The sequence below is a fragment of the Streptomyces sp. NPDC088354 genome (assembly GCF_044753585.1).
In the GTDB taxonomy this organism is placed as follows: domain Bacteria; phylum Actinomycetota; class Actinomycetes; order Streptomycetales; family Streptomycetaceae; genus Actinacidiphila.
Window position 1 is genome coordinate 57,207 of record NZ_JBIVNJ010000015.1, and the last position, 54,964, is coordinate 112,170.

The window sequence follows — 54,964 nt, forward strand, 5'->3', positions numbered from 1 at the left end:
CTTGCGGGCCATGGCGCGCAGCAGCGGCAGGGAGATGGTGTGGTCGCCGCCGAGGGTCATCAGGCGGGCGCCGGTGTCGAGCAGGTCGTCGGCGGCGGCCTGGACGGTCTCGACGGCCGCGTTGATGTCGAACGGGTTGGCGGCGATGTCACCGGCGTCCGCGACCTGGGCGAGCGCGAAGGGCGAGGCGTCCTGCGCCGGGTTGTAGGGGCGCAGGAGGCGCGAGGCCTCGCGGATCGCGTTGCCGCCGAAGCGGGCGCCGGGGCGGTAGGACACGCCCGCGTCGAAGGGGACACCGACCACGGCGACGTCGGTGCTGCCCACCTCGTCGAGGCGCGGCAGCCGCGCGAAGGTGGCGGGCCCGGCGTAGCGCGGGGTACGGGAGGAGTCGACGGGACCGCGCGGTGCGCTGCTGCTCATGGGTGACTGCCTGCTTTCATCCGCTTGATGCGTTCTGGTCGCTTTGCCAATGATCCGGCCGCAACGGTCCGTTCACTGCCCTGGGCGGGAACCTGCCGCACACACCCGGCCCGGCCGCCGTCCGCCTGTGGCGACACTAGGTGGCCGCGAAGGGACCCTTAAGTGTACGTTTCCTCCATATGAGCCGGTCCGAATGGAGGGAACGCACATGACGTCCCCGCGGCAGGACCTCGTGCCGCTCACGCCCCAGATCCCGCTGTCCGCGCTGCTGGCCCTGCCCGACCTCGGGCTGCGCCAAGTGGCCGGACCGCCGGCGGCACAGGCGGATGTGCGCGTCCAGTGGGTGCACACCAGCGAGATGGAGGACCCCGTCCCCTACCTCCTCGGCGGCGAACTGCTGCTCACCGCGGGGGTGCACTTCGCCGCCGGGGCCGACGCCGGGCCCTATCTGCACCGGTACGTCGCCCGCACCGTGGAGGCCGGCGCCGCCGCGCTGGGCTTCGGCCTCGCCCCGGTCCACGACAAGATCCCGGCGGCACTGGCCGAGGCCTGCGACCGCCACGGGCTGCCGCTGGTGGAGGTGCCGCCGCGCACCCCGTTCACGGCCGTGGCCCGCGCCGTCTGGCAGGCCATGGGCGAGGCGCGGACCCGTGAGCTGCGGCACGTGACGGAGGCGCAGCAGGCGCTCGCCGCGGCGGCCGCCCGCCCCGACCCCGTCCCGGCCGTGCTGCGCCGGCTGGCCCGGCGGCTCGACGCCTGGGCGGCGCTCGTCGCACCGGACGGCTCGGAGGTGTACACCGCCGGCACCGCGCCGGACCCGGGAAGCCGCGAGGCGGCCCACCGGCTGGCCCGCGTGGTCGGCCCCGCCGCCTCCGCCCGTCCGCCGTCCTCGGCCACCGACACATACGGCGGGACACGGCTGTCCGCCTACGCCCTGGCCGGCGGGGGCCCCGGTGAGCGGCCGGCCCTCGTCCTGGCCTCCTCGCACCCCGACCCGGCCGACCACGCGGTGGCCAATGTGGCGGCCGTCCTGCTGTCCCTGCTCACCGGGCCGCACCTGGGGGCGCCGGAGGCCGCGCGGTCGGCCGCACTGGTGCGCCTGCTGCTCGGCGCGGCGCCGGAGGAGGCCACCGCCCTGCTGGGACCGGACGAGCCGTGGCTCGTCGTGCACGCCCTGCGCCGCGGCGCGCCCGCCGACCAGGCCGCGGCCGCCGCCCTCGGCTCCGCCCTGGGCACCGCCCTGCTGGATCCCGGGGGCGAGGCGGTACGCCTGCTGCTGCCCGCGGACCGCGAGGTCGCGGCGCAGCCCGGCTGGACGCTCGGAGTGAGCGCCCCGGTGTCCGCCGCCGCGCTGGACGAGGGCGACCGCCAGGCGGCGGGCGCGGCGCGCCGGGCCGTCGCGGGCCGCAGCGCACTGGTGCGGCACCGGGGCGCGGACGGCGGGATGGCGGACCTGGTCGCCCCGGACGACGCCAGGGCGCGGGCGCGCGAGGTACTGGCTCCCCTCGCCGGCTCCCCCGCCCTGCTGGAGACGCTGCGCACCTGGATCGGGCTGCACGGCAGCTGGGACCGCGCCTCCGTCGCCCTGGGCGTGCACCGCAACACCGTGCGGCAGCGGATCGGCCGCGCCGCCACCGCGCTGGACGTCGATCCCGACGACCCGGACGTGCGTATGGAGCTGTGGTTCGCGCTGCGCTGGCTGTGAACGGAACGCCCGGGGACGGCCCGCGCCCCCGGATTCCTGACGCCCCGGCAGGAGGTCACGCCTCGGCGTCGATCGCATCCCGGCCGCACGGAGCTTCGACGGCACGGGAGAATGAGGGCATGCTGCCCCATGTCACCGTGCCCTCCCGCCAGGAACTCGCCGACCACCTCGTCGCCACGCGCATAGCGGGCGACGTCGCCACCCCCCGCGAGAACAACCGCTCCCACTACGGCCGGCTCGCCGCGGGCGACCGCCACTACTGGCTCGGCCTGGAACTCGGCGACCGATGGACGGACGAGGAGGCCGTGCTCGCGGTCATGGCCGAGCGCTGCGGCGTCGTGGCCGACCCGGAGTTCCGTTCCGGGCAGGACACCATCGATCCGGAGCTCACCATCAGCGCTCTCGAGCGGGCCGCCCGCGTGCTCTCCAAGGCCGTGGAGGACGGGCAGCGCGTGCTGTTCGCCACCGGCCACCCCGGCGGCCTGCTGGACGTCCACCGCACACTGGCCGCCGCGCTGCGCGCCGCCGGCTGCGAGGTGATGGCCGTCCCCGGCGGCCTGTCCACGGAGGAGGGCGGGGTCTTCCAGTTCTGCGACGTGACGATGCTGGAGCGCGGCGCCACCCTGTGGCACACCCACTCCCCCGCCCCCATGGCGGCGGTCCTGGACGCGCTGGCCGCGCAGGACCTGCCGCTGCCCGACCTGGTGGTCGCCGACCACGGCTGGGCGGGATGCGCCGGGCAGCGCGGCATCACCGCGATCGGCTTCGCCGACTGCAACGACCCGGCGCTCTTCCTCGCCGAGGCCGAGGGCACCGTCTCCGTCACCGTCCCGCTCGACGACCACGTCACCGACCCGCGCTTCTACGACCCGATGACCGGCTACCTGCTGGACGCCGCCGGCCTGAACCGCCCGGCCTGACGCCCGTCCCGGCGACGCCCCGCGGTGTCCTTCACCATGGGGCAGGCCGGAGAGCGGCTCCATGGTGCGGGCTCCGCCTCACCGCCGGGACCAGGAGGTGCGCGGGATCCGGACCAGGCCCTCCTGGATGACGGAGACGGCCAGCCGTCCGTCCCGGGTGTAGATGCGGGCGGTGCCGAGCCCGCGGCCGCCTGAGGCGGACGGGCTCTGCTGGTCGTACAGCAGCCACTCGTCCGCACGGAACGGCCGGTGGAACCACATGGCGTGGTCCAGGCTCGCCCCCACCACGTCGCCGAGCGCCCAGCCGCCGCGTCCGTGCGCCAGGAGCACGGAGTCCAGCAGCGTCATGTCCGACACATAGGTGGCCAGGCAGACGTGCAGCAGCGGGTCGTCAGCGAGCTTGCCGTCGGTGCGGAACCACACCTGGGAGCGGGCCTCGCGCGGACCGCGCTCATGGGCGAGGAACGGCGGGTCGTCCACGTAGCGCAGGTCCACGGCGGCACGCGCCTCCAGGAGACGGTCCACCACCGTGGGGTCGGGGAAGCGGTCGGCGTGCGACCGCAGCAGTTCCTCGCCGGTGGGCAGGGTCTCCGGGTCCGGGGCGGCCGGCATCGGCTCCTGGTGCTCCAGGCCTTCCTCGTACGTCTGGAAGGACGCGGAGAGGTGGAAGATCGGCTGCCCGTGCTGCACCGCCACGACGCGCCGGGTGGTGAAGGAGCGGCCGTCGCGTATGCGGTCGACCTGGTAGACGATCGGCGCGCCGGGGTCGCCCATGCGCAGGAAGTACGCGTGCAGGGAGTGCGCGTCGCGCCCTTCGGGCACGGTGCGCCCGGCCGCCACCAGCGCCTGGGCGGCGACCTGGCCGCCGAAGACGCGGGGGACGACGGCCCAGCGGCTGGTGCCGCGGAACATGTCCTGCTCGATCCGCTCGAGGTCGAGCAGATCGAGCAGGGACTGCAGACTTGCGTTGGTCACGGTGCTCTCTCGGGCCGGGCGGCGGACCGCTCGGTCACAGGCCCATCGACTTGGCGATGATCGACTTCATGACCTCGCTGGTGCCGCCGTAGATGCGGTGCACGCGGTTGTCCGCGTACAGGCGGGCGATCGGGTACTCCAGCATGTAGCCGTAGCCGCCGTGCAGCTGGAGGCAGCGGTCGATGACCTTGGCCGCCGTCTCGGTGCAGAACAGCTTGGCACGCGCGGCGTCGGCGGCGGTGAAGTCGCCCTGCTCGTGGGCCTCCAGCGCGCGGTCGACGACGGCCTGCATGGCGTCCACGTCCGAGGCGCACTCGGCGAGCACGAACTTGGTGTTCTGGAACTCGGCGACGGCCTTGCCGAAGACCTTGCGGTCGCGCACGTACTGGGTGGCGAAGCGGACGGCGGCGTCGGCCTGCGCGTAGGAGCCCACCGCGATGGCGAGGCGCTCGACCGGCAGGTTGTGGGCCAGGTAGGAGAAGGCCTTGCCCTCCTCGCCGAGCAGGTCCTCGACGGGCACCTTGACGTCGGTGAAGGACAGCTCCGCGGTGTCGGAGGTGCGCAGGCCGATCTTCTCCAGCTTGCGGCCGACCGCGTAGCCCTCGCTCTTGGTGTCGACGACGAGGATCGACAGGCCGCCGCGGCGGTCCTCCGGGGTGGCGGGCGCGGTGCGGCAGACCACGAGCACGCGGTCGGCGACGACACCGCCGGTGATGAAGGTCTTGGCGCCGTTGAGGACGTAGTGGGTGCCGTCCTCGGAGAGCTTGGCGTTGGTGGTCATGCCGGCCAGGTCGGAGCCGGTGCCCGGCTCGGTCATGGCGATGGCCGTCATCATGTCGCCGCTGATGAAGTCCGGCAGCCAGCGCTTCTTCTGCTCCTCGCCGGCGAACTCCAGGAGGTACGGGAGCACCAGGCCGGTGTGCACGCCGCTGCTGCCGAAGCTGACGCCGGCGCGGGCGGTCTCCTCGGTCACCACGGCGCTGAACTTCCAGCTCGTGACACCGGCGCCGCCGTACTCCTCCGGCACCTCGATGCCGAAGATGCCCAGCTCGCCGAGGCGGTTGTAGAACTCGCGGGGCGGGTAGCCGGCCTCCTCCCACTGGGAGTAGACCGGGACGACCTCGCGGGCGATGAAGTCCCGGACGGTCTCCCGGAACGCCTCGTGGTCCTCGTTGAATACCGTGCGACGCACTTGGCGCCTCCTCTGCAGACCGAGCGTGAATAAGCAAGCGCTCAGTAAGTTACTTCCCGGTCGCGCGGACTGTCCAGAGCCGCAAAGGCGCCCAGGGCCAGCCGGTGCAGCAGCACGGCGGTCGCCGCCCGTCCCGGAAGCCCGCCGTGCGGACCGAGGTGGGGCGTGGAATTGAGCAGCCCGAAGACGGCGTGCACGGCCGCCCGCGCCTCGGCCTCCGCGGCCCCCGGGTGGACCTGGCGGACGACGGTGACCCACTGCTCGACGTACTGGCGCTGCAGCTGGCGCACCAGCTTGCGGTCGGACTCGCGCAGCCGGTCCAGCTCCCGGTCGTGCAGGATGATCAGCGCCCGGTCGTCCAGGGCGAAGTCGATGTGGCCCTGGACCAGCGCGTCCAGCGCGGCCGCGGGGTCGCCCGCCTCGGCGACGCGCATCCGGCCGGCCGCGTGCAGCCGGCCGCTGATGCCGACGAGCAGCTCGGCCAGCATCGCGTCCTTACCCGCGAAGTGCCGGTACAGGCCCGGGCCGCTGATGCCGCAGGCGGCCCCTATCTCGTCCACACCGACGCCGTGGAACCCGCGTTCGGCGAAGAGCCGCGCGGCCTCCTGCAGGATCTGGTCGCGTCTGCCGCTCGCCGCCCTGGCGGCCGTCCTCGTGGGCTCCACACCGCACCTTTCCGGGCGGCGTCCGGCGTCCGGCCGCCCCCGCGATCTCGTGGTCCTCATATTCTAGACAGTGGTGTTAACGACCGCTAACGTAGGGGACATCACAGTTAACGACCGCTAACACCCGGGGGCCCGCGACATGGAAGCACCCGTTCTCGCCAGCGCCGCGGATCCGGCGGGCGAGGCCTTTCACGCCAACGCCAAGGCGCACGCGGAGCTGTCCGCGCAACTGCGCGAGAAGCTCGCCGCGGCCGCCCTCGGCGGCGGGGAGAAGGCCCGCGCCCGGCACACCGCGCGCGGCAAGCTGCTCCCCCGCGACCGCGTGGACGGACTGCTCGACCCCGGATCGCCCTTCCTGGAGCTGGCGCCGCTGGCCGCCGACGGGATGTACGACGGGCAGGCCCCGGCCGCCGGCGTCGTCGCCGGGATCGGCCGGGTCTCCGGCCGGGAGGTCGTGATCGTCGCCAACGACGCCACGGTCAAGGGCGGCACGTACTACCCGATGACGGTCAAGAAGCACCTGCGCGCGCAGGAGATCGCTCTCGACAACCGGCTCCCCTGCCTCTACCTCGTGGACTCCGGCGGCGCCTTCCTGCCGAAGCAGGACGAGGTCTTCCCCGACCGCGACCACTTCGGCCGGATCTTCTTCAACCAGGCCACCATGTCCGCGCGCGGCATCCCGCAGATCGCGGCCGTGCTCGGCTCCTGCACGGCCGGCGGCGCCTACGTGCCCGCGATGAGCGACGAGGCCGTCATCGTCCGCGGCCAGGGCACGATCTTCCTGGGCGGGCCGCCGCTGGTGAAGGCCGCCACCGGTGAGGTCGTGACCGCCGAGGAGCTGGGCGGCGGCGAGGTCCACTCCCGGGTCTCCGGCGTCACCGACCACCTGGCCGAGGACGACGCCCACGCCCTGCGCATCGTACGGAACATCGTGGCGACCCTGCCCGCCCGCGGCGCGCTGCCCTGGACGGTCGCGCCCGTCGAGGAGCCCGCCGTCGACCCCGCGGGCCTCTACGGCGCGGTCCCGGTCGACTCGCGCACCCCCTACGACGTCCGCGAGGTGATCGCCCGCATCACCGACGGCAGCCGCTTCGCGGAGTTCAAGTCCGAGTACGGCACGACGCTGGTGACCGGCTTCGCCCGCATCCACGGCCACCCGGTCGGCATCGTCGCCAACAACGGCATCCTGTTCTCCGAATCCGCCCAGAAGGGCGCGCACTTCATCGAGCTGTGCGACCAGCGCGGCATCCCGCTGCTCTTCCTCCAGAACATCTCCGGCTTCATGGTGGGCCGGCAGTACGAGGCCGGCGGCATCGCCAAGCACGGCGCCAAGATGGTGACCGCGGTCGCCACGACCCGGGTGCCCAAGCTCACCGTCGTCATCGGCGGCTCCTACGGCGCGGGCAACTACTCGATGTGCGGGCGCGCCTATTCGCCTCGCTTCCTGTGGATGTGGCCCAACGCCAAGATCTCCGTCATGGGCGGCGAGCAGGCGGCCTCCGTGCTGGCCACCGTCAAGCGCGACCAGATCGAGGCGGCCGGCGACACCTGGGCGCGGGAGGACGAGGAGAGCTTCAAGTCCCCGATCCGGGCGCAGTACGAGGAGCAGGGCAACGCGTACTACGCGACGGCCCGGTTGTGGGACGACGGCGTCATCGACCCGCTGCAGACCCGCCAGGTGCTCGGGCTCGCCCTCACCGCCTGCGCCAACGCGCCCATTCCGCAACGCGATCCCGAGGCGCCGGGCTACGGCGTCTTCCGGATGTAGGGGGACGACCGTGACTGAGCAGATGTTCGACACCGTCCTGGTCGCCAACCGCGGCGAGATCGCGGTCCGGGTCATCCGCACCCTGCGGCGGCTCGGGGTGCGTTCGGTCGCCGTCTTCAGCGACGCGGACGCCGACGCCCGCCATGTGCGCGAGGCGGACACCGCCGTGCGCATCGGTCCGGCGGCCGCCGCCGAGAGCTACCTGTCCGCCGAGCGGCTGCTGGAGGCGGCCGCCCGCACCGGGGCCCAGGCCGTCCACCCCGGCTACGGGTTCCTCGCCGAGAACGCCGCCTTCGCCCGCGCCTGCGAGGGCGCCGGGCTCGTCTTCATCGGCCCGCCCGCCCGCGCGATCGAGCTGATGGGCGACAAGATCCGCGCCAAGGAGACCGTCCAGGCGGCCGGCGTACCGGTGGTGCCCGGCAGCAGCGGCAGCGGACTGACCGATGCCCAGCTGACCGCCGCCGCCCTGGAGATCGGCACCCCCGTGCTGCTCAAGCCGTCCGCCGGCGGCGGCGGCAAGGGTATGCGCCTGGTGCGCGACGAGGCGCTGCTCGCCGAGGAGATCGCGGCCGCCCGGCGCGAGGCCCGCGGCTCCTTCGGCGACGACACGTTGCTGGTGGAGCGGTGGATCGACCGCCCCCGGCACATCGAGATCCAGGTGCTCGCCGACGGCCACGGCCATGTCGTCCACCTCGGCGAGCGCGAGTGCTCGCTGCAGCGCCGCCACCAGAAGGTGATCGAGGAGGCCCCCTCCGTCCTGCTGGACGAGGAGACCCGGGCCGCCATGGGCGCGGCCGCCGTGCAGGCGGCACTGTCCTGCGGCTATGTCGGCGCGGGCACGGTGGAGTTCATCGTCCCCGGCGCCGATCCGGCCGCGTACTGCTTCATGGAGATGAACACCCGGCTCCAGGTCGAGCACCCGGTCACCGAACTCGTCACCGGGCTGGATCTGGTGGAGTGGCAGGTACGGATCGCCGCAGGCGAACGGCTGCCCCTCGCCCAGGAGGACATCGCGCTCAGCGGCCACGCCGTGGAGGCGCGGATCTGCGCGGAGGTCCCCTCGCGGGGCTTCCTGCCCTCGGCCGGCACGGTGCTGGCACTGGCCGAGCCCACCGGTGAGGGCGTCCGCGTCGACTCCGGTCTGACCGCGGGCAGCGAGATCGGCACGTCCTACGACCCGATGCTGGCCAAGGTCGTCGCGCACGGCCCGGACCGCGCCACCGCGCTCCGCCGGCTGCGGGCGGCGCTCGCCGGGACGAGCGTGCTGGGCCTGGAGACCAACACCGGTTTCCTGCGGCGCCTGCTGGCGCACCCCCAGGTCGTCTCCGGCGAGCTGGACACCGGGCTGATCGACCGCGAGCTGGCCGGGCTCGTGCCGGCCGAGGTGCCCGCGGAGGTCTACGCGGCGGCGGCGCTGCTGCGGCACGCGGCGCTGGAGCCGGCGGCGCGGTCGTGGACCGACCCGTTCTCCGTGCCGAACGGCTGGCGGCTGGGCGGCGAGCCCGCGTGGACGCCGCACTGGCTGCGCGTGGCGGGACGGGAGCCGGTCGCGCTGCAGGTGCGCGGCCGGGCGGGCGACGCCGAGGTGCGCGTCGGTGACGCCCCCGCCGTGCGGGCCCGGCTCGTCGCCGGGAGCGGCCCGCGGATCACGGTGGAGTGGGACGGCGTCACGCATGCCTTCGACCACGCCGGCGAGTGGCTCGGCCGGGACGGCGACGGCTGGCACGTCCAGGCGTACGACCCCGTCGAGGCGGCGCTGCGCGGCGGCGCGGGCGCCGGCGGGGTGGACACCCTCGCCGCGCCCATGCCCGGCACGGTGACCGTGGTCAAGGTCGCCAAGGGCGACGAGGTCACCGCGGGCCAGAGCCTGCTGGTGGTCGAGGCGATGAAGATGGAGCACGTCATCACCGCCCCGCACGACGGCACGGTCACCGAGATCGACGTGAGCCCGGGCAGCACGGTCGCCATGGACCAGGTGCTCGCCGTCGTCACGCCGCACCAGGACCCGCACCAGGAAGAGGCGAAGTGATGGCGGGCGAACGCCTTGGACTGCCCATGTCCCTGCCCCTGGACGGGCTCCCGCGCCGGGTGCGCATCCACGAGGTCGGCGCGCGCGACGGGCTGCAGAACGAGAAGACCACCGTGCCGACCGAGGTGAAGGCGGAGTTCGTGCACCGCCTGGCCGACGCCGGGCTGACGACCATCGAGGCGACGAGCTTCGTGCACCCCAAGTGGGTGCCCCAACTGGCCGACGCCGAGCAGCTGATGCCCCTGCTGGACGACCTCGGCGAGGGCGTGCGGCTGCCGGTGCTGGTGCCCAACGACCGCGGCCTGGAGCGGGCGCTCGCCCTGGGCGTGCGCGAGGTCGCCGTCTTCGGCAGCGCCACGGAGTCCTTCGCCAAGGCCAACCTCAACCGCACGGTGGACGAGTCCCTGGAGATGTTCGCGCCGGTGGTGACCCGTGCCCGCGAGGCGGGGGCCAAGGTGCGCGGCTATCTGTCGATGTGCTTCGGCGACCCCTGGGAGGGCGCGGTGCCGGTCGGCCAGGTCGCCGCCGTCGCCCGCCGCCTGTACGACCTGGGGTGCGACGAGCTGAGCCTCGGCGACACCATCGGGGTGGCGACCCCCGGCCACGTGGTGGCCCTGCTGGACGCCCTGGCCGGCTTGGGCGTGCCCGTCGACCGGCTCGCCGTGCACTTCCACGACACCTACGGCCAGGCGCTGTCCAACACCCTGGCCGCCCTCCGGCAGGGCGTCGGCGTCGTCGACGCCTCCGCCGGCGGTCTCGGCGGCTGCCCGTACGCCAAGAGCGCCACCGGCAATCTCGCCACCGAAGACCTGGTCTGGATGCTCGACGGCCTCGGCATCGAGACCGGCGTCGACCTCGGCCGTCTCACCGCCACCAGCGTGTGGATGGCCGGTCAATTGGGCCGACCCAGCCCCTCCCGCACCGTCCGCGCCCTCTCCCACCAGGAGTGATCACTGCCATGACGACCGCCCACCGGCTCCCCGCCGAGTACGAGGAACTCCGCCGCACGGTCGAGGAGTTCGCGCACGACGTCGTAGCTCCGAAGATCGGCGAGTTCTACGAGCAGGACGAGTTCCCCTACGAGATCGTCCGCGAGATGGGCCGCATGGGCCTGTTCGGGCTGCCCTTCCCCGAGGAGTACGGCGGCATGGGCGGCGACTACTTCGCCCTCTGCCTGGCCCTGGAGGAGCTGGCCCGGGTGGACTCCTCGGTGGCGATCACCCTGGAGGCCGGTGTCTCCCTCGGCGCCATGCCGGTCTTCCGCTACGGCACCGAGGAGCAGAAGCGGACCTGGCTGCCCCGCCTGACCGCGGGCGAGCAGCTGGGCGCCTTCGGGCTGACCGAGCCGGAGTGCGGCTCGGACGCGGGCGGCACGCGCACCACCGCGCGCCTGGACGAGGCCACCGGCGAGTGGGTGATCAACGGCACCAAGTGCTTCATCACCAACTCGGGCACGGACATCACCGCCCTGGTCACGGTCACCGCGGTCACCGGACGCGGCGAGGACGGCCGCCCGGAGATCTCCTCGATCATCGTGCCGTCCGGCACGCCCGGATTCACGGTGTCCAAGAAGTACAGCAAGGTCGGCTGGAACGCCTCGGACACCCGGGAGCTGTCCTTCGCCGACTGCCGGGTGCCCGCCGCCAACCTGCTGGGCGAGCGGGGCCGGGGCTACGCGCAGTTCCTGCGCACCCTGGACGAGGGCCGGATCGCGATCTCCGCGCTGGCCACCGGCCTGGCCCAGGGCTGTGTGGACGAGTCGCTGGCGTACGCCAAGGAGCGGGTCGCCTTCGGCCGCCCGATCGGCACCAACCAGGCGATCCAGTTCAAGATCGCCGACATGGAGATGCGGGCCCACACCGCCCGGCTCGCCTGGCGGGACGCGGCCGCCCGGCTGGTGGCCGGGGAGCCGGTCAAGAAGGAGGCGGCGATGGCCAAGCTCTTCTCCTCCGAGAGCGCGGTCACCAATGCCCGGGAGGCCACGCAGATCCACGGCGGCTACGGCTTCATGAACGAGTACCCGGTCGCCCGCATGTGGCGGGACTCCAAGATCCTGGAGATCGGCGAGGGCACCAGCGAGGTCCAGCGCATCCTGATCGCGCGCGAGCTCGGCCTTCCGGCGTAGTTTCCCCCGGTCCCTGCCCGATATCGGGCAGGATTCTTGCAAACCCTCCCGTCCCTCCCGCACTATCGAGCGGTGCTCGAACGCCGGACGCCCCACGACGACCTGGTGGACCACCTGGTGCGGACCACGCCGATGAGCCGCGGCGAGGCCGCCCGGGTGGTCCTGGACGTCCTGGCGTACTTCGACGAGACGGCAGAGGACTTCGTACGGCGGCGCCATCGCGAGCTGCAGTCCAAGGGGCTGCAGAACGCGGAGATCTTCGAACGGATCACCGCCGAGCTGCCGCACCGCGCGGTGGCCCCACCGGAGTTCTCGCTGCGGCAGTTGCGCCGCATCGTCTACGGCTGACCCGCCGGCGCTCCACGGCATTCGGGCCGCGCCACGATCGGGAGGGACAACGAACATGTGCGGAATCGTCGGATACATCGGCAGGCGTGACGTCGCGCCGCTGCTGCTGGAAGGCCTGCAACGGCTGGAGTACCGCGGGTACGACTCGGCGGGCATCGTGATCACCGGCAAGTCCGGCGGCCTGAAGGCCGTCAAGGCCAAGGGCCGGGTACGTGAGCTGGAGGCCCGCGTCCCCAAGCGCTTCGCCGGCACCACGGGCATCGCCCACACCCGCTGGGCCACCCACGGCGCCCCCAGCGACGAGAACGCCCACCCTCACCTGGACACCGAGGGCAAGGTCGCCGTCGTCCACAACGGCATCGTCGACAACGCCGCGGAACTGCGCGCCAAGCTGACCGCCGACGGCGTCGTCTTCGCCTCCGAGACCGACACCGAGGTGCTGGCCCACCTCATCGCGCGCTCCGAGGCGGCGACGCTGGAGGAGCGGGTCCAGCAGGCCCTGTCGCGCATCGAGGGCACGTACGGCATCGCCGTCCTGCACGCCGACTTCCCGGACCGCATCGTCGTCGCCCGCAACGGCTCCCCCGTCGTGCTCGGCATCGGCGAGCACGAGATGCTCGTCGCCTCCGACGTCGCCGCCCTCGTCCGCCACACCCGCCAGGTGGTCACCCTGGACGACGGCGAGATGGCCACCCTGACCGCCGGCGACTACCGCACGTACACCACGGCCGGCAACCGCACGTCGCCCGAGCCGACCACCATCGAGTGGGAGGCCGAGAACTACGACCTCGGCGGCCACGACACGTACATGCACAAGGAGATCGCCGAGCAGCCCGAAGCGGTGGACCGCGTGCTGCGCGGCCGGATCGACGACCGCTTCTCCACCGTCCACCTGGGCGGGCTGAACCTCGACGCCCGCGAGGCGCGGGCGGTGCGCCGGGTGAAGATCCTCGGCTGCGGCTCGGCGTTCCACGCGGGCCAGATCGGCGCCCAGATGATCGAGGAGCTGGCCCGCATCCCGGCCGACGCCGAGCCGGCCTCGGAGTTCCGCTACCGCAACGCGGTGGTCGACCCGGACACGCTCTACATCGCCGTCAGCCAGTCCGGCGAGACATACGACACCCTGGCGGCCGTCCAGGAGCTCAAGCGCAAGGGTGCCCGCGTGCTGGGCGTGGTCAACGTGGTCGGCAGCGCCATCGCCCGGGAGACCGACGGCGGCATGTACGTGCACGCGGGCCCCGAGGTCTGCGTCGTGTCCACCAAGTGCTTCACCAACACGGCCGTCGCCTTCGCGCTGCTCGCCCTGCACCTCGGCCGGATCCGCGACCTGTCGGTCGCGGACGGCAGGCGGATCATCGAGGGCCTGCGGAAACTGCCGGGCCAGATCGAGGAGATCCTGGCGGGCGAGGACGAGATCAAGAAGCTGGCGGCGGAGTACACGGACGCCAAGAGCATGATGTTCGTCGGCCGCGTGCGCGGCTACCCGGTCGCCCGTGAGGCCTCGCTGAAGCTCAAGGAGGTCTCCTACGTGCACGCGGAGGCCTACCCGGCGTCCGAGCTCAAGCACGGCCCGCTGGCGCTCATCGAACCGTCGGTGCCGACCGTGGCGATCGTCCCGGACGACGAGCTGGTGGACAAGAACCGGGCGACGCTGGAGGAGATCAAGGCCCGCAGCGGCCGCATCCTGGCGGTGGCGCACCAGGTGGAGGCGAAGGCCGACCACACCATCGTCGTGCCGCGCAACGAGCCGGAGCTCGACCCGGTGCTGATGGGCATCCCTCTGCAACTGCTGGCGTACCACTCGGCGCTGGCGCTGGGCCGGGACATCGACAAGCCGCGCAACCTCGCGAAGTCGGTCACCGTGGAGTAGGGCCGGTGCCCCAGCACACACGGACGGGCCCCCCGCGCCACAGGGCGCGGGGGGCCCGTCCGTACCGGTGGGTCAGGCCGCGTGGCCGCGGTGCGGGACGCCCAGCCGCCAGCCGTCCGCCAGGGCCCGGCGGCCCCAGGCGGCGTTGGTGAGCAGTGCCGTACCGCCGTACCAGGCGACCACGCCGGCCGCCAGGCCGACCCAGCCGGCCACCTTGCCGAGTCCGCCGTTGGAGGCCAGGGCGGCGATGCCGGACAGTGCGGCGGAGACGGTCAGCAGTCCGAAGGCCGCCTGCGCCACGCCGCCCATCTGCCAGGCCGCCATCGTGAGGGTGAGTGCCAGCAGCGCCCACAGGAGCATGAACAGCCCGACGACCTCCTTGCTCGCACCCGCGCCGGACCCTCCCGACCAGGTCACCCAGAAGGCGCCCAGCGAGGCGAATGCGGTGCCCGTGAAGCCGTTGCCGCCGTAGAACTCCCACATGCCCGCGACGAATTGGGTGATGCCGCCGACAAAGAGCGCGAGCCGCGCGGCGTCCGCCGCCGCGGCGTTGTCGATGACGCCCGTGCTGAACAGCCCGAAGGCGATCAGTGTCAGGCCGAGTGCCAGATATCCCAGAGCCGCTGCGCCGGCTCCCGCTGTACGTGCCGTGGAGACGTCGTTGTCCACCGCCGGCCCCCTTCGTGTTCGAGGGAAGAAACTGCAGGTGAGATACCCTTCACAAGGGCACAAGCAATCCCTCGGAGCCGACATTCACGGCAACTGGCGCCGAATCGTTATGGAATGACCACGACAGGCCGCTGCGCACGCCGGGCGAGCCGTCCGGCGACGGAGCCGAAGATCTTGCCGATGATCCCGTGCGTCCCGCCCACCACGATGGCGTCGGCCTCGTACTCCCGGCCGACCTCCTCCAGCTCGTGGCAGATGTCCCCGCCGCGCTCGACCAGGATCCACGGCACCTCCGACAGATGGTCGGCGCAGGCGAGTTCGAGGCCGAGCACCTCGGTGCGGTGGTCGGGTACGTCGACGAAGACGGGGGGCTCGCAGCCGGCCCACACGGTGGCCGGAAGGCGGTTGGCCACGTGAACGATGATCAGCGCGGAACCCGACCGGCGTGCCATGCCGATGGCGTACGCGAGCGCCCGCTCGCTGGACAGGGAGCCGTCGAAGCCGACCACCACCCCGTGCCTGAAGGCGGGGTCGCAGGCAGCGCGCAGCTCGGAGGCCGCCTGGGGTACCGCCGCCGATTCGGCGAGCGGCTTTCCGTCGGCGGGCTCGGGGAGCTCGTAACCGGCCATGATGCGGTTTCTCGGCAAGGTCGGCGCCGGTGGCACCGAGTGGGCGGACAACAACAGTGCGGGGGCCGCGGGACCGGCCGGATTTCGACCGATAAGGGGCTGCCCTTCCCGCTGACTCCAGAGTACGGCGGCCCCGGTCCACTGCACAGAGGTGCGCGGACCCTCACAGCGTCCCCTTACCCCGGAGTTTCCAGGAGAATGCCGGAGCGCGGCGCCGAGCGCAACGCCACGTCGCCAACCGGACAAGTCGCCCCTCCCGGCGATGTCCCGGCCTGTCCGCCACCGGCCATATCCGGAATCGTCCTCAGGCCTCGTTCGGGGCCTGGGGGCGCACTCGTTCATCAGCCATCCAGGGGGCGCACCACGGGGCGCTGACCTGGGGCGCGCGCAGCGTTCCCCCTCATTTTCAGCCAACTTCACTGTGGCAAAGGCCACTTGGGACACACCACCGCCAACCGCCCTACCGCCGGTGGGGAACCGGAATGAGGGGGCGCACAGCCCTTGTGCGCCTGTCCACCGCTTCGAGGCACACTTCACGAGCGGAACGCTTCGTGATCGAATGCTTCACGCCACGTGGTCATGTCGACATACCGCCAGGTGGTGAACTTGCCATGGCGGATGCAACCGACCCAGTAGATTCGATCTTGAGAGACAACGGCGGGGGATCCGTGCAGGACCGAGAGGACGAGTCGACCGAGGGGGGCCCCAGCTCCATGAACCAGGAGTCCAGGACCGGCACCATGGCGGAGATCCAGTCGGCCGCCGGTATGTCCACCGCACTGTCCGTGCCTTCGGGGGCTTCCGTGACGTCGGGGCCTGCGGGCGCCCACGGCCTCCCGAACGTCACGGGACTTCCCGCCGTGACGGCCGGCCCGTCCGCCGCCGCGGCCGGACGCGCGCCCCGCAAACTGTCGGCGCGCCGCCGTCAGGAGGTCGTGGCCGTCATGCTGTTCAGCGGCGGCCCGATCTTCGAGAGCTCGATTCCCCTGTCGGTGTTCGGCATCGACCGCCAGGACGCCGGGGTGCCCCGCTACCGGCTGCTGGTCTGCGCCGGCGAGGACGGTCCGCTGCGCACCACCGGCGGGCTCGAACTGTCCGCGCCCTACGGGCTGGAGGCGCTCTCGCGGGCCGGGACGGTCGTCGTTCCCGCTTGGCGCTCCATCTCCCAACCGCCGCCCCCCGAGGCGCTGGACGCCCTGCGCCGCGCCCACGAGGAGGGCGCGCGCATCATCGGCCTGTGCACCGGTGCCTTCGTGCTCGCCGCCGCCGGGCTGCTGGACGGCCGCCCCGCCACCACGCACTGGATGTACGCGCCGACGCTCGCCAAGCGTTACCCCTCGGTCCACGTCGACCCGCGCGAACTGTTCGTCGACGACGGCGACGTGCTCACCAGCGCCGGCACCGCCGCGGGCATCGACCTGTGCCTGCACGTGGTGCGCACCGACCACGGCAGCGAGGCGGCCAACGCGCTGGCCCGCCGGCTGGTCGTACCGCCGCGCCGGGGCGACTGGGGCGGCCAGCCCCGGCACCTGGACCGCTCTTTACCGGAGGAGATCGGGGGCGATCCCCTCGCGGAGGTCGTCGCCTGGGCCCTGGAGCACCTCCACGAGCAGTTCGACGTGGAGACCCTCGCCGCCCGCGCCTACATGAGCCGCCGCACGTTCGACCGCCGGTTCCGCACCCTGACCGGCAGCGCCCCCCTGCAGTGGCTGATCACCCAGCGCGTCCTGCAGGCGCAGCGCCTGCTGGAGACCTCCGACTACTCCGTCGACGAGGTCGCGGCCCGCTGCGGCTTCCGCTCCCCCGTCGCGCTGCGCGGCCATTTCCGCCGGCAGCTCGGCTCCTCCCCCGCCTCTTACCGGGCCGCCTTCCGCGCCCGGCGCCCCCACGACGAACCCGACGCACCCGCGGCCGCCAAGGACCCGCGCGGCCACGAGCCGTCCGGCGGCCCCGTGCCCGCGCCGCGCCGCGGCTCCCCGCAGGGGGCCGAGCGCGCCGCCGGCGTGCTCCCCATCCCCGGCCAGGGCGGGCCGCCGGCCAGCAGCGGGATCCTCAAGCAGGACCCCGACACGTACGCCCGCATACCCGAACAGGCCGGCAGCCGCTTCGACGCGCGCGAGACGCACCCGCTGCGGCGCCCCCGTGACGGCCGGGACGGACGTGGTAGGAACGCGGCTATGCCTGCTCCGCGGGATCGCCCCGTAGGGTGAGACGTATGAACGACCGGATGGTGTGGATCGACTGCGAGATGACCGGGCTCTCCCTGGCCCAGGACGCTCTGATCGAGGTGGCGGCACTCGTCACCGACTCTGAGCTCAACGTGCTCGGGGAGGGGGTCGACATCGTCATCCGTCCCCCCGCGGAGGCGCTGGAGAGCATGCCCGACATCGTCCGCACGATGCACACCGCCTCCGGGCTGCTGGAGGAGCTGGACGGCGGGGTGACCCTGGAGGAGGCCGAGAAGCTCGTCCTGGACTACGTGCGCCAGTACGTCTCCGAGCCCCGCAAGGCGCCGCTGTGCGGCAACTCCGTCTCCACCGACCGGGGCTTCCTCGCCCGGGACATGCAGACGCTCGAGCAGTACATGCACTACCGCATCGTGGACGTCTCCTCGATCAAGGAGCTGGCCCGCCGCTGGTACCCGCGGGCCTACTTCGCCAGCCCCGAGAAGAACGGCAACCACCGCGCGCTCGCCGACATCCGCGAGTCCATCGCGGAGCTGCGCTACTACCGCGAGGCCGTCTTCGTCCCCCAGCCGGGACCCGACACGGACACGGCCCGTGCCATCGCCGCGAAGCACGTCCTGCCTGCGGAAACGGCGAAGTGACCGACCCGCGGGAAACGTAGGCGCGAGCACCCTCCCGGACCCTGTACACTTTTCCTCGGCCGGTGCGAAGGAAACACAAGCGCCGGTCATGGTGGGTGTAGCTCAGCTGGTAGAGCACCTGGTTGTGGTCCAGGATGCCGCGGGTTCGAGTCCCGTCACTCACCCTGATGGAAAAAGGCCCGGCCTGCGGAAGCAGGCCGGGCCTTTTTCATGGCGTTCATGGGCGAGGCCGGGTGGCCCAGACGGAGACGAGTTCCCCGGACCGTCCGTCGTTCCCGTGGCCCACGGAGGACTCCTGACGCGATGCCGCTGCGTGCCGGGCGAGGTCCTGTCCGGTTTCCTGCGCAAAGGGCCTCTGAACCGCGCGGACGCGATTCAGAGGCCGGTCGGGGCGGCCGGTGCCCCGAGGGCTACGCCTTGCGGGCCACGCCGCCGTAGAAGCCGATCTCGCCGGAGCGCGGGGACGGCTCGGTGTCCGGGCGCCAGAAGGGGACCTGGACCACGCCGGGCTCGACCGGTTCGAAGCCGTCGAAGAAGCTCTCGACCTCGGGGCGGGAGCGCAGGTTCAAGGAGGCCGTGGCGTTGTTGTAGACGGCCTGGGCCTCGCTGCGGTCGGCGAAGTCGCCCGTGGCGTGCGAGAGCACCAGGAAGCTGCCCGCCGGGAGCGCGTCGCGCAGGGTGGCCACGATCTCGCCGGGCTTCTCCGCGTCGGTGAGGAAGTGCAGGACGGCGACGAGGAGCAGGGCGACCGGCTCGTCGAAGTCGATGACCTTGCGGACGTCGGGGTGGTCCACGAGCGCCCGCGGGTCGCGCAGGTCGGCGAGCACGACGCTGGTGGCGCCGGGGCGGCTGAGCAGCGTGCTGGCGTAGGTGTTCACGATCGGGTCGTTGTCGACATACGCGATGCGCACGTCCGGCGCGGTCTCCTGCGCGATCTCGTGCACGTTCGGCGAGGTGGGCAGACCGGTGCCGATGTCGAGGATCTGGCGGACGCCGCTGCCGACGACGTGCCGGACCGCGCGCTGCAGGAAGCCCCGGTTGGCCTGCACGCCGATCCTCACCTCGGGTGCCGCGGCGGCGAGTTCGTCGCCCGCGTGGCGGTCCACCTCGTAGTTGTCCTTGCCGCCCAGCAGGTAGTCGTAGATCCGCGCAGGGTGTGGCCTGCTGGTGTCTATCTCCTCGGCGCGGAAGCCGTCCTGTCTCACGCTGCGCTCCTCTCGACGGCCGTCCCGGCTCCCGGCCCGCGGACGGCAGACGACAGCTTCGCACATCAACATCACGGAGCACGGCCCCGGTTGATCATCGTGCGGCACGGCGTGAGGAGGCGCCGCTCAGGGCTTCCAGTGGTACTTGGCGCCGCTGACCCAGCGCACGACCGCCGGGTCGTCGAGATCCACGTGGGCGATGCCGGCTTCGTGGGCGAGGCGGACGACGTCGAGGAGGTCGTGGGCGATACCCACGGTCTCACCGCCGATCTGGACGATGCGGAACGGCGGGTCCCCCTCGTGGACGGGGGAGACGACGATGGGGGTGTCGGCGGTCACCCTTCCAGCTTGCGGCAGACCCGCCCCGGGCGCACCCGCCGCTCCGCCCGCCCCGCCAGGTGGCCCGCCCGGGCGGCCCGTGATTGGGCCGGACGACCGGGCCGCGGCCTGCTTACGGTGGAGTCCATGAGCACCTCGGACACCTCGCGCGCGGGGCTCGCCGCCCGCCTGCGCGCGCTGCACGTACCCGGCCGGCCGCTGATCCTGCCCAACGTCTGGGACGCCGCCTCGGCGCGCGTGGTGGCCGAGGCGGGATTCCCCGCGGTCGCCACCGGCAGCGCGCCCGTGGCGGCGTCCCTGGGTCACCCCGACGGGGAGGTGATGCCGCCGGCGGACATGCTGGCCGCGGTCGCGCGCGTCGTGCGGGCGGTCGGGGTCCCGGTGACGGCGGACATGGAGCGCGGCTACGGGCTCGGCCCCGCGCGGTTCACCGAGCGGCTGGCCGCCACCGGGGCCGTGGGCTGCAACCTGGAGGACACCGATCCGCGCACGGGCCGCCTGGTGGACGCCGGGGAGCAGGCCGGTTTCCTCGCCGCCGTCCGCGCGGCCGACCCGGACCTCGTGATCAACGCCCGCACCGACGTCCTGGTGCGGGCGCGGACGCCGGCGCGGGAGCGGACCGCGGAGGCCGCCCGGCGGGTGCGGCTCTACCTCGAGGCGGGCGCCGACTGCGTGTACCCCTTCGGCCCGCTGGACGAGGAGACCACGCACACCCTGGTCACGGCCGCCGGCGGACGCCCCGTCAACGTCCTGGCCCGGCCCGGCGGTCCCGCCACGTCCCGGCTGGCGGAGCTGGGGGTCGCCCGGATCAGCTACGGCCACCAGCTCCACACCGCGGCCCTGCGGCACCTCGCGGACCTGGTCGCGACCGTGCGCGACGGCGGCAGTCCCTTCGCGGGCTGACCGGGGCTCAGCCCGCCTCGCGCGGGGGCCCTTCGTCGTTGCCGCGCCGCAGGGTGCGCACCGGGCGGCCCGGCCGCCACACCTCCAGCACGATGTCGGGGTCGTCGACGTACGTCCGCACGACCTCGGTCAGGTCGGCGGCGAACAGGTGGAACGGGCCCTCCGGCACGGTCACCTCGCCGGTGAAGCGGGCGACGGCCGCGGGGTCGGTGACCTCGACGGCGCGGCCGCTGATCCGGACGTCGCCGCCGTCCATGGAGGTGCCGGGACCGGGGTTCACATGGAGCGAGAAGCGCGGGTCGCGGCGGAGATCGAGGGCCTTGCGCGAGTTCGGCATCATGCCGAACCACAGCTCCCCGAGCCGGAACTCGGCCTCGATGCCGGTCACCCGCGGGGAGCCGTCGGCCCGCAGCGTGGCGAGCACATGGTGTTTGTAGGGGCTGAATCGTGTGGTCACGGCCTCGGCGAGGCCGGGTTCCGCCGCCTCGAGGTCCGCCCAGCGTGTCGTCATACGACGATGCTCCCCGGCATACCCGACATCTTGTGTCGGCATTGCCGGGGAGGGGTCCTACTCCTCGCTCTTGCGGCCCTGCGTGCGGCCGCGGCCGTGGCCCTGACGGGCGGCCTGCCAGATCGCCCGCAGGCGGTCCAGCTCGGCCAGTTCGGCGCGCGACCAGGTACGCCGGCCCGCCACGTACCGCCGTATTGCTTCGTTGGCGGCCTCGACGGATCGACGGTCCAAAACGGTCGGTGACATACCCGTGATGTTATCGGCCGGGTCCGACAGCGAGCCCCGGCCGAGCCCCCCGCCGGGCGATATCACACCGTGACCCTCCTCACTGTGGCGGGGGTCACCCCGCCCGCGGCGGGACGCCGGGGCCCGGTCCTGGGCTCACGCCGACTCGCGGCGCACCAGCTCCGTGGCGAGGACGACGTGCCGCCGGGTCGCGGTGGCGGCCCCGATCTCCTCCAGCAGCACCCGGGCCATCGTGCGGCCCATCTCCTCCATGGGCTGGCGCACGCTGGTCAGCGGCGGGTCGGTGTGCCGGGCCACGGCGGAGTCGTCGAAGCCGACCAGCGCCACGTCGTCCGGCACCCGGCGGCCGTGCTCGCGCAGCACCTGCAGCGCGCCGCTCGCCATGAGGTCGGAGGCGGCGAAGACGGCGTCGACGTCCGGCCGCCGCTCCAGCAGGGCGCGCATCGCGGCGCGGCCGCCCTCCTCGGTGAAGTCGCCGCGGGCGACCAGGGCGTCGTCCGGGACCAGCCCGGCGTCCTCGATCGCCTGGCGGTAGCCGTCCAGGCGGCAGCGGGCGACGTACATGTCCAGCGGCCCGGTGATGGTGGCGACCGCCCGGCAGCCGCGGCCGAGCAGGTGCGCCACCGCCGAGCGGGCACCGCCGACGTTGTCGGAGTCGACGTAGGCGACCGACTCCCGGTCGGAGCGGCGGCCGCTGAGCACCGTGGGCATCTCCATCTGGTCCAGGAGGTCGGGCAGCGGGTCGTTCTCGTGGACCGAGACCAGCAGGACGCCGTCCACCCGGTGGGCGCCCAGGTACTGGGCGAAGCGCTGCCGCTCCTTGGGGGTCCGCAGCAGTGTGAGCAGCAACTGCATGTCGGTGTCGGCCAGTTCGGCGCTGACGCCGCGGATGATGTCGGAGAAGTACGGCTCCGCGAAGAGCCGGGTCTCCTCCTCGGGGATGACCAGCGCGATGGCGTCGGTCCGGTTGCCCGCCAGGGCCCGGGCCGCGCGGTTGGGCACGTAGCCGAGCTCGGCGATGGCCGCCTCGACGGCGGCCTTGGTGTGGTCGCTGACCCGCGGCGACCCGTTGATCACCCGGGAGACCGTGCCGCGCCCCACACCGGCGCGAGCGGCGACCTCCTCCAGCGTCGGCCTGCCACTGCGCCGTCCGCCCATCACCATTGCGGCCTCCCAATCACGAGGTGATAACTGCGCCAACTTAGAGCGTCCGCTCCCTTGACACCTCATCGGGGAGTCGAGACTCTTCAACACACCACATATGGGAGCGCTCCCACCCTAGCGAACACCTTCACTTCCCGCACGTACTCGGAGGACCCGAATGCGCACGACAAGGAAGTCGAACCGGCCACGAGGCCGTACCGCAGCCGTCGCCCTGACCGCTGTGGCCGCACTGGGAGTGAGCCTGCTCTCCGGCTGTTCCAAGGACAGCGACGACGCGGCGGGCGGCGGAGGCACGTCACAGGGCACGGACAAGAGCGCGGACAAGGGCGAACTCACCCTCACGGTCGGCACCTTCGGTGTCTTCGGCTACAAGCAGGCCGGACTGTACGAGGAGTACGAGAAGGCCCACCCGGGGATCACGATCAAGGAGAACGTGATCGAGCGGAACGACGCCTACTACCCGCAACTCCTCACCCACCTCGCCGCCGGCAGCGGCCTGAGCGACATCCAGGCCATCGAGGTCGGCAACATCAACGAGATCGTCACCACCCAGGCGGCGAAGTTCGAGGACCTCTCCAAGGCGGCCGGCGTCGAGAAGTCGAACTTCCTCGACTGGAAGTGGGCGCAGGCCACCACCGCCGACGGCAAGACCGTGGGCCTGGGCACCGACATCGGCCCGATGGCGATCTGCTACCGCAAGGACCTGTTCCAGAAGGCCGGGCTGCCCACCGACCGCGAGGCGGTGGGCAAACTGTGGGCCGGCGACTGGCAGAAGTACGTCGACACGGGCGAGCAGTACACCAAGAAGGCCCCCAAGGGCACGACCTTCCTGGACTCCGCGGCCGGCCTCTACCAGGCCGTCAGCAACGGCGCCGCCGAGCGCTACTACGACAGCAGCGGCAAGGTCGTCTACAAGACCAGCCCGGCCGTCAAGAACGCCTGGAACCTCGCCATGGAGGCGGCCACCGGCAAGATGACCGCCAAGCTGAAGCTCTTCGACAAGGCCTGGGACCAGGGCTTCGCCAACGCGCGCTTCGCGTCCCTGCCCTGCCCGTCGTGGATGCTCGGCTACATCCAGGAGAAGTCCGGCGCCGCGGGCAAGGGCAACTGGGACGTCGCCGCCGCACCGAAGCCCGCCAACTGGGGCGGCTCGTTCGTCGGCGTGCCCTCGGCCGGCAAGCACAAGGAGGAGGCCGTCGAGCTGGCCGCCTGGCTGACCGCCCCCGAGCAGCAGGCCAAGGTCTTCGCCAAGCAGGCGAGCTTCCCGAGCGCGCCCGGCGCCTACGACCTGCCCGAGGTCAAGGACGCCAAGCACGAGTACTTCGACGACGCCCCGATCGGCACGATCTTCGCCGACGCGGCCAAGACCATCCCGACCCTGGTGATCGGCCCGAAGGACCAGCAGATCTACACCGCCATCACCGACGTCGGCATCCTCCAGGTCGAGCAGCAGGGCAAGTCCCCCGAGCAGGGCTGGGCGGCTGCCGAGAAGGAAATCGACAACGCGCTGGACCAGTGACCGCATGACCTCGGAGACCTCCGGCACCACCGCAGTGACCGCGCCCCCCATCCAGGGGGGCGCGGCCCCGCGCGACGGCTCCGGCCGGCCGCGCGACGCCCGTGACGAGCGGCGCGACCGCCGGCGCAGCCGCCGCTACCGGTGGGACGTCAAGGCGATGCCGTACGCCTTCGTCTCCCCGTTCTTCCTGTTCTTCGCCGCCTTCGGCCTCTTCCCGCTGATCTACACCGGCTGGTCCTCCTTCTACCGGGTGGAACTGACCAACCTGGACCAGCGGGAGTTCGTGGGCTTCCACAACTACACCCGCCTTCTGGAGGACGAGTTCTTCTGGAACGCCCTCAGGAACACGTTCACCATCGGGGTGATCTCGACCGTTCCGCAGCTGCTGCTGGCGCTGGGCCTGGCCCACCTGCTCAACTACCGGCTGCGCGGCTCGAACTTCTTCCGGGTCGCGATGCTCACCCCGTACGCCACGTCCGTGGCCGCCGCGACGCTGGTCTTCACGCTGATGTTCGGCACCGACTACGGCATGATCAACTGGGCGCTGGAGCACATCGGGTTCAGCCACCACATCGACTGGCGGGCCGGCACCTGGTCCTCCCAGATCGCCGTCTCCTCGATCGTGATCTGGCGCTGGACCGGCTACAACACCCTGATCTACCTGGCCGCGATGCAGTCCGTGCCGCACGACCTGTACGAGTCCGCCGCACTGGACGGCGCCTCGCGCCGGCAGCAGTTCCTCCATGTGACGGTCCCCATGCTGCGCCCCACGATCCTCTTCACGATCGTGGTCTCCACCATCGGCGCGACCCAGCTGTTCGGCGAGCCCTTCCTCTTCGGCGGCCCCGGCGGGGAGAAGGGCGGCGCCTCCCACCAGTTCCAGACGCTGGGCCTGTACCTGTACGAGCAGGGCTGGACGAACTACCACCTCGGCCGGGCCTCGGCCATCGCCTGGGCGATGTTCCTGCTCCTGCTGCTGATCGCCGCCGTCAACGGGCTGGTCGCCCGCCGGCTGCGCAAGAGCCAGGAGGGGTGACGCCGATGACCACCGTCCCGACCCATCCGACGGAGCAGGGGACGGCCGGTGCGCCGGGCACGTCCCGCAAGGCGGCGCGCCGCGTGCCCGGCGCGCCCAAGGCCGGACGGCAGATGCACGGCGGGCCGTTCACCTACGCCGTACTGATCGTCTTCACCGCGATATCCCTCTTCCCCCTGGTGTGGACGGCGATCGCGGCCTCCCGCACCAACACCCGGCTGGCGCAGACCCCGCCGCCGTTCTGGTTCGGGTCCAACCTCTTCACGAACCTGCAGACCGCCTGGACGGACGCCAACCTGAGCACGGCGCTGCTCAACACCGCCGTCGTGGCGGGCTGCATCACCATCGGCACGGTGCTGTTCTCGACCGTCGCCGGTTTCGCCTTCGCCAAGCTGCGGTTCCGCCTCAAGACGTTCCTGCTGATGCTGACCATCGGCACCATGATGGTGCCGCCGCAACTCAGCGTCGTACCGCTCTTCCTGTGGATCGCCGACCTCGACTGGACCAACCACCTCCAGGCGGTCGTCCTGCCGACCTTCGTCAGCGCCTTCGGTGTCTTCTTCATGCGGCAGTACCTCTCGCAGGCCCTGCCGACCGAGCTCATCGAGGCCGCGCGGGTCGACGGCGCCAGCAGCCTGCGGATCGTCTGGCACGTGGTCTTCCCGGCCGCCCGCCCCGCGATGGCGGTGCTGGGCATGCTGACCTTCGTCATGGCCTGGAACGACTTCTTCTGGCCGATCATCGCGCTCACCCAGGAGAACCCCACCGTGCAGGTCGCGCTGACCAGCCTCGGCCGCGGCTACATCCCCGACGAGTCGGTGATCATGGCAGGCGCGCTGCTGGGCACGCTGCCGCTGCTGCTGGTCTTCGTGGTCTTCGGCAAGCAGATCGTGGGCGGCATCATGCAGGGCGCGGTCAAGGGCTGAGCCTCCCCGGACCGGCCGCGCCTCCTCACTCCTCGGCTCCTGTCCACTCGTTCCGAAAGGAGCGCTCCCGAATGACAGCGTCCGGAACCCGCCCCGCGGCGAGCGGCACCTCCGCCGCGAACGCCCGCCAGTTCCCGCCCGGCTTCCTGTGGGGAGCGGCCACCGCCTCCTACCAGATCGAGGGCGCGGCGGCCGAGGACGGGCGCACCCCGTCGATCTGGGACACCTTCAGCCACACCCCGGGCAAGGTGTTCGGAGGGCACACGGGCGACGTGGCCGCGGACCACTACCACCGCTTCCGCGACGACGTACGCCTCATGGCCGACCTCGGCCTGGGCGCCTACCGCTTCTCCGTCTCCTGGTCGCGGGTGCAGCCCACCGGCCGCGGGCCCGCGGTCGAACGCGGCCTGGACTTCTACCGCGCCCTGACCGACGAATTGCTGGCGCACGGCATCGAGCCCTTCGCCACCCTCTACCACTGGGACCTCCCCCAGGACCTCGAGGATGCCGGGGGCTGGCCCGCCCGCGACACCGCGGACCGCTTCGGCGAGTACGCACGCATCGTCGGGGACGCCCTCGGCGACCGCGTGCAGATGTGGACCACCCTCAACGAGCCCTGGTGCAGCGCCTTCCTCGGCTACGGCTCCGGCGTCCACGCCCCGGGCCGCACCGACCCGGTCGCCGCCCTGCGCGCCGCCCACCACCTCAACCTGGCCCACGGGCGCGCCGCGGAGGCCCTGCGCTCGGTGCTCCCGGCCCGCGCGCAACTGTCCGTCACGCTCAACCTGCACCACGTCCGGGCCCGCAGCGAGTCGCCCGCCGACCTCGACGCCGCCCGGCGCGTCGACGCCGTCGGCAACCGGGTCTTCACCGGGCCGCTCCTCGACGGCGCGTACCCGCGGGACCTCGTCGCCGACACGCGGCGGCTGACCGACTGGTCCTTCGTACGGGACGGCGACCTCGCGGCGATCGGCCGCCACCCGCTCGACGGGCTCGGCCTCAACTACTACACACCCACCCTCGTCTCCGCCGGCGCCGCTCCCGACGTCCCCCGCAACGACGGCCACGGCCACGGCGCCGGCGGGCACTCCCCGTGGCCCGGCGCGGACGACGTCACCTTCCACCAGCCCCCCGGCGAGCGCACCGCCATGGGCTGGTCCGTCGACCCGACCGGCCTGTACGACCTGCTCGCCCGCGTCTCCCGCGAGCGCCCCGGGCTCCCGCTCCTCATCACCGAGAACGGGGCCGCCTACGAGGACGCCGTCGGCCCGGACGGCACCGTGGACGACCCCGAGCGGATCGCCTACCTCCACGGCCACCTCGACGCCGTGCTCAAGGCCATCTCGAACGGCGCCGACGTACGCGGCTACTTCCTGTGGTCCCTCATGGACAACTTCGAATGGGCCCACGGCTACGGCAAGCGCTTCGGGGCGGTCTACGTGGACTACGACACGCAGATGCGCATCCCCAAGTCCAGCGCCCGCTGGTACGCGGGCGTCGTGCGCGCGGGACGCCTCCCGGCGCCGCCCACGACGGCCTGACCGTCAGGCGGGACGCGGCGGGTCGATCCCGGGGGAACCGCCACGTCCCGTCGCCACGGCGCCGACGAACGCGGCCCACGCGGCGGGCGTGAACGTGAGCGCGGGACCCTGCGGGTCCTTGGAGTCCCGGACGTGCACGGCGTGGGGCGTGGGGGCGACTTCGACGCAGTCACTGCCCTCGGTGTCGCTGTGGCTCGACTTGAACCAGACCAGACCGTCGCTCATGGTTCACCCGCCATCCGCTTGATGAAACGCGCCGACTCCTCGGTGCCGAGGGCCTCCATCCGGATCATGCCATGGCGCTGGGTCAACGCACCCACCTGTTGCGGATCGGCCGTCAGGAGGCTGAGCGACTGGCCCTCGGTGAGCGCCAGACGATCGTGATCGCCCGTCTCCAGCAGCACGATGGGCCCGTTGAGCCCGGGGTGGGCTCCTGCCGCGAAGGGCAGGACCTGCACGGAGACGTTGCGCAGGGCGGCGACCTCCAGCAAGTGCAGCAGTTGCTCCCGTGCGGTGTCCGGACCGCCCACCGGGCAGCGCAGCGCGGCCTCGTACAGCACGAAACTGCACTCCACCGGCGGCTTGCGCCGTAGCAGTTCCTGACGTTCCAGCCGCGCACGGACGCGTTCCCCGATGGTCTCGTCGTCCATTGGCGGACGGTGTGAGCACAGCAGCGCCCGCGCCGTCGCCTCGGTCTGGAGCAGCCCAGGGACGAGTAGTGGTTGATACGACCACAGACTGACGGCCTCGGCCTCGTACCGGATGAATTCCTGCGACCGTGCCGGAAACTTCTCCGGCTTCAGGAACTCCTGGGCCGCCAGCAGCTTGCCGCCCGCGCCGCACAGATGGTCCGCCACCTGAAGCAGCCGCAGCATCGGGCGGCGGCGGCCGAGCTCCATGGAGCGCACCGTCTCGACGCCGTAGCCCGCCTCGTCGGCCAACCGCTCGCGCGTGACGCCCGCTTGCTCACGCCAGAGCTTGACCTGGTTGCCGCAGTACCGCCACGCCATCGGCGGCTGGGCCGTCTCTCCGGTCATCCGCACACACCCCCGCACACTCCGTGATCAGCAGAGTACGGAAGGACACCGTCAGTCGCGCCCGAAGCTGTGGAAACGACCGATGACGGTGAAGCCGCGGCGGCCGTACCAGTACCGCGGCCAGTCGTCCGCGTCGGCGATGAGGAAGCGCGTGGCGCAGCTCGCGCCGACGGCACGCCGCAGGGCGGTGGACAGGACGGCGTCGGCGTAGCCGCGGCCGAGGTGGTCCTCGGAGGTGATCAGGTCCTCGATCTGGGCGATGCCGGACGCGGGGTCCATGTAGAGGTCGGCCCAGGACGCGACGTCGCCCTCGGCCGTGCGGGCGCCGATGAAGCCGACGACGTCCGCGCCGCGGCGCCGGGTCTCGCGGCGGTCCACGAGCTGGCGGACGGCGTCGTCGTCGGCCTGCGGGAGGAAGCCGCGCCAGCGCCGCGCGAGGGGGGCTCGGAAGGCGTCGAGGTCGACGTCCTCCGCCCCGCCGCCGTCCGGTACCGGGCCGGTGTGCAGCATGACGAGCTCGGCGGAGTGGAAGTACCCGGCCCGGATCAGGGGCCCGGCGCAGGCGGTGCCGGTCGCGTCGTCGAGCACGGTGATCGCGCGGTGCTTCAGGTGGGCCAGCGCCTCGTCGGCGAGCGCGGGCAGCGCCTCGGGGTCGACGTTCCCGTCGACGCCGTCGACGAGCACCCTGTTGTTGCCGTGGGAGAACGGGAAGGCGTCGTCGAGCACGGCGAAGCCGCCGGGCAGCTCGACGGTGCGGGCCGCCTGGCGGCGGGCGAAGGCGGTGACGAAGGCGCGGATCTGCCGCAGTTCCGGTCCTGGCATGGGAGCAGCCTAGGCGGGGCGTTAGGGTCACGGGCCATGGCGATGCACCTGTTCGGGGCCGACGACGACTTCGCCGACCGGATGGTCGCGCTCGCGGACCTGCGGTGGAGTCGCCGGGCGATCGAGGACGCGTTCGTGGCCAACGGCTGGGAGGTCCCGGAGGACGTATCGGGGGACGGGGACCTGGTCACCGCCGTGACGAACGGTCTGAGATCCCAGAACCTCACCGCGATCATGCCGCTGGAACTCGCCTGCACCCTGAAGTCGGATCAGCGATCGGCCGCACGCGCATTGGCCGCCCTGACCGCGACACTGGCCATTCGCATGGGCGTGGCCCCCACGTTCGACCAGGTGATCCCCGCGCCGGAGCCGCTGATCCCCGACACGGAGATCGAAGGCGTGATCATCGTCCCGCACCCGTACATCGAGGACGGATTCGAGCCCTTGGTGAACGCCGAGGGCCGCACCGAGCTCCAACTCCTCACCGTGGTCCCGGTGACCGCCGCCGAGATCGCGTACCTGGAGGAACTCGGAGCCGACGCCCTCTACGAGCAGTGGGAGGAGCAGGAGACCGATCTGCTCGACGTCACACGGGTGTCGGCGGTGTGACGTCCGCCGGGCGCTGCCCGCGGAGCAGCGCGGCTCACGCCGACCGCGACTCCGCCTGCCGGCGCAGGAAGCCGGCGACGTCCGGGCGGCGGGCGTAGGGCTGGAGGGTCTGGGCGGCGGAGGCGAGCATGCCCCGTACGCGCGGGGACTGGACGCGGCCCAGCAGGTCCAGGACGCGCACGCCCGTGACGGCGGCTTCGTCGACGCGGTGCGCGCATGCCAGGTTGTTGGCGAGTTCGGCGGTGTAGAGCGCGATGTTCCGCGTGAAGTGGGGTGCCTGGAGCCGGATGGCCCGGCGGGCGTGCTCGGCGGCGCGGTGGTGGTCGCCGAGGGCGGCCCAGGACTGGGCCTCCAGGCCGGCGAGTTCGGCCTCGCCGTAGAAGGTCATCCACTGCGGGTCGGCGTCACGGGATCCGCGGGCGAAGAGCGACTGGGCGCGCAGCAGGGCGCGTTCGCAGCCGGAGCGGTCGCCGAGTCCGGCCCGGCCGCCGGCCTCGCGCAGCGCCAGCAGCGAGAGCAGCCGGGGGGAGCCGAGGTGGCGGGCGGCCTCCTGGGCGGCCTGCGCGGCGCGCACGGCCTCGCGGGGGCGGCCGGCGTCGCGGGCCAGGAACGAGGCGTTGCAGAAGGCGTGCGCCTCCAGCGCGTGGTCGCCGGCCATGCGGGCGGTGGCGAGGGCCTCGCCGTAGTAGGAGCGGGCCTCGGCGTGGCGGCCGGAGTCGTGGGCGAGCCAGCCGACGGAGACGGCCAGTTCACCGGCGCCGGCGTGCAGGTCGTCGGCGACGGCCTGGCCGTAACTGCCCTCGTCCAGCAGGCGGTAGGCGGCGCCGAGGGAGTGGCCGGCCTGGCGGTAGAGCGCGCCGGCGCCGTGCCGGTCGTCGTGCAGGCGGATCTCGCGGACGGCGTCCTGCACGGCGCGGACCTGGGATCTGCCGACCCTGCGCACCGGCTCCGCCGCGGCCGGCGGGCCCAGCACCAGGGTGGTGGCGATGGCGGCCGGGCCGCCGGTCATGAACGCGCGACGCAGCACGTCGCTCTCCTCATCGGTTTCGGGCTCGCGGGGGGTGGCCGCCACCGGGAGCGGCGGTGCCGGGGGGCCGGCGGCACGCCGGCCGCGGACGGACTCGCGGGGCTCGAAGCCCAGGTCGGCGAGGCCGAGGCCGGGGAACATGTGCCGGAAGACCCGTTCGTACGCGTAGTTGGGGCAGCGGATCTCCCCCGACTCCACGCGGCCGATGTAGCGGGCGTCGCAGCTGACCTGCTCGCCGATCTCCCGGGCCGCACGGCGGACGGCGGCGGCGAACTCGCCGGGCGACCGGTCCGCGCGCAGCAGCCGGAAGGCGGCGTTGGGTGTGGTGGGGGTGGAAGGTGACGAGGGCATCGTCGGACTCCCGGGAGCGGTCGGTGCGGAGCGGTGCTTGTCGCGGAGCGCCGCCGTGCGGCAGCGGAGCGTAGCGGCGCGACGACCGTACTCGGTGCCAGGAGGGCCAGAGCGACGGTTTGCCTACAAAAGGGATATCTCACCCTCCATCCGCCATGAAACGCCACCCTCTCGGCGTCACGCGGGCGTTGCCGTTGACGCCGTACGCGCGTTGGACAACAGGCAACCAACCGTGCGTCCGACTCCTAGGAGGACCCGCCTTGTTGGACGAGCCATGGGACCTGGTGACCGTCCCGGCCCGCCAGGGACTGGAAGCCGTTGACATCCTGCGTCTGCGGACCGGCCCCGTGCCGGGCCTGGGGCCCGTGCTGCACGACAGCTCGGGCGACAGCCTCGGCTTCCTCGTGCCGCCGGGCACGGCGGCCGGCTGGGACGTGCCGGGCAGCGCCTGCACCCAGACCTCGGGACGCGGCTTCGCGATCCCCGGGGAACTGCGCGAGCCGCCGGTCACGGGCACCGACTGGCTGGTGCCGCCGCACAACGACGCCCCGGTCACGGACCCGGTGGTGCTGCGCGCCGCGCTGGGCGAGGCGGCCCGGATGATCGAGCTCGCCGACCGGTTCTGACCTGCGGCGGTGCCGCGCCCATACTGGGTGCATGGCACAGCGCAGGACGAAGGACCCGGAAGGGATACGCGAGCGGGTCGGCGGAGGTCTCGCCGAGCTCGTGCCGGACCGGGACCGGCCGCGCGGCCGCTCGCTGCTGATCGACGGCGCCCCCCAGTCGCACGTGGACCTGGACGACCCGGCCCACCTGGACTTCGCGTACCAGCGCCGGCTGGGCCACGTCATCGACCTCGCCGCGCCGCCGGGCCGCCCGCTGCGGGTGCTGCACCTCGGCGGCGGCGCACTGACGCTGGCCCGCTACACGGCCGCCACCCGGCCGCGCTCGACCCAGCAGGTCGTGGAGGTGGACACCGCGCTGGTGGAGTTCGTCCGGCGCGAGCTGCCCTGGGACCGCACCTGGCGGATCAAGGTGCGCGGCGGCGACGCCCGGGCGGGGCTGGCCAAGGTGCCCGAGGGCTGGGCGGACCTGGTCGTCGCGGACGTGTTCAGCGGGGCCCGCACCCCGGCCCATCTCACCAGCACCGAGTTCCTCGGCGAGGTGCGCCGCGCGCTGGCGCCCGGCGGGCTGTACGCGGCCAACGCGGCCGACGGCGGCCGGCTGGAGTTCCTGCGCGGTCAGATCGCCACCGTGAGGGCCTGCTTCCCGCACGCCTGCCTGGCGGCGGATCCCGCGGTGCTGCGCGGGCGGCGGTTCGGGAACGTGATCCTGGTGGCGGGCGACGGGGAGCTGCCCGTCGCGGAGTTCACCCGCCGGGTGGCCTCGGACCCGCACCCGGGGCGAGTGGAGCACGGCCGGGGGCTGGACGCCTTCGCGGGCGGCGCGGCACCGGTCACGGACCGGACGGCGACGGCGTCACCGGCGCCCCCGGAGTCCGTGTTCCGGTGACGCCGTTCCGGCGGCTGCCGCCCTACTGGCCACCGGCCTTGTACGTCTCGACGGTCGGCGGGTGCCCGTTCCAGGTGCAGAACAGCGAGGACGTCGTGCCGCCGGAGGTGAAGTCGACGCGGATCCAGGCGGATGCGGACTGGTTCCAGACCTTCATCTCCCAACCGGCCTCGGGCGTCGCGGAGACCAGGGTGGCCGAGTCGGCGCCCAGGTCCAGGACGACGCGGCCGCCCTCGACCGGATAGCTGTGGACGTCGCCGGTGGTGCCGGCGGCGGAGGCCGCGGGCGTCGGGGTGCCCGGGGGACGGGCGGGGGCCGAGGCTGAGGGCTTCGCGGCGGGCGACGTGGCCGGGGCCGTGGTGGTCGGCCTGCCCGCCGGGGCCTGCGGGCGGTGGGTGGCGGAGGACGGCGGCGGCGGGGACGCCGACGCCGCCGCCGGCTCCGCGAGGGGCAGCGCGCGCGGCGGGTCGTACGCCGTGCCCGCCAGCACGTGGTGGACGCCGAACCACGACATCGCGACGGCGGCGCTCGTCGCGAGCATCCACGCTCCGGCGTGCGCCAGTCCTCTTCGCATGCGCCCATACTGCCGGACGCGCCCCCTCCGCGGAGTTGAGGGTTGCGCCCGCGGCCCGGACGTGCTCGGACCCGCCCGGAGCGTCCCCCGGATGGGCTAGGTTGCGGGCCATGGCAAGTGTGCTCGTCGTGGAGGACGACCAGTTCGTGCGCTCCGCCCTCATCCGGCACCTCACCGACGCCGCGCACTCCGTACGGAGCGTGGGCACGGCCCTGGAGGCGCTGCGCGAGGTGGCGCAGGTCGGCTTCGACGTGGTGATCCTGGACCTCGGCCTGCCGGACCTGGACGGGGCCGAGGCGCTCAAGATGCTGCGCGGCATCACGGACGTCCCGGTGATCATCGCGACCGCGCGGGACGACGAGTCGGAGATCGTGCGCCTGCTCAACGCCGGTGCCGACGACTACCTGATCAAGCCGTTCTCGGTCGAGCACCTGTCGGCCCGCATGGCCGCCGTGCTGCGCCGCTCGCGCGCCCGCGAGGCCGCGGAGGTGATGCGGGTGGGCGGGCTGCAGATCGACGTGCTGCGCCGGCAGGCCGTACTCGACGGTGCGCCGCTGGATCTGACGCGGCGTGAGTTCGACCTGCTGTCCTTCCTGGCGGCCCGGCCGGGTGTGGTGGTGGCGCGGCGCGAGCTGCTGTCGGAGGTCTGGCAGCAGTCGTACGGCGACGACCAGACCATCGACGTCCATCTGTCCTGGCTGCGGAGGAAACTGGGCGAGACCGCGGCCCGCCCCCGGTACCTGCACACCCTGCGCGGGGTGGGCGTGAAACTGGAGCCGCCGCGGTGAGATGGGCCCTGGTCAAGGTCTGCGTGGCGGTCACGGCGATGGTCGTGGTGGCCTTCGCGGTGCCACTGGCCCTGACGGTCAAGGAGATGGCGCGCGACCGGGCCATCGGCAACGCCGAGCGCCAGGCCGCCGCCATAGGCCCGGCCCTGGCGATCACCACGGACCGGGCGCAGTTGGAACGCGCCGTCGCCTCCACGCAGGCGGGCGCGGACGGCCGGATAGCGGTGAGCGTGCCGGCCACCGAGGGCACGGACGGGGTACGGATCGGCCGCCCGCACGCGCCGGACGCCGAGGTGGAGGGGGCCTCCCGGCTGGGCCGGGCGGCCACGGTGCCGGTGCCCGGCGGGTACGCGCTGCTGCAGCCGACCGCCGTCGGCTCCGGTTCGGTGGCGGTGGTGGAGGTCTTCGTCCCGGACGGCGAGGTGACCCGCGGGGTCACCACCGCGTGGGCGGTGCTCGCGGCCGTCGGCGTGGGCCTGATCATCGGGGCGGTAGCGGTGGCCGACCGGCTGGGCACCCGGATGGTGGGCCCGGCCAAGCGGCTCGCGGACGCGGCCAACGGCCTCGGCCGCGGCGACCTCACGGTGCGCGTCCCGGAGGACGGCCCGCCCGAACTGCGCTCGGCCGCGGTCGCGTTCAACGCGATGGCCGACCAGGTCGTGCAACTGCTCGCCAACGAACGGGAACTGGCCGCCGACCTCTCGCACCGGCTGCGCACCCCGCTGACCGTGCTGCGGCTCAACGCCGCGTCCCTCGGCGACGGCCCGGCGGGCGAGCAGACCCGGCACGCGGTGGCCCAGCTCGAACGCGAGGTCGACCAGATCATCCGCACCGCACGCGCCCAGCAGGCCCAGGACAAGCCGGTGGCGGTGGGCTGCGACGCGGCCGCGGTGATCCGCGAGCGGATGGCCTTCTGGTCGGCGCTCGCCGAGGACCAGGGCCGCGAGGCCCGCACGGCCGGCGTCGACCGCCCGGTACGCGTCCCGGTGGCCCGCGCCGATCTGGTCGCCTCGCTCGACGCCATGCTCGGCAACGTCTTCCGCCACACCCCGGAGGGCACCGCCTTCGCGGTGGACGTGCACAGCGGCGAGGACGCGGTGATCGTCCTCGTCTCCGACGCGGGCCCCGGCATCAACGACCCCTCGGCCGCGATGCGCCGCGGGCAGGGCGCGGGCGGCGACGGCTCGACGGGACTCGGCCTGGACATCGTGCGCCGCCTCGCGGAATCCACCGGCGGCGACGTCCGCATCGGCTCCTCGGTGCTCGGCGGCGCCGAGATCCGCGTCTGGATCGCCCTGCGGCCCTATGCCTCCGGCGGCAAGCGCACCCACCGTGTGGTCCGCCGCCGCCGCGGCAGACGGCCCCCGGCACGCTCGGAGGCCTGACCCCCGATGTCCCGCTCCGATTGACACCGACATGTTCGTCGGATTCGCTGCGAGAGTGACCTCGCACCCCCTCACGCCGCACCGCGTGTCCCTCGCCCTGCTGGCCATGACGCTGACCGCCGTCGGCTGCCAGGGGACACCGTCCGCTCCGGAGTCCCTGGTCGCCACCGCGCGCGCCGCCGTCGCCCCCGCCGCCCCGGAGGCGTCCTGCGTGGACCGGGTCCTGGCGGGGATGAACGACACCCAGCGCGTGGGCCAGCTCTTCATGGGCGCGGCCAAGCTGACCACGCCGCCGAAGGCGGACCTGGACGCGATGCGCACGTACGCGGTCGGGTCCGTCTTCCTCGCGGGCCGCAGCACGGCCGGCGTCGCGAAGACCCGGACCCTGGTCGACAGCCTGCAGAAGTCACTCGGGCGGACGGTGGCGGGGCAGCGGGTCGGCCTGCTGGTCTCCACCGACCAGGAGGGCGGCCAGGTGCAGGTCCTCAAGGGCCCCGGCTTCTCCACCATCCCGAACGGCAAGACACAGGGCACGTGGTCGGCCGCCACGCTGCGCACGCGCGCACAGGGCTGGGCGAAGCAGCTCAAGAGCGCGGGCGTCAATGTGAACCTGGCGCCCGTCGCCGACATCGTGCCCGCCTCGATCGGCACGGCGAACATCCCCATCGGCCGCTACGGACGGCAGTTCGGCTCGACGTCCGCCGTGGTGTCCCCGCACGTCACGGCGTACGTGCAGGGCTCGAAGTCGGCCGGCGTGCTCACCACGCCCAAGCACTTCCCGGGCCTCGGCAGCGTGCGCGGCAACACCGACACGACCGCATCCGTGACGGACACGACGCTGACCCGCACGGGCAGCAACATCGCCCCCTTCCGCGCGGGCATCTCCGCCGGTACGGGTCTGGTGATGGTCTCACTGGCGACGTACAAGCGCATCGACCCCCAGCACAAGGCCGCGTTCTCCTCGCTGATCGTCAACCAGATGCTCCGCCACGACCTGGGCTTCAAAGGCGTGATCATCTCCGACGACCTCGGGCAGGCGAAGTCCGCCCAGTCCGTGGCGCTCAGCCAGCGTGCCCTGACCTTCCTCCGCGCCGGCGGCGACCTCACCCTCACCGTCACCCCCAAGGGCATCCCCACCATGGCCGAGGGCATCCGCTACGCCATGCGCCACGACCCGAAGGTGCGCACCCTGGTGCAGAACAGCGCCCGACGCATCCTGACCGCCAAGCAGGCCGCGGGCGCCCTCCGCTGCACGAGCTGACGCGGTCCCCCCGGTGGCGCGTGGACCGGCCGGTGGCGGTCGCGCGGCCGCCCCGCACCGGCCCGCGTGACCTCAGGCGTCCTCCTCGCCCCGCCCGAAGAAGGTGCCTCCCTCGAGCTTCCGGTAGGCAGTCTCGGCTCTCGCCGTCCACGCGTCCACATCGGCCGCCATCGAAGGAAATCTCTCCTTGAGAGGCCCGGCCAGTGCGGCGATCTCCGCCCAGGAGTCGGCAAGGTAGGTCTCGTTCTCCAGACCGATCGCGACGGCCACCCGGAAGGAGTCGTCCGATCTCAGCCACCGCTTCCCCACGTCGACGATGCGGGCGGCGTCCTGGGCGTCGATGATCCACGACATGGAGAGCAGCTGCTCCGAGACGTACCCCGGAGTGACGCCGGGCGCCCTGTGGTCGACGAGAAACGCCATCACGTCCTCAATGCTCGCCATCACGGCCTCCTGTGCGCGCCACTCGTGCGGTCCGCCACCGTCCACGGCGGAGCGTCACCGGCGGGTGACCCATGATCAGGGCACACGTGATCCACGTCGAGGGGCGGCACCCAGCCGCACCGCGCTCACCTCGGCCTCAGGCCGCCCTTAGCCGGACCTTAAGCGCGTCATAAGAAATCGAACGCACGCCCAGCTCAGGCCATTTGTCCGAATACCCCTCGCTAGCGTGCCGGTTCATGAGGAACTCACATCGCCGTCGTCCCACGCGCAAGGTCGCCCTGCTCGGGGGCCTCACCGCGGGCGCGGTCGTCGCGGCCGGCGCCTTCGCTCTCGCGGGGTCGGCGCAGGCCGCCACCGTCGGTGCCGCGTACAGCAGGACCAGCGACTGGACCACGGGCTACACGGGCCAGTACGCGATCAGCAATTCCTCGGGCTCGACGCTGTCCGACTGGACACTGACGTTCGACCTCCCGGCGGGCACCAGCATCAGCTCGCTGTGGAACGCGACCTGGACGGCCGCCGGTCAGCACGTGACCGTGCGTCCCGCGAACTGGAACAAGGACATCGCCGCCGGGCAGGCGGCACAGGTGGGCTTCGTGACGAAGTCCTCCACGACGGCGGGCAACCCCGTCAACTGCCGGATCAACGGCGTGAAGTGCTCGGTGGACGACGGCGCGACCGCCACCCCCAGCGGCCGGCCCACCGCGACCGCCGCCCCGACGGTCGCCCCGACCGCCACGCCCTCCCCCACCCGGACCGCGACGGCCGCGCCGACCCCGACCTCGACGCCGACCCGCACCGCGACGCCGACGGCCACCGCGACCCCCACCGCGACCGTGCCCCCGGCCTCCGGCGCGACCGCCGGCTTCGCGCCGTACGTCGACACCTCGCTCTACCCGGCCTTCGATCTGCTCGCGCACTCCCGGTCGACCGGTGTGAAGCAGTACAACCTGGCGTTCGTCACCGACGGCGGCGGCTGCACCCCCAAGTGGGGCGGCGTCACGGACGTCGCCGCGGACGCGGTGGCCGCCCAGATCGGCGACCTGCGCAGGTCCGGCGGCGACGTCCGCGTCTCCTTCGGCGGCGCGTCCGGCTCCGAGCTGGCGACCACCTGCTCCTCCCCCGCGGCGCTCGCCGCCGCGTACGGCAGGGTCGTCGACACCCTCAAGCTCACCAAGGTGGACTTCGACGTCGAGGGCGGCGCCATCGCGAACGTCACCGCCAACTCCCGGCGCGCCAAGGCCATCGCGCAACTCCAGGCGGCCCACGGCGGCCTGGAGGTCTCCTACACCCTGCCCGTCATGCCGACCGGCCTCACCCAGGAGGGCGTGCACCTGCTTGCCGACGCCAAGGCCAACGGGGTGCGCATCGCCGCCGTCAACATCATGGCGATGGACTACGGCGCCTCCTTCAGCGGCGACATGGGCGGTTACGCCATCGACGCCGCCACCGCCACCCAGGCGCAGATCAAGAGCGTGCTCGGACTGTCGGACACGGCCGCCTGGAAGGCCGTCGCCGTGACACCCATGATCGGCGTGAACGACGTCAGCAGCGAGGTCTTCAGGGTCGACGACGCCTCGCAACTGGTGGCCTTCGCCAAAGCCAAGGGCCTGGGCGGGCTGTCGATGTGGTCCGCGACCCGCGACAGGCGGTGCCCCGGCGGTGCCAGGAACTCCGCCGACCCGACCTGCAGTTCGATCGTCCAGGACGCGAGCGCGTTCTCGAAGGCGTTCGCCGCCTACGACCGCTGATCCCCCGGGATCGCACCGGGATCACCGCATCCCCCGTCAGCCATCTCCCGATCCCCCCACACGAGCGCCCCGGCCGGCAGTTCACCCACGCCCCGGCCGGGGCGCTCTTCTCATGTGCGCGGGTGCGCGGGCCGGTTCAGCAGGCCGTCGAGCAGCGCGGCCAGGCCGGCCTCGTACTGCGTGCGGCCCGAGTCCTGTGCGGCGCTGAGCTCGGGGGCGAGGCCGGTCAGCGACGGATAGCGCTCAGAGGGGAGTTCGGCGAGGCGCTCGCGGATCTTCTCGCGGAGATTCACCTCCGCGTCGCACTCGGCGCGCTTGCGGCGCACGGCCCACATGGCCGAGCCCACCGTGTACTGCATGAGCGCGACCTGGCCGGCGGCGGCCGCGGCGGGCTCCAGGCCCGCGCAGCGCAGCAGGCAGAGCATCCGGTCGATGACGCTCAGCGCCTCGTCGCCGCGCAGCGGACGGCTCGCCAGCAACTGGAGTGCTGCGGGATGTTCACTGAAAAGCCGGTACACCCCCACACACAGTTCAATAAGCTGCTCGCGGGGCGCGCCGGCGTCCGGGGGAATCTCGATCTCACCGAGCAGCCGCTCGTTCACGGCGTCATTGAGTTCCTCTTTTCCCTTGAAGTGCGAGTAGACGGCCATCGTGCCCACGCCCAGCTCCTGGGCGAGCGCGCGCATGGTGAAGGCCTCGGGCCCGTCACGGTCGAGAAGCGCGACGGCTGCGTCGAGGATGCGGTCGGGGTTGAGGGTGTTGCGGGGGACGCGGCGCCGTGGGGAGCGGGCCGGCGGGGTGACAGTCATGAGGGATGCGTGTCCGGTCATGGGGAGCGGTCGGTGAGCGGTTTCCTTGATTCTCCCGCGTTCACGGGCAACCCATGACGGTTGTGCGGCGTCTTTTCGCACGCGTTCACGAGCGCACCATGGTGAACCTCGGACGAACCAGGAGTTACCGGAATAGGCGGGGGTGGTGTTCGGGTTGCCTAGCGTACGTCGTACGGTAGTCCGCATGAGCTCTCACAGGGAGAGGACGGGGAGAACGGCCCGATGACCATGACCACCACCGCGCCGCGGGCCGCCACCTACAGGGGCGGCCTGCGCTGGTGGACCGAGCTGCCGCTGATCGCGGTGGTGTACGGCCTCTACACGACGGGACGGCTCCTGGTACGCGGGGACGTGGTGCGGGCGGTGGACCACGGCATCGCCATCCTCCACCTGGAAACGGCACTCACCCTGGACCCCGAACGCTGGCTCAACACCCTCTTCAGCCGTTACCGGGCGCTCGGCATTCCCGCCGACTTCTGGTACGCCTCACTGCACTACCTGGTCACCCCCACCGTGCTGGTCTGGCTCTGGCGACGGCGCCCGACCGTCTACCGCTTCGCCCGCACCTGGCTGATGACCTCCACCCTCATCGGGCTGATCGGCTTCACCCTGGCGCCCACCGCCCCGCCGCGCCTGCTGGCGGGGCGGCACGGTTTCGTCGACACCATGGCCCAGTACGGCTCCTACGGGTGGTGGGGCGGCGACGCGAGCGCCCCGCGCGGCCTCGGCGGGCTCACCAACCAGTACGCGGCGATGCCCAGCCTGCACGTCGGCTGGTCGCTGTGGTGCGGCGTCATGCTCTGGCGCCACGGGCGGACCCGTTTCGTGCGCGCCCTCGGCATCGCGTACCCGCTCGGCACGACCCTTGTTGTCATGGGCACCGCCAACCACTACTTCCTCGACGCGGTCGCCGGCGCGGCGGTCATGGGCCTCGGCTTCCTGCTCACCAAACCGTTCCTGCGCGCCGTGGACGGCTTGCGGGGCGCGGTCACCGCACGGTTCGCGGGCCCGCCGCGGCAGGTCTCCTCCCCCGTGGTCGCCTCCTCGCGGGACGCCGCCCGGGCCGAGCGCCCGGCCGGGCGGCAGGCCGCGCACCCGGCCGTCCCCGCCCAGCGCGGGGCCCGGCCACCGGCCCGGGAGTCCCACGGCTGAACCGCGGTGGCCCCCGTTGTCGGTGGGGAGTGCGAGACTTGCGCGGGTGAGCACTACGCACGATCTGCGAGAGCGGTTGGCGGGGCTGCGCGGCCCGGGAACCACGCCGCGCCCGATGGACGCGCGGGCCCTGGCAGCGCTGGCGGCGAACCCGGGCTGCCGGCGCCGTGCGCTGCTGGACGCCGCGGGGGTGGACAAGGCGGCCGTGGCCGGCGTGCTGGGCAACCCGGCGCCGTTCGGGCAGTCGCAGTTCGCGTTCATCCGCGGCCACGCCTTCGAGGCCCGGGTCAAGGGGAACGGCTGCGCCGAGCTGCTGCGCCTGCTGGGCGCGCCGGAGGACACCGCAGTGGCGCTGCCCGACCTGACCGCGCCCGGCCCCGAGGGCCGCGTGGAGCGCACCCGCCTCGCGCTCAAGGAGGCCACCGCCGCGGCCCGTTGGACGGTGCTGGACCATCCGCTGCTGGCCCTCGAGGTCGCCGACTCCCCGGTCTACCTGGAGCCGGACGCGATCGCCGTGCGCCCCGACGGGTCGTGGACGGTGATCGAGGTCAAGTCCTTCCCGATCCTGGACGGTTCGGCGGACGCGGTGAAGGTCGGCGCCGCCGCCCGGCAGGCCGCGGTCTACGTCCTGGCCCTGGAACGGCTCGGTTTCGGCGCCCCCGACCACCGCGTGCTGCTGGTGTGCCCCAAGGACTTCTCCAACCTCCCGGTCGCCGAGGTCGTCGACGTCCGCAAGCAGTTGTCGGTCACCCGGCGGCAGCTCGCCCGGCTCACCCGGATCGAGGAGATCGCCGACACGCTGCCCGAGGGCACGACCTTCGACCTGCGGCTCGCCGACGACCGGCGCACCCCCACCCGCCCCGGGCCGGAGCTGCGCGCCGCGGTGGACCTGCTGCCGGCGGCGTACGCACCCGAGTGCCTGGCCAGCTGCGAGCTGTCCTTCCACTGCCGCGAGCAGGCACGGGCCTGCGGCGCCGTGGAGGCGCTGGGCCGCGGGGTCCGCGCCGAACTCGGCTCGCTCACCGACGTCGAGCAGGTGCTGGCGGCCGCGCTCGGCGACGACGGCAACGGCGACCGCGGGGGCGACGGCGCATCCGCGTCCGGCAGACCCGCCGTACCCGACGACCCCGCGGTGGCCGCCCTGCGACGGGCCGCCGCGCTCCGTGCGGAGGCGCTGGGATGTCGCTGATCTCCGTGCTGGCCAGGGCGGAGGCGATGGCGACCGGGCGGGCGACCCCGCTCGCGACCGTGCGCCACCGCCACCTGTCGGACCGACCGCTGGTCCTGGTCCTGCTCACCACCGCCGGCGAGGTCGGCGCCCCTCTCGGAGCGCTCGTCGGTTCCGCGCGCACCGAACCCCGGCTGCTGACGGTTCCGCAGCCGCGCGACCGCGACCTGCGCTTCGCCTTCCTCGCCGAACTCGCCCAGATCGTGCTGCCCTACCTGGAGAGCTTCGCCGACGACACCGAGACCGAGCCCGCGACACGCAACCGCGAGGAATCGGAGGTCTGCACCGACGCGCCCCAGCTGCTGGTGGCCAATTCCGCGGCCGTGGACTACGTCCGGCTGCTCGGCCGCTCCACCCGCTTCCGCCGGACCGCCGAGGACGACCCGGACGAGCCGCACCCGGTACCCGCGCGGGTGCCGCTGCTCGGCCGGTGGCTGACGCACTACGGGGAGCGCGCCCGCACCCCCGGCTCCTCGCTGCTGCTGTCCGCGACCGAACTGCTGACCCGGCACTGGGCCACCGGCCAGAGCAATCTGGAGGACCAGCACCTCGGTGCCCTGCTCGCCTGGATCGACCCACCCGAGGACGTGCCGGGCGCCGAGGCGGCGCGCCGCGCGGAGAGCGTGCGCGGCAGCGACGGACTGCTGGAGTGCCCGCCGGCGGGCCCCGCCACCGACCCCGTGTTCGACAACGCGGTGCTCGCGCCCGCCACGGCCCGCTTCGACGCAGGCGTCCCCGGCGCCGCGGACGAGATCGCCGCACTGCTCGCCGGGCAGATGCGTCCCACCTGGGACGCGATCTGGCGCTCCCTCGACCTGCTCCGCGAACTCCCCGAGGGCGCCCACGTCGAGGAGCGGTGGAAGCGCGACCGCTGGTCGTACACCTCGCACCGGGACCGGGTACGGGCCGGGGAGCCGCCGCAGCCGCGACGCGACGACGCGGTCTCCGCGGCGCAGAAGCTGGCCGGGCGGGAGACCGCGCAGGTCCGGCTGGAGGCGCAGGAGGCCCTGGACGACCCGCTGGAGATGGCGGGCCGGCGGCTGGCCGGGCAGGCGTTCGCGGGCGAGGTGGTGGACGTGCGGATGGCGATGAGCGAGGGCAAGATCCCCAAGCCGCGCCCGCTGGTGACCGTGGCGACCGAGGACCGGCCGCATCTCGACCCGGACGCCAAGGTCTACCGCGCCCTGCCGGACGGCCGCACACAGCAGGCGCAGTTCGTCGAGTGGGCCGGGCCGGGCGCCGTGCTCCTGCGGGTGGTGAACGGCATGGGCCGGTCCAAGGTCCCCGACCCCGGGACCGTGCCGGAATCCGGTGACGCCACGTGCTGGACGCTGTTCGAACACGCCCCGCGTGGCGGCGCGGGGCTGCCGGACCCGGAGGACACCCCGTGGACCCACGGCGGCCCCCCGGGCGCGGCGACCGCCGCGGGCACCGCTGCCGCCAGCACCACCACCTCAGCCGCGCTCGCCGAGAGCGCCGACCCCGCGACCGCGGAGGACTACCTTTGAGCCCGAGCCCGGTGAGCGAGGCGGCCCGGGCCGCCGACGCCGCGACCGAGCGGATCCTGCACGACACCCTGCACGGCACGCACCGCGGCGTGGTCGTGGACTCCCCGCCCGGCGCGGGCAAGTCCACGCTCGTAGTGCGCGCCGCCCAGGAGCTGGTCGCGGCGGGCGAGTCCCTGATGGTGGTCGCCCAGACCAACGCCCAGGTCGACGACCTGGTGGACCGCCTGGCGACGGCCGACCCCGCCCTGCCCGTCGGCCGGCTGCACGGCAGCGACTCCCCGCCGGACCCGGCGCTGGACCGGCACGCTTCCGTACTGAAGTCGACCAAGGCGGCCGACCTGACCGGGGCGAAGGTGGTGATCGCCACCGCCGCGAAGTGGGCCTTCACCGCGGCCTCCAAGGACGTCGAACCGTGGCGGCACGCCATCGTCGACGAGGCCTACCAGATGCGCTCGGACGCGCTGCTGCAGGTAGCCGGGCTGTTCCAGCGGGCGCTGTTCGTGGGCGACCCCGGGCAGCTGGACCCGTTCAGCGTGGTCGGCTCCGAGCAGTGGGCGGGGCTGAGCTACGACCCCTCGGCGAGTGCGGTGGTCACCCTGCTGGCCCACAACCCGGGACTGCCGCAGCACCGGCTGCCGGTGTCGTGGCGGCTGCCCGCCTCGGCGGCACCGCTCATCTCGGGTGCCTTCTACCCGTACACCCCGTTCCGCAGCGGCACCGAGCCCGGCGAGCGGCGGCTGACCTTCGGCGTGCCCGGCGACGGCTCCGGCCCCGACCGCGTGCTCGACGAGGCGGCGCTGGCCGGCTGGGGCCTGCTGGAGCTGCCGGCCCGCCGCACACCGCGCACGGACCCGGAGGCGGTGCGCGCGGTCGCCCTGGTGACCCGGCGGCTGCTGGACCGGGGCGGGGTGGCGCACTCCGAACGCGGCACCGCGCCGGTCGGGCCGGACCGCATCGCGGTGGGCACCGCCCACCGCGACCAGGCGGCGGCGGTCCGGGCGGCGCTGGCGGACCTCGGGGTCCGGGGTGTGACGGTGGACACGGCGAACCGGCTGCAGGGCCGGGAGTTCGACGTCACCGTGGTGCTGCACCCGCTGTCGGGGCGCCCCGACGCCACGGCCTTCCACCTGGAGACCGGCCGGCTGTGCGTGCTGGCCTCCCGGCACCGCCACGCCTGCGTGGTGGTGTGCCGGGCGGGTGTGCCGGAGCTGCTGGACGAGCACCCCTCGACGGAGCCGGTGCAGCTCGGGGTGACGGTGAAGTTCCCGGACGGCTGGGAGGCCCATCACGCGGTCCTCTCCCATCTCGCCGAACACCGCGTGACCTGGCATCCCTGACGCGTCCCCGCCCGGTTCCCGCCTCACCGAGGTCCTCTTGCGCGAGGCGGGACAATAGAAGGCGCCGACGATCCTGGAGGTACGTACATGTCCGAGCCGCAGTCGGCTCACAGCGCGGCGGGCAAGCCGCCCGCCCCTCGGCTGAAACCCGCCCAACTTCTCTTCGAACCGGCGGCGATCGCCGAGGACGACGAGCACTTCTTCGACCTGGAGTCCATGGAGGACCCCAGAGAGCTGCTGGCGCGCTCCACCGAGCTGGCCCTGGCGTTCCGGGCCGCCGCGGACCGCGCCACCGAGTTCCAGGCCATGGCCGCGGCGCAGCTCGCCGACCCCAAGCGCTTCGACCGGCTGGTGCCGGCGGCGATCGCCGAGCAGGCGGGCTGGTCGGAGGACTACGCCAAGCGGATGATCGAGTTCGGCCAGGGCCTGCTGCAGGGCGGTTCCGCGGGCTCGTAGCGCCCGCGCATATGCCGCATATATGCGGCGGGGGCAAGGTACCCGACCCCCGGCCCGCGTGTCCCCCCTTCTACCGGATTGGCGTAACGACACGTTCACGCACGGTAGTTGTATATGTCATGAGTGATGGGCAGTGGCACACATGGCCGGGGGGCATGATCGATTCTGCTTCCTCAGGCGTACCCGACGCGGCACGCTCCGCCGCGTACCGGCACGCGCAGTACGTGACCCCCGACGGAGCCGACTGGCTGGCCTCCGCCAGCGCCTTCCCGCGCAGCGTCCGGGCGCTGTGGTCCGCCCGGCCCACGGCTCCCACCGTGCTGCCCTGCGGCACGGCCTTCGACGTGGTGAACCTGCCCGCGCTCCTCGGCCGCCGCGTCCTGGAGCAGCTGTGGTCCGCGGGCCCCGGCTCCGGTCCCGCCGCCGAGTGCCGCGGGCGCATCCTGCTGCTCGTCGCGCCCGGCACCGCGCAGCGGCTGCCCTCCCTGCTGTCCTGGGAGGAGTGGGGCAGACCCGTGCCGCCCCTGCTCTGCCACGGCGAGGGCGACTCGGTGGCCCTCCCCCCGCCCTACGCCGACTGCTCCACCGCCCGCTCCCGCTGGCTCGTCGCCCCCGACACCCACCGCCCCTGGCTCCCGGGGGCCGCCGAGGTGCTGTGGGCCTGCGTCCGGGCGGCCCGCTGACCGGCCGGCCGGGCGCCGGAATATCGATTTTCACCCGCCCGCAAGCGGATGCTAATCTCTACGACGTGAGCAAGCGCCGCTAGCTCAACTGGCAGAGCAGCTGACTCTTAATCAGCGGGTTCGGGGTTCGAGTCCCTGGCGGCGCACCATCATCGACGGGCGCCCTCCCTCCGGAGGGCGCCCGTCGTCGTGTGCGCGACACTCCGCGCCGGCTCCGTCCGCCAGGGGTGGCGGTTGGTGATCCGCACCGTCCACGCGTCGTCGGCCGGGTCGTGGGCGAGGACCTCGACGGTGAGGCCGGAGGCGGGGTCGGCGAAGTGCTCGCCGGGCCGGAAGGGCGCGTCGTTGAGGGAATTGAACGACGCGCTGCTGTACTCGCAGGCCGAGGTGGCGGGGTGGGCGTCGCGGACGGTGACGGGGCCGTGGCCGGAGTCGACGTCGGTACGGATCCGGTACACGAGGACGCCCTCGCGGCAGGCCTCGGCGTCGTTGCCGCGAGCGGCACGGGCCTCGACGACATAGGCGCTGGTGCGGCCGAGCGGGACGACCGCCGCCTTGCGGCCGCCGGGGACCTCCACCGGGGACAGCCGCACCAGGTGCGTCGCGGCGTCGCGGACGCAGAGGATCTGGGCGTCGTCCAGCCAGCCCAGGCGCCACTTGTGCCAGGCGAACAGGTCGCCCTGCAGACCCCAGTCCAGGGACATGCTGTCCCACTGGCCGGCCAGGGTGTCGGTGCGGCCGAAGCGGTCGACGGCGTACAGGTCGGGCAGTCCGAAGGCGTGGCCGTTCTCGTGGCTGAGCACGCGCGCGCCCGACTGGTCGTGACCGTATATCAGGGACACCCGGTCCAGGTGGGCGCCGTCGTCGGTGGTGGCGGCGGAGGCGCCGGTCCAGGTGACGGAGAGCACCGCCTGGTCGGCGGGCGGGCCCGCGTTGGGCGTGACCAGGATGTTGACCAGGCTGTAGCCGGAGAAGTCGATCTTCTTGTCGGCGACCCGCAGCAGGTCGCGCATCATGGCGGTGTGCGCGGTCCAGCCGTAGCCGCGCCCTATGCCGTACGCGGTGAAGGGGCGGGGCATGCGGATCCAGTGGAGCACGGGCGTGGAGTCGTAGCGCAGCCTGCCGTACGAGGCCCGGTGGAACCACTGCCGCACGGCGGGGAAGAACTCGCGGTAGCGCTCCTTGGCGGGGGAGGGGGCGGGCTTGTCGGGGAAGTCGACCATGAGGGTGAGGGCGCGCACGTCGCCGGTGGCGGCGGCGAAGTCGCGCCCGCCGTCGCTGAACCCCTCCGACATGGCCGTGCCCGGCGCCGCGCGCAGGGCGCAGGGCCGGTCGGCGGGCGGCAGGCCGGCGGCCGTACCGCTCCTGGTGACGGCGCCACTGCCCGCCGCGAAGAGCATCACGCAGGCCGAGACGGCCAGCGCCCGTGATCCGCGCACCGCCTAGCCCTGCGTGACCCGGACGGTCCAGGAACCGTCCTGGTGGCGGGCGACGACGTCGATCCGCGAGTCGGAGCCGACCGCGTACCCCTGGCCCGCCCGGAAGGGGGCGTCGGCGAGCGGCGGGTAGACCGAGACCTGCGAGCAGCCGGAGGTCCGCGGGTGGCCGTCGATGACGTCCACCGGGCCGTCGCCGGACTGGACGTCGGCGCGCACCCGGTACATCAGGACGCCCTCGGTGCAGGTCAGCCGGTCGTTGCCGGTGGCGGCGCGGACCTCGACGGCGACGACGGACTTGAGCCCGGCGGGTACCACGAGGAGCTTGGTGCCGCCCGGCCGTTCGACCGGGGTGATCCGGTAGGTGTGCGTGCCGCTGTCGACGACGCAGTGGACCTGCGAGGAGCGCAACCAGCCGAGCTTCCACTTGTGCCAGGCGAACAGGTCCGGCGCCAGTCCGAACTGACTGCCCATGATGTCCCAGTCCCCGACGTGGGTGTCCCAGTCGGCATGGCTGCCGACCGGGGGCCGGTAGTACAGGTCGGGCAGGTCGAAGGCGTGTCCGGTCTCGTGCGCGAGGACGTTGACGTCCGGCGGGTGGCTCTCGAAGACGGTGACGAAGCGGCGCAGTTCGACGCCGTCCGCGTGCAGCGGCGAGCCGAGGCTGACCACCTTGGTGGCGTCCGGGTCGACGCCCGGGGCGTCGGGGTCGGCGACGAGGTAGACGACCTTGTAGCGGCGGAAGTCCACGCGCGGGTCGGCGGCCGCCACCGCGTCGTCGAGGAAGCGCGAGCGCACGGGGGCGCCCCAGTCGCGTGCTATCGAGTACGTGGTGGAGGGCAGCGGCATGCGCAGCCAGACCGGCACGACGTGCGGCCGCAGCCGGAAGGCACCGTAGGAAGCGCGTGCGAAGTACTGCGCGGTGGCCGGGAAGTGGTCCGCCGCCAGTTGGTCCGGGGTGAGGCTGGGCCGGGCGTCCGGGAAGGACAGGAAGATCATCACGGCGTCGACGTCCGCCCGGGGCCGCGGGTAGGAGGGGTCCCAGGACGACACGCCCTCGGAGTGGTGGGCGGTGCCGCGCGGCAGGACGCACACCTCGCCACCGGCACCGCCCGCGGAGGGTCCGGTGACCAGGGTCCAGGCCACGACGGCGGCGAACACGCTCATCGCCGCGACCGCGGCCCGCAGCACGCGACGGGCGGCGCGCGGGGATTCACCCCTGCGAACACGCCGATGCGCACGTATGGGTAGCCCTGGCAACGGCACGTGGACCTCCCGGACGGTGTCGGGACACCCCCATCACGCTGCTATGTTTTGCGGTGTTTCGCCCCCTTGTGCTGCTCCGCCTGGGTTACCGTCCGATCACTACAGTGCGTAATGAGTGACGGAAAACGATCAATTCAATTCACGACGCGACGAGAAATGACCAACGCCACACCCCGGACGCCGAGAATCACCGCTACGGCGGTGGCCTCGCCATTCGGAAAACCTCTATGATCGGCACATTTCCAGGATGAACACCGCCTCTTGGCGGTCATTCGATCCCTCCACGACCATGTGTGCGAGACGACAGCAATACGGGAGTCAGCGATGGGCGGACCCTCGGGAGGCCCCGACCTCGACCCCGAGATGACGGCCCCCACAGTCACTCAATGTCATCCTCCGGCCTCGGAACGGACGGTCTCGGAGGTCCACGACTACCGCGCCGCCTTCAACGTGGCGCGGCTGCCCATGGCGCTGATCGGCCCCGACGGCCGGGTCCGCGAGGCCAATCCGGCGCTCGGTCAACTGCTGGGCGCCGACCCGGTGCGGCTCACCGCGCTCACCGCCGCCGAGCTCGTCGGCCTCGCGGGGATCGGCGGTCCCGACGACCGGGCGCCGGCCGCGCGGACCACCCAGGGCGATCCGGCAGACCGGCCGGGCGGCACGAGCACGGAGCCCGGCCCGGCCACCGAGCCCGTGGAGTCCGCCGAGGCCCCGGAGAGCACGGAGAACACGGAGTACGCCGAGTACGAGGCGGTACTCACCGGCCGCCGCGAGGAGTTGCGCCGCACCCGTCCGGTCCGCGGGCCGGACGGCCGCACCGTGTGGGCCGAGGTCGTCGTGGTCCCGGTCCCCGGCGGGGTGCTGCTCTCGGTGGAGGACCTGGGCGAGCGCCACGAACTGCGCGAGCAGTTGCGGCACCTGCGCATGCACGACCCGGTCACCAAACTCCCCAACCGCCAGCTGTTCTTCGAACGCCTGGCCACCGCTCTGGAGGGCGCCGGCAGCCGGACCGGCCGCATCGGCCTGTGCTACCTCGACCTCGACGGTTTCAAGGCCATCAACGACACCCTCGGCCACCGGACCGGCGACCGGCTGCTCAAGGCCGTCGCCGAGCGGCTGACCGACTGCGCCGCACGGCTCGGCCGCGGCGGCACGCTCGTCGCCCGGCTCGGCGGCGACGAGTTCGCCGTCCTCATCGAGGACTCCACCGGCACCGGGCAGGCCACCGCGCTCGCCGAGTCCGTACTGACCGCGCTGCAACGTCCGTTCGACCTGTCCGGTCACCGGCTGGCCGTCTCCGCGAGCATCGGCGTGGTCGAACGTGAGGCGTCGGGGACCACGGCCACCGGCATCATGCAGGCCGCCGACACCACGCTGTACTGGGCGAAGGCGGACGGCAAGGCCCGCTGGACGCTGTTCGACCCCGAGCGCAACGCGCACCGCATGACCAAGCAGGCGCTGTCCAGCACGCTGCGGCAGGCGGTGGAGCGCGGGGAGTTCGTCCTGGAGTACCAGCCGCTGGTCGAGCTGGGCAGCGGCAGCCTGCGCGGGGTCGAGGCCCTGGTGCGCTGGGAGCACCCGCACTTCGGGCTGCTCGGACCGAACCGGTTCATCCCGCTGGCCGAGGAGAACGGCTCGATCGTCCAGCTCGGCCGCTGGGTGCTCGCCGAGGCGTGCCGCCAGACACGGCAGTGGCAGAAGGACCACCCGGACGACCCGATCTTCGTCAGCGTCAATGTGGCGGTGCGCCAGGTCTGGGACTCCGACCTGGTCGCGGACGTGGCCGAGATCCTGGACGACACCGGGCTGCCGCCCGAGCTGCTGCAACTGGAACTGACCGAGTCGGCGGTGATGGGCTCGGCGGGCCGGCCGCTGCAGGCGCTGCACGCCCTGCACGAGATGGGGGTGCACATCGCCATCGACGACTTCGGCACCGGCTACTCCAACCTGGCCTATCTGAGCCGGCTGCCGGTCTCCGCGCTGAAGCTCGACGGCACCTTCGTCCGCGGCTTCCGCGACACCCTGCACCCGAACCCGGCCGACGAGACGATCGTCGAGGCGCTGGTGCAGCTCGCCCACCGGCTCGGGCTGACCGTGACCGCCGAGTGCGTGGAGAACGCCGAGCAGGCGGAGCGGCTGCGGCGGATCGGCTGCGACACCGGGCAGGGCTGGCTGTACTCGCGGCCCGTTCCGCCGGAGCGGATCGCCGAACTGCGGCGGGACGCCGCGGGGGACCCGGCGCCCGGGTCGCCACGGGAAGCGGCGGAGCCGGAGCCGGAGCCGGGGCAGCAGGGGGCACCGGGAGAGCCGGAGGAATAAGCGGAGTCGCTCTCCGGTTGTGACTGCCCGTACGCAGCATCGACCGGCCCAGGAGGCGACGGACCGCCGTGGAGACGAACGACCCCGTACGAGGTACCACCCTCGGCAGCGCACCCGTGCCCCTGTCCGTGCTCGACCTGGCCACCGTCGGCGCGGGCCTGACCGCGAGCGACGCGCTGCGCACCGGCGTCGAGCTGGCCCGGCTCGCCGAGGCCCGCGGCTACCAGCGCTACTGGGTCGCCGAGCACCACTCCATGCCCGGGGTCGCCTCGTCCTCCCCCGCCGTGATCCTCGCCCATCTCGCCGCGCACACCGAGCGCATCCGCCTGGGGTCGGGCGGCGTGATGCTGCCCAACCACGCGCCGCTGGTCATCGCCGAGCAGTTCGGCACGCTGGAGGCGCTCGCCCCGGGCCGTGTCGACCTCGGGCTCGGACGTGCGCCGGGCACCGACGGCGCGACCGCCGCCGCGCTGCGCCGCAGCGACCGGCTCAACGAGAGCGCCGACGACTTCCCGCAGCAGCTCGCCGAACTGGTGCGGTTCCTGGACGACGACTTCCCCGCCGGCCACCCCTACGCCCGCATCCACGCCATCCCCGGTCCCGTGCAGGGCACCGCCCCCGGCGGTGTGCAGTCGGCCGCGCGTCCCTCGGTGTGGCTGCTCGGCTCCAGCGGTTTCAGCGCCCGGCTGGCGGGCGCCCTCGGCCTGCCCTTCGCCTTCGCGCACCACTTCTCGGCGGCGAACACGGTCCCGGCCCTGGAGCTGTACCGCGAGTCCTTCCGGCCCTCCCCGGTCCTGGACAAGCCGTACTCCGTCATCGGCGTCGCCGCCCTGGCGGCGGACGACGAGAAGGAGGCCGGCCGCCAGGTGCTGACCGGAGCCCTGTCGATGCTGCGGCTGCGCATGGGGCGCCCCGGGCTCGTGCCGACCCCCGAAGAGGCCGAGGCGTACGAGTTCAGCCCCGCCGAGCGGGAGTTCGTCGACTCCTGGCTGGTCAACATCGTCCACGGCACCGCCGAGCAGGTCCGTGACGGGCTGAACGCCCTGGTGGAGCGCACCGGGGCGGACGAGCTGATGCTCACGGCCAACGCGCACAGCCCGCAGGCCCGCCTGCGCTCGTACGAACTGGTCGCCGACGTGTACGGGCTGCCCAAGGCCTGACCCGCGACCGGACAGGTCGGGCCGGGGGCGCCGCCCCCGGCCCGCCTCACACGTCGACGGCGACGTACTTGATCTCCAGGTACTCGTCGATGCCGGCGAAACCGCCCTCGCGCCCGATCCCGGACTGCTTGACGCCGCCGAAGGGCGCCGCGGGGGTGGACACCACGCCCTTGTTGAGGCCGAGCATGCCCGTCTCCAGCTCCTCGGCGTAGCGGATACCGCGCCGCAGGCTCTCGGTGAAGACATAGGAGACGAGGCCGAAGACGGTGTCGTTGGCCAGCCGGATCGCCTCGTCGTCGTCGGTGAAGGTGACGACGGGCGCGACCGGCCCGAAGATCTCCTCGCGGAGCATCGCCGCGTCGGCCGGGACGTCGGCCAGCACGGTCGGCGGGTAGAAGTACCCCGGCCGGTCGGAGAGCGGCTCGCCGCCGGTGACGACCCGGGCCCCGCCGGCGACGGCGTCGCGCACCAGGCGGTCGACCTTGCCGAGGCCGGCGCTGTCGATGAGCGGGCCGACCTGGGCACCGGGTTCGGTGCCCCGGCCGACGACCATGGAGCCGAGCTTCTCGGCCAGCCGCCCGGTGAACGCCTCGGCCAGGTCGTCGTGCACGTACACGCGGTTGGCGGCGGTGCAGGCCTCGCCGATGTTGCGCATCTTGGCGACGGCGGCGCCCTCGACCGCCTTCTCCAGGTCCGCGTCCTGGCAGACGATGAGCGGCGCGTTGCCGCCGAGCTCCATGGAGGTGCGCAGCACGCCCTTGGCGCTCTGCGCGATCAGCTTCTGCCCGACACCCGTCGAGCCGGTGAAGGAGAGCTTGCGCAGCCGCGGGTCCTCCAGCAGCGGGGTGGACACCTCGCCCGGCCGTGAGGTGGTCAGCACGTTGAGGACGCCGTCGGGGAGTCCGGCCTGGCCGAGGATCTCGGCGAGGGCGAGCATGGACAGCGGCGTCTGGTGCGCCGGCTTGACGATCATCGTGCAGCCCGCGGCGACGGCGGGCCCGATCTTCCGGGTGCCCATGGCCATCGGGAAGTTCCACGGGGTGATCAGCAGCGCCGGTCCCACCGGCTGCCGCATCACCCAGATCCGGCCGTTGCCGTCCGGAGCGGTCGCCCACCCGCCGTCGACCCGGACCGCCTCCTCGGCGAACCAGCGGAAGAACTCGGCGGCGTAGAGGATCTCGCTCCGGGACTCGGCGACCGGCTTGCCCATCTCCAGGGTCATCAGCACCGCGAGGTCGTTCTGCCGTTCGACGATGAGCTCGTACGCGCGCCGCAGGATCTCGCCGCGCTCGCGCGGCGCGGTGGCCGCCCAGCCGGCCTGCGCGGCGGCCGCCGCGTCCATCGCCGCGCGCGCGTCCTCGGCACCGGCGTCGGGCACCGCGCACAGCGGCTGCGCGGTCGAGGGGTCCTCCACCTCGTACTCCCGGCCGTCCTTCGCGGGCCGCCACCGGCCGCCGATCAGCAGCCCCTTCGGCACCCGTTCCACGACCAGTTGCTCGCGCTTGTCTTCCATCCCGGTGCTGTCGCTCATCACGGCTCCCTGCCTCTCCCGGACGGTCCGGGCAGTCGGGTACCCCTCCACATTCGCATGAATGCCTCCCGTACGTCGGGGTAGGCGCGGCCCTCGTGGGCCGGCGCACCACACGGGGACGAACTTGGTGCTCGCCTTCGCTCCTGGGCTTCACGGCGCGTTCGCGCCGGGGCTCGGTGCACGGGGTGTCCCTGGTCGTCGTGGAGTTCTTCCGCGGCACCTCGTTGCACGTGCGGTTGTTCTGTCTGTTCTTCGCGCTGCCGATCCCGGGCTTCACGCTCGTGCCGCTGGCCTGCGCCGTCGTGGCGATCGGGCTCAACTACGGGGCGTACACGGTTCGGAGGTGGTGCGCGGGGCGATCGACGCGGTGCCCAGGGCCCAGGCGGAGGCGGCCGTCGCGCTGAACATGACGCCGCGGCAGCGGATGCGGCCGGTGGTCCTGCCGCAGGCGTGGCCGCAGATGATCCCGCCGTTCAACAACCTGTTGATCCAGCTGCTGAAGTGCACGTGCTGGGCAGGACCGCGACGAGGCCGCCGAACGCGGCCGCGAGCTGCGGGAACTGGACGGCCTGGCCGACAAACGGGACGCTCCACCCCACCCGGCTCTCCGGCGGCCGGCAGCAGCGGGTGGCCGTCGCCCGCGCGCTCGCCATGCGGCCGGACATCACGCTGCTGTGCGTCACCCACGAGATGGGGTTCGCCCGGGACGTCTCCGACCGCGCACTGATGTTCGACGGCGGGAAGGTGGTGGAGTCGGGTGCGCCGGAGCGCATTTTTTCGGCTCCCCGGAGCACCGCAGGACCCGGGAATTCCTCGGTACGGTGCCCTGACGGAAAGTGGTCCGTGCCCTGGGCATATGCCAGAGTGGCGCGTTCCTGCATATACGTCCGGAGGCGTTCAGACAAAGCTTCAACGGGCTCTACTCGAAACCGCTTTGAGGCTATCGTGGAATGCGGCCCGGCTGC

Annotated in this window: 51 protein-coding genes, 2 tRNA genes and 2 pseudogenes (1 of these 55 running past the window's edge); 34 read left to right on the plus strand and 21 right to left on the minus strand. The window is 73.0% G+C overall.

Going from position 1 to position 54,964, the window contains the following annotated elements:
- Positions 1 to 420, minus strand: partial view of an agmatinase gene (speB, locus tag ACIP98_RS22340; RefSeq protein ID WP_401977623.1) — the 5' end (the start) only. It extends 543 nt beyond the left edge of the window; the window shows 420 of its 963 coding nt (coding positions 1–420); it begins with the start codon at positions 418 to 420; its stop codon lies off the left edge, out of view.
- A gap of 208 nt (positions 421 to 628) precedes the next feature.
- On the opposite strand from speB, the gene ACIP98_RS22345 reads away from it, so the two are divergent.
- On the plus strand, positions 629 to 2,125 hold the full coding sequence (locus ACIP98_RS22345; protein WP_401977625.1) for a PucR family transcriptional regulator ligand-binding domain-containing protein: 1,497 nt from the start codon (positions 629 to 631) through the stop codon (positions 2,123 to 2,125).
- A gap of 119 nt (positions 2,126 to 2,244) precedes the next feature.
- Positions 2,245 to 3,045, plus strand: a complete 801-nt coding sequence (locus ACIP98_RS22350) for a phosphatase (protein ID WP_401977627.1) — start codon at positions 2,245 to 2,247, stop codon at positions 3,043 to 3,045.
- Positions 3,046 to 3,123: 78 nt separating this feature from the next.
- Here the strand turns inward: ACIP98_RS22350 and ACIP98_RS22355 are convergent, their stop codons facing one another.
- The 3 genes from ACIP98_RS22355 to ACIP98_RS22365 all read right to left on the minus strand — a co-directional run bounded on the left by ACIP98_RS22355 (position 3,124) and on the right by ACIP98_RS22365 (position 5,877).
- The gene (locus tag ACIP98_RS22355) at positions 3,124 to 3,957 is read right to left on the minus strand and encodes an acyl-CoA thioesterase II (protein ID WP_319661590.1); all 834 of its coding nucleotides are present in this window, start codon (positions 3,955 to 3,957) and stop codon (positions 3,124 to 3,126) included.
- Positions 3,958 to 4,054: 97 nt separating this feature from the next.
- Positions 4,055 to 5,212, minus strand: coding sequence for an acyl-CoA dehydrogenase family protein (locus ACIP98_RS22360; protein WP_401977628.1), 1,158 nt, complete (start codon positions 5,210 to 5,212; stop codon positions 4,055 to 4,057).
- 41 nt (positions 5,213 to 5,253) lie between these two features.
- Positions 5,254 to 5,877 (minus strand): TetR/AcrR family transcriptional regulator, encoded by a 624-nt coding sequence (locus ACIP98_RS22365; RefSeq protein WP_319661518.1) that lies wholly within the window; start codon positions 5,875 to 5,877, stop codon positions 5,254 to 5,256.
- Between the two features lie 139 nt (positions 5,878 to 6,016).
- On the opposite strand from ACIP98_RS22365, the gene ACIP98_RS22370 reads away from it, so the two are divergent.
- From ACIP98_RS22370 to glmS, 6 genes are all read left to right on the plus strand, one after another.
- Positions 6,017 to 7,645 (plus strand): carboxyl transferase domain-containing protein, encoded by a 1,629-nt coding sequence (locus tag ACIP98_RS22370; RefSeq protein WP_319661519.1) that lies wholly within the window; start codon positions 6,017 to 6,019, stop codon positions 7,643 to 7,645.
- A gap of 22 nt (positions 7,646 to 7,667) precedes the next feature.
- Entirely contained in the window at positions 7,668 to 9,674 is a 2,007-nt protein-coding gene (locus ACIP98_RS22375; RefSeq protein WP_319661591.1) for a biotin carboxylase N-terminal domain-containing protein, read from the plus strand.
- Positions 9,675 to 9,700: 26 nt separating this feature from the next.
- Complete coding sequence (locus ACIP98_RS22380) at positions 9,701 to 10,624, plus strand: hydroxymethylglutaryl-CoA lyase (protein WP_401977630.1); 924 nt, start codon at positions 9,701 to 9,703, stop codon at positions 10,622 to 10,624.
- Positions 10,625 to 10,632: 8 nt separating this feature from the next.
- Complete coding sequence (locus ACIP98_RS22385; protein ID WP_319661521.1) at positions 10,633 to 11,799, plus strand: acyl-CoA dehydrogenase family protein; 1,167 nt, start codon at positions 10,633 to 10,635, stop codon at positions 11,797 to 11,799.
- 72 nt (positions 11,800 to 11,871) lie between these two features.
- The gene (locus ACIP98_RS22390; protein WP_319661522.1) at positions 11,872 to 12,147 is read left to right on the plus strand and encodes a hypothetical protein; all 276 of its coding nucleotides are present in this window, start codon (positions 11,872 to 11,874) and stop codon (positions 12,145 to 12,147) included.
- Between the two features lie 55 nt (positions 12,148 to 12,202).
- Positions 12,203 to 14,017: a glutamine--fructose-6-phosphate transaminase (isomerizing) gene (gene glmS / locus ACIP98_RS22395; protein ID WP_319661523.1), complete on the plus strand. Its 1,815-nt coding sequence runs from the start codon at positions 12,203 to 12,205 to the stop codon at positions 14,015 to 14,017.
- 72 nt (positions 14,018 to 14,089) lie between these two features.
- Here glmS and ACIP98_RS22400 read toward each other — a convergent pair whose 3' ends face one another.
- Together ACIP98_RS22400 and ACIP98_RS22405 are read right to left on the minus strand one after the other, a co-directional pair.
- Positions 14,090 to 14,686, minus strand: a complete 597-nt coding sequence (locus tag ACIP98_RS22400) for an acetate uptake transporter (RefSeq protein ID WP_319661524.1) — start codon at positions 14,684 to 14,686, stop codon at positions 14,090 to 14,092.
- Between the two features lie 107 nt (positions 14,687 to 14,793).
- Complete coding sequence (locus ACIP98_RS22405; RefSeq protein WP_319661525.1) at positions 14,794 to 15,315, minus strand: universal stress protein; 522 nt, start codon at positions 15,313 to 15,315, stop codon at positions 14,794 to 14,796.
- 944 nt (positions 15,316 to 16,259) lie between these two features.
- Between ACIP98_RS22405 and ACIP98_RS22410 the strand changes: the two genes are divergently transcribed.
- The 3 genes from ACIP98_RS22410 (at position 16,260) to ACIP98_RS22420 (ending at position 18,306) form a co-directional block, all read left to right on the plus strand.
- Complete coding sequence (locus tag ACIP98_RS22410) at positions 16,260 to 17,525, plus strand: helix-turn-helix domain-containing protein (protein WP_401977696.1); 1,266 nt, start codon at positions 16,260 to 16,262, stop codon at positions 17,523 to 17,525.
- 5 nt (positions 17,526 to 17,530) lie between these two features.
- Positions 17,531 to 18,142 carry an oligoribonuclease gene (gene orn, locus ACIP98_RS22415; RefSeq protein WP_319661526.1) on the plus strand — a complete coding sequence of 204 codons (612 nt, stop codon included), beginning with the start codon at positions 17,531 to 17,533 and terminating at the stop codon, positions 18,140 to 18,142.
- 91 nt (positions 18,143 to 18,233) lie between these two features.
- Positions 18,234 to 18,306, plus strand: a tRNA-His gene (locus ACIP98_RS22420).
- A gap of 246 nt (positions 18,307 to 18,552) precedes the next feature.
- Here the strand turns inward: ACIP98_RS22420 and ACIP98_RS22425 are convergent.
- Both ACIP98_RS22425 and ACIP98_RS22430 read right to left on the minus strand, forming a co-directional pair.
- Positions 18,553 to 19,347, minus strand: coding sequence for an SAM-dependent methyltransferase (locus ACIP98_RS22425; RefSeq protein WP_319661527.1), 795 nt, complete (start codon positions 19,345 to 19,347; stop codon positions 18,553 to 18,555).
- A 126-nt stretch (positions 19,348 to 19,473) separates the two neighbouring features.
- Positions 19,474 to 19,686, minus strand: coding sequence for a hypothetical protein (locus tag ACIP98_RS22430; RefSeq protein ID WP_401977632.1), 213 nt, complete (start codon positions 19,684 to 19,686; stop codon positions 19,474 to 19,476).
- A 126-nt stretch (positions 19,687 to 19,812) separates the two neighbouring features.
- On the opposite strand from ACIP98_RS22430, the gene ACIP98_RS22435 reads away from it, so the two are divergent.
- Entirely contained in the window at positions 19,813 to 20,589 is a 777-nt protein-coding gene (locus ACIP98_RS22435) for an isocitrate lyase/phosphoenolpyruvate mutase family protein (RefSeq protein WP_401977634.1), read from the plus strand.
- Between the two features lie 7 nt (positions 20,590 to 20,596).
- On the opposite strand, the gene ACIP98_RS22440 is transcribed toward ACIP98_RS22435, so the two are convergent.
- From ACIP98_RS22440 to ACIP98_RS22450, 3 genes are all read right to left on the minus strand, one after another.
- Positions 20,597 to 21,100: a pyridoxamine 5'-phosphate oxidase family protein gene (locus ACIP98_RS22440; protein WP_319661530.1), complete on the minus strand. Its 504-nt coding sequence runs from the start codon at positions 21,098 to 21,100 to the stop codon at positions 20,597 to 20,599.
- Between the two features lie 57 nt (positions 21,101 to 21,157).
- Positions 21,158 to 21,346 (minus strand): hypothetical protein, encoded by a 189-nt coding sequence (locus tag ACIP98_RS22445; protein WP_319661531.1) that lies wholly within the window; start codon positions 21,344 to 21,346, stop codon positions 21,158 to 21,160.
- A gap of 135 nt (positions 21,347 to 21,481) precedes the next feature.
- Positions 21,482 to 22,510 (minus strand): LacI family DNA-binding transcriptional regulator, encoded by a 1,029-nt coding sequence (locus ACIP98_RS22450; protein ID WP_319661532.1) that lies wholly within the window; start codon positions 22,508 to 22,510, stop codon positions 21,482 to 21,484.
- Positions 22,511 to 22,667: 157 nt separating this feature from the next.
- On the opposite strand from ACIP98_RS22450, the gene ACIP98_RS22455 reads away from it, so the two are divergent.
- From ACIP98_RS22455 to ACIP98_RS22470, 4 genes are all read left to right on the plus strand, one after another.
- The gene (locus ACIP98_RS22455; protein ID WP_401977635.1) at positions 22,668 to 24,029 is read left to right on the plus strand and encodes an ABC transporter substrate-binding protein; all 1,362 of its coding nucleotides are present in this window, start codon (positions 22,668 to 22,670) and stop codon (positions 24,027 to 24,029) included.
- A gap of 4 nt (positions 24,030 to 24,033) precedes the next feature.
- Positions 24,034 to 25,065 (plus strand): sugar ABC transporter permease, encoded by a 1,032-nt coding sequence (locus tag ACIP98_RS22460; RefSeq protein ID WP_319661534.1) that lies wholly within the window; start codon positions 24,034 to 24,036, stop codon positions 25,063 to 25,065.
- Between the two features lie 5 nt (positions 25,066 to 25,070).
- Positions 25,071 to 25,991, plus strand: coding sequence for a carbohydrate ABC transporter permease (locus tag ACIP98_RS22465; RefSeq protein ID WP_401977637.1), 921 nt, complete (start codon positions 25,071 to 25,073; stop codon positions 25,989 to 25,991).
- Positions 25,992 to 26,062: 71 nt separating this feature from the next.
- A complete protein-coding gene (locus ACIP98_RS22470; protein ID WP_401977638.1) occupies positions 26,063 to 27,532 on the plus strand; it encodes a GH1 family beta-glucosidase in 1,470 nt (489 codons plus the stop codon).
- A 3-nt stretch (positions 27,533 to 27,535) separates the two neighbouring features.
- Here the strand turns inward: ACIP98_RS22470 and ACIP98_RS22475 are convergent, their stop codons facing one another.
- The 3 genes from ACIP98_RS22475 to ACIP98_RS22485 are packed head-to-tail and all read right to left on the minus strand — an operon-like array spanning position 27,536 to position 29,391.
- Positions 27,536 to 27,757 (minus strand): DUF397 domain-containing protein, encoded by a 222-nt coding sequence (locus ACIP98_RS22475; RefSeq protein WP_401977639.1) that lies wholly within the window; start codon positions 27,755 to 27,757, stop codon positions 27,536 to 27,538.
- Positions 27,754 to 28,569 (minus strand): Scr1 family TA system antitoxin-like transcriptional regulator, encoded by an 816-nt coding sequence (locus ACIP98_RS22480; RefSeq protein WP_401977640.1) that lies wholly within the window; start codon positions 28,567 to 28,569, stop codon positions 27,754 to 27,756. Before ACIP98_RS22480 ends, ACIP98_RS22475 begins: the two co-directional genes overlap by 4 nt.
- A 51-nt stretch (positions 28,570 to 28,620) precedes the next feature.
- Entirely contained in the window at positions 28,621 to 29,391 is a 771-nt protein-coding gene (locus ACIP98_RS22485; protein WP_401977641.1) for a GNAT family N-acetyltransferase, read from the minus strand.
- 36 nt (positions 29,392 to 29,427) lie between these two features.
- Here ACIP98_RS22485 and ACIP98_RS22490 point away from each other — a divergent pair, with 36 nt between their 5' ends.
- Positions 29,428 to 30,000: a suppressor of fused domain protein gene (locus tag ACIP98_RS22490; RefSeq protein ID WP_401977642.1), complete on the plus strand. Its 573-nt coding sequence runs from the start codon at positions 29,428 to 29,430 to the stop codon at positions 29,998 to 30,000.
- Between the two features lie 34 nt (positions 30,001 to 30,034).
- On the opposite strand, the gene ACIP98_RS22495 is transcribed toward ACIP98_RS22490, so the two are convergent.
- A complete protein-coding gene (locus tag ACIP98_RS22495; protein ID WP_319661540.1) occupies positions 30,035 to 31,378 on the minus strand; it encodes a tetratricopeptide repeat protein in 1,344 nt (447 codons plus the stop codon).
- Positions 31,379 to 31,533: 155 nt separating this feature from the next.
- Here ACIP98_RS22495 and ACIP98_RS22500 point away from each other — a divergent pair, with 155 nt between their 5' ends.
- Together ACIP98_RS22500 and ACIP98_RS22505 are read left to right on the plus strand one after the other, a co-directional pair.
- Positions 31,534 to 32,004, plus strand: coding sequence for a hypothetical protein (locus ACIP98_RS22500; RefSeq protein ID WP_401977644.1), 471 nt, complete (start codon positions 31,534 to 31,536; stop codon positions 32,002 to 32,004).
- A 31-nt stretch (positions 32,005 to 32,035) separates the two neighbouring features.
- Positions 32,036 to 32,890 (plus strand): fused MFS/spermidine synthase, encoded by an 855-nt coding sequence (locus tag ACIP98_RS22505; RefSeq protein ID WP_319661543.1) that lies wholly within the window; start codon positions 32,036 to 32,038, stop codon positions 32,888 to 32,890.
- Positions 32,891 to 32,912: 22 nt separating this feature from the next.
- Here the strand turns inward: ACIP98_RS22505 and ACIP98_RS22510 are convergent, their stop codons facing one another.
- Positions 32,913 to 33,464, minus strand: a complete 552-nt coding sequence (locus ACIP98_RS22510) for a hypothetical protein (protein ID WP_401977645.1) — start codon at positions 33,462 to 33,464, stop codon at positions 32,913 to 32,915.
- Between the two features lie 110 nt (positions 33,465 to 33,574).
- On the opposite strand from ACIP98_RS22510, the gene ACIP98_RS22515 reads away from it, so the two are divergent.
- The 3 genes from ACIP98_RS22515 to ACIP98_RS22525 are packed head-to-tail and all read left to right on the plus strand — an operon-like array spanning position 33,575 to position 36,898.
- Positions 33,575 to 34,252 (plus strand): response regulator transcription factor, encoded by a 678-nt coding sequence (locus ACIP98_RS22515; RefSeq protein ID WP_319661545.1) that lies wholly within the window; start codon positions 33,575 to 33,577, stop codon positions 34,250 to 34,252.
- Positions 34,249 to 35,637, plus strand: a complete 1,389-nt coding sequence (locus ACIP98_RS22520; RefSeq protein ID WP_401977646.1) for a sensor histidine kinase — start codon at positions 34,249 to 34,251, stop codon at positions 35,635 to 35,637. The genes ACIP98_RS22515 and ACIP98_RS22520 overlap by 4 nt, the downstream gene beginning before the upstream one ends.
- Before the next feature lie 55 nt (positions 35,638 to 35,692).
- On the plus strand, positions 35,693 to 36,898 hold the full coding sequence (locus ACIP98_RS22525; RefSeq protein WP_401977647.1) for a glycoside hydrolase family 3 N-terminal domain-containing protein: 1,206 nt from the start codon (positions 35,693 to 35,695) through the stop codon (positions 36,896 to 36,898).
- Positions 36,899 to 36,970: 72 nt separating this feature from the next.
- Here ACIP98_RS22525 and ACIP98_RS22530 read toward each other — a convergent pair whose 3' ends face one another.
- Complete coding sequence (locus tag ACIP98_RS22530; protein WP_401977648.1) at positions 36,971 to 37,342, minus strand: hypothetical protein; 372 nt, start codon at positions 37,340 to 37,342, stop codon at positions 36,971 to 36,973.
- Between the two features lie 236 nt (positions 37,343 to 37,578).
- Between ACIP98_RS22530 and ACIP98_RS22535 the strand changes: the two genes are divergently transcribed.
- Entirely contained in the window at positions 37,579 to 39,093 is a 1,515-nt protein-coding gene (locus ACIP98_RS22535; RefSeq protein WP_401977649.1) for a cellulose binding domain-containing protein, read from the plus strand.
- Between the two features lie 110 nt (positions 39,094 to 39,203).
- Here ACIP98_RS22535 and ACIP98_RS22540 read toward each other — a convergent pair whose 3' ends face one another.
- Positions 39,204 to 39,902, minus strand: a complete 699-nt coding sequence (locus ACIP98_RS22540) for a TetR/AcrR family transcriptional regulator (protein WP_319661550.1) — start codon at positions 39,900 to 39,902, stop codon at positions 39,204 to 39,206.
- A gap of 243 nt (positions 39,903 to 40,145) precedes the next feature.
- Here ACIP98_RS22540 and ACIP98_RS22545 point away from each other — a divergent pair, with 243 nt between their 5' ends.
- The 7 genes from ACIP98_RS22545 to ACIP98_RS22575 all read left to right on the plus strand — a co-directional run bounded on the left by ACIP98_RS22545 (position 40,146) and on the right by ACIP98_RS22575 (position 46,436).
- Positions 40,146 to 41,075, plus strand: coding sequence for a phosphatase PAP2 family protein (locus ACIP98_RS22545; protein WP_401977651.1), 930 nt, complete (start codon positions 40,146 to 40,148; stop codon positions 41,073 to 41,075).
- 115 nt (positions 41,076 to 41,190) lie between these two features.
- A complete protein-coding gene (locus tag ACIP98_RS22550; RefSeq protein WP_319661595.1) occupies positions 41,191 to 42,264 on the plus strand; it encodes a hypothetical protein in 1,074 nt (357 codons plus the stop codon).
- Positions 42,255 to 43,811 carry a hypothetical protein gene (locus tag ACIP98_RS22555; RefSeq protein WP_319661552.1) on the plus strand — a complete coding sequence of 519 codons (1,557 nt, stop codon included), beginning with the start codon at positions 42,255 to 42,257 and terminating at the stop codon, positions 43,809 to 43,811. Before ACIP98_RS22550 ends, ACIP98_RS22555 begins: the two co-directional genes overlap by 10 nt.
- Positions 43,808 to 45,148, plus strand: a complete 1,341-nt coding sequence (locus ACIP98_RS22560) for an AAA family ATPase (protein ID WP_319661553.1) — start codon at positions 43,808 to 43,810, stop codon at positions 45,146 to 45,148. Before ACIP98_RS22555 ends, ACIP98_RS22560 begins: the two co-directional genes overlap by 4 nt.
- 87 nt (positions 45,149 to 45,235) lie before the next feature.
- Complete coding sequence (locus tag ACIP98_RS22565; protein WP_319661554.1) at positions 45,236 to 45,604, plus strand: hypothetical protein; 369 nt, start codon at positions 45,236 to 45,238, stop codon at positions 45,602 to 45,604.
- Between the two features lie 155 nt (positions 45,605 to 45,759).
- Positions 45,760 to 46,287 carry a bifunctional DNA primase/polymerase gene (locus ACIP98_RS22570; protein ID WP_401977653.1) on the plus strand — a complete coding sequence of 176 codons (528 nt, stop codon included), beginning with the start codon at positions 45,760 to 45,762 and terminating at the stop codon, positions 46,285 to 46,287.
- A gap of 73 nt (positions 46,288 to 46,360) precedes the next feature.
- Positions 46,361 to 46,436 (plus strand) — tRNA-Lys (locus tag ACIP98_RS22575).
- Here ACIP98_RS22575 and ACIP98_RS22580 read toward each other — a convergent pair.
- Positions 46,437 to 47,726, minus strand: coding sequence for a M6 family metalloprotease domain-containing protein (locus ACIP98_RS22580; RefSeq protein ID WP_319661556.1), 1,290 nt, complete (start codon positions 47,724 to 47,726; stop codon positions 46,437 to 46,439).
- Between the two features lie 3 nt (positions 47,727 to 47,729).
- Positions 47,730 to 48,890, minus strand: coding sequence for a M6 family metalloprotease domain-containing protein (locus ACIP98_RS22585; RefSeq protein WP_401977655.1), 1,161 nt, complete (start codon positions 48,888 to 48,890; stop codon positions 47,730 to 47,732).
- 423 nt (positions 48,891 to 49,313) lie between these two features.
- On the opposite strand from ACIP98_RS22585, the gene ACIP98_RS22590 reads away from it, so the two are divergent.
- Both ACIP98_RS22590 and ACIP98_RS22595 read left to right on the plus strand, forming a co-directional pair.
- Positions 49,314 to 51,308, plus strand: coding sequence for a putative bifunctional diguanylate cyclase/phosphodiesterase (locus tag ACIP98_RS22590; protein WP_401977657.1), 1,995 nt, complete (start codon positions 49,314 to 49,316; stop codon positions 51,306 to 51,308).
- A gap of 68 nt (positions 51,309 to 51,376) precedes the next feature.
- The gene (locus ACIP98_RS22595) at positions 51,377 to 52,468 is read left to right on the plus strand and encodes an LLM class flavin-dependent oxidoreductase (protein ID WP_401977658.1); all 1,092 of its coding nucleotides are present in this window, start codon (positions 51,377 to 51,379) and stop codon (positions 52,466 to 52,468) included.
- A gap of 46 nt (positions 52,469 to 52,514) precedes the next feature.
- Here ACIP98_RS22595 and ACIP98_RS22600 read toward each other — a convergent pair whose 3' ends face one another.
- The gene (locus tag ACIP98_RS22600) at positions 52,515 to 53,999 is read right to left on the minus strand and encodes an NAD-dependent succinate-semialdehyde dehydrogenase (protein WP_319661560.1); all 1,485 of its coding nucleotides are present in this window, start codon (positions 53,997 to 53,999) and stop codon (positions 52,515 to 52,517) included.
- A 143-nt stretch (positions 54,000 to 54,142) separates the two neighbouring features.
- On the opposite strand from ACIP98_RS22600, the pseudogene ACIP98_RS22605 reads away from it, so the two are divergent.
- Both ACIP98_RS22605 and ACIP98_RS22610 read left to right on the plus strand, forming a co-directional pair.
- Positions 54,143 to 54,507, plus strand: a pseudogene (locus tag ACIP98_RS22605) (ABC transporter permease subunit); the annotation flags it as partial.
- Positions 54,508 to 54,511: 4 nt separating this feature from the next.
- Positions 54,512 to 54,829, plus strand: a pseudogene (locus ACIP98_RS22610) (ATP-binding cassette domain-containing protein); the annotation flags it as partial.
- Between the last annotated feature and the right edge of the window lie 135 nt (positions 54,830 to 54,964).

What these genes read in the sequence shown, in the direction of transcription:
- ACIP98_RS22345 (WP_401977625.1), top strand. Translation starts at nt 629, where the DNA reads ATGACGTCCCCGCGGCAGGACCTCGTGCCGCTCACGCCCCAGATCCCG.
- ACIP98_RS22350 (WP_401977627.1), top strand. Translation starts at nt 2,245, where the DNA reads ATGCTGCCCCATGTCACCGTGCCCTCCCGCCAGGAACTCGCCGACCAC.
- ACIP98_RS22355 (WP_319661590.1), bottom strand. Translation starts at nt 3,957, where the DNA reads ATGTTCCGCGGCACCAGCCGCTGGGCCGTCGTCCCCCGCGTCTTCGGC.
- ACIP98_RS22370 (WP_319661519.1), top strand. Translation starts at nt 6,017, where the DNA reads ATGGAAGCACCCGTTCTCGCCAGCGCCGCGGATCCGGCGGGCGAGGCC.
- ACIP98_RS22375 (WP_319661591.1), top strand. Translation starts at nt 7,668, where the DNA reads ATGTTCGACACCGTCCTGGTCGCCAACCGCGGCGAGATCGCGGTCCGG.
- ACIP98_RS22380 (WP_401977630.1), top strand. Translation starts at nt 9,701, where the DNA reads ATGTCCCTGCCCCTGGACGGGCTCCCGCGCCGGGTGCGCATCCACGAG.
- ACIP98_RS22385 (WP_319661521.1), top strand. Translation starts at nt 10,633, where the DNA reads ATGACGACCGCCCACCGGCTCCCCGCCGAGTACGAGGAACTCCGCCGC.
- glmS (WP_319661523.1), top strand. Translation starts at nt 12,203, where the DNA reads ATGTGCGGAATCGTCGGATACATCGGCAGGCGTGACGTCGCGCCGCTG.
- ACIP98_RS22405 (WP_319661525.1), bottom strand. Translation starts at nt 15,315, where the DNA reads ATGGCCGGTTACGAGCTCCCCGAGCCCGCCGACGGAAAGCCGCTCGCC.
- ACIP98_RS22410 (WP_401977696.1), top strand. Translation starts at nt 16,260, where the DNA reads ATGCTGTTCAGCGGCGGCCCGATCTTCGAGAGCTCGATTCCCCTGTCG.
- orn (WP_319661526.1), top strand. Translation starts at nt 17,531, where the DNA reads ATGAACGACCGGATGGTGTGGATCGACTGCGAGATGACCGGGCTCTCC.
- ACIP98_RS22435 (WP_401977634.1), top strand. Translation starts at nt 19,813, where the DNA reads ATGAGCACCTCGGACACCTCGCGCGCGGGGCTCGCCGCCCGCCTGCGC.
- ACIP98_RS22440 (WP_319661530.1), bottom strand. Translation starts at nt 21,100, where the DNA reads ATGACGACACGCTGGGCGGACCTCGAGGCGGCGGAACCCGGCCTCGCC.
- ACIP98_RS22445 (WP_319661531.1), bottom strand. Translation starts at nt 21,346, where the DNA reads ATGTCACCGACCGTTTTGGACCGTCGATCCGTCGAGGCCGCCAACGAA.
- ACIP98_RS22450 (WP_319661532.1), bottom strand. Translation starts at nt 22,510, where the DNA reads ATGGTGATGGGCGGACGGCGCAGTGGCAGGCCGACGCTGGAGGAGGTC.
- ACIP98_RS22455 (WP_401977635.1), top strand. Translation starts at nt 22,668, where the DNA reads ATGCGCACGACAAGGAAGTCGAACCGGCCACGAGGCCGTACCGCAGCC.
- ACIP98_RS22460 (WP_319661534.1), top strand. Translation starts at nt 24,034, where the DNA reads ATGACCTCGGAGACCTCCGGCACCACCGCAGTGACCGCGCCCCCCATC.
- ACIP98_RS22465 (WP_401977637.1), top strand. Translation starts at nt 25,071, where the DNA reads ATGACCACCGTCCCGACCCATCCGACGGAGCAGGGGACGGCCGGTGCG.
- ACIP98_RS22470 (WP_401977638.1), top strand. Translation starts at nt 26,063, where the DNA reads ATGACAGCGTCCGGAACCCGCCCCGCGGCGAGCGGCACCTCCGCCGCG.
- ACIP98_RS22475 (WP_401977639.1), bottom strand. Translation starts at nt 27,757, where the DNA reads ATGAGCGACGGTCTGGTCTGGTTCAAGTCGAGCCACAGCGACACCGAG.
- ACIP98_RS22480 (WP_401977640.1), bottom strand. Translation starts at nt 28,569, where the DNA reads ATGACCGGAGAGACGGCCCAGCCGCCGATGGCGTGGCGGTACTGCGGC.
- ACIP98_RS22485 (WP_401977641.1), bottom strand. Translation starts at nt 29,391, where the DNA reads ATGCCAGGACCGGAACTGCGGCAGATCCGCGCCTTCGTCACCGCCTTC.
- ACIP98_RS22490 (WP_401977642.1), top strand. Translation starts at nt 29,428, where the DNA reads ATGGCGATGCACCTGTTCGGGGCCGACGACGACTTCGCCGACCGGATG.
- ACIP98_RS22495 (WP_319661540.1), bottom strand. Translation starts at nt 31,378, where the DNA reads ATGCCCTCGTCACCTTCCACCCCCACCACACCCAACGCCGCCTTCCGG.
- ACIP98_RS22500 (WP_401977644.1), top strand. Translation starts at nt 31,534, where the DNA reads ATGAAACGCCACCCTCTCGGCGTCACGCGGGCGTTGCCGTTGACGCCG.
- ACIP98_RS22505 (WP_319661543.1), top strand. Translation starts at nt 32,036, where the DNA reads ATGGCACAGCGCAGGACGAAGGACCCGGAAGGGATACGCGAGCGGGTC.
- ACIP98_RS22510 (WP_401977645.1), bottom strand. Translation starts at nt 33,464, where the DNA reads ATGCGAAGAGGACTGGCGCACGCCGGAGCGTGGATGCTCGCGACGAGC.
- ACIP98_RS22515 (WP_319661545.1), top strand. Translation starts at nt 33,575, where the DNA reads ATGGCAAGTGTGCTCGTCGTGGAGGACGACCAGTTCGTGCGCTCCGCC.
- ACIP98_RS22530 (WP_401977648.1), bottom strand. Translation starts at nt 37,342, where the DNA reads ATGGCGAGCATTGAGGACGTGATGGCGTTTCTCGTCGACCACAGGGCG.
- ACIP98_RS22535 (WP_401977649.1), top strand. Translation starts at nt 37,579, where the DNA reads ATGAGGAACTCACATCGCCGTCGTCCCACGCGCAAGGTCGCCCTGCTC.
- ACIP98_RS22540 (WP_319661550.1), bottom strand. Translation starts at nt 39,902, where the DNA reads ATGACTGTCACCCCGCCGGCCCGCTCCCCACGGCGCCGCGTCCCCCGC.
- ACIP98_RS22545 (WP_401977651.1), top strand. Translation starts at nt 40,146, where the DNA reads ATGACCATGACCACCACCGCGCCGCGGGCCGCCACCTACAGGGGCGGC.
- ACIP98_RS22550 (WP_319661595.1), top strand. Translation starts at nt 41,191, where the DNA reads ATGGACGCGCGGGCCCTGGCAGCGCTGGCGGCGAACCCGGGCTGCCGG.
- ACIP98_RS22555 (WP_319661552.1), top strand. Translation starts at nt 42,255, where the DNA reads ATGTCGCTGATCTCCGTGCTGGCCAGGGCGGAGGCGATGGCGACCGGG.
- ACIP98_RS22565 (WP_319661554.1), top strand. Translation starts at nt 45,236, where the DNA reads ATGTCCGAGCCGCAGTCGGCTCACAGCGCGGCGGGCAAGCCGCCCGCC.
- ACIP98_RS22570 (WP_401977653.1), top strand. Translation starts at nt 45,760, where the DNA reads ATGATCGATTCTGCTTCCTCAGGCGTACCCGACGCGGCACGCTCCGCC.
- ACIP98_RS22585 (WP_401977655.1), bottom strand. Translation starts at nt 48,890, where the DNA reads ATGAGCGTGTTCGCCGCCGTCGTGGCCTGGACCCTGGTCACCGGACCC.
- ACIP98_RS22590 (WP_401977657.1), top strand. Translation starts at nt 49,314, where the DNA reads ATGGGCGGACCCTCGGGAGGCCCCGACCTCGACCCCGAGATGACGGCC.
- ACIP98_RS22600 (WP_319661560.1), bottom strand. Translation starts at nt 53,999, where the DNA reads ATGAGCGACAGCACCGGGATGGAAGACAAGCGCGAGCAACTGGTCGTG.